The 56470-nt window shown below is 68.0% G+C and carries 51 protein-coding genes and 1 rRNA gene (1 of these 52 cut by a window edge); 26 read left to right on the top strand and 26 right to left on the bottom strand.

All coding sequences use genetic code 11. The annotated features are described in order from the left end of the window. Positions 1-18, bottom strand: the 5' portion of a protein-coding gene (locus E0H73_RS36545) for a GntR family transcriptional regulator (protein WP_202867730.1). It extends 699 nt beyond the left edge of the window; the window shows 18 of its 717 coding nt (coding positions 1-18); it begins with the start codon at positions 16-18; the stop codon falls past the left edge of the window. Positions 19-141: 123 nt separating this feature from the next. Here E0H73_RS36545 and E0H73_RS36540 point away from each other — a divergent pair, with 123 nt between their 5' ends. From E0H73_RS36540 to E0H73_RS36510, 7 genes are all read left to right on the top strand, one after another. Further along, on the top strand, positions 142-1485 hold the full coding sequence (locus E0H73_RS36540) for an ABC transporter substrate-binding protein (RefSeq protein WP_165555960.1): 1344 nt from the start codon (positions 142-144) through the stop codon (positions 1483-1485). Beyond that, positions 1482-2414 (top strand): carbohydrate ABC transporter permease, encoded by a 933-nt coding sequence (locus E0H73_RS36535; protein WP_165555959.1) that lies wholly within the window; start codon positions 1482-1484, stop codon positions 2412-2414. Before E0H73_RS36540 ends, E0H73_RS36535 begins: the two co-directional genes overlap by 4 nt. Then, on the top strand, positions 2411-3223 hold the full coding sequence (locus E0H73_RS36530; RefSeq protein WP_131364287.1) for a carbohydrate ABC transporter permease: 813 nt from the start codon (positions 2411-2413) through the stop codon (positions 3221-3223). The genes E0H73_RS36535 and E0H73_RS36530 overlap by 4 nt, the downstream gene beginning before the upstream one ends. 1 nt (position 3224) lies before the next feature. After that, a complete protein-coding gene (locus E0H73_RS36525; RefSeq protein ID WP_131364286.1) occupies positions 3225-4004 on the top strand; it encodes a 6-phosphogluconolactonase in 780 nt (259 codons plus the stop codon). Positions 4005-4007: 3 nt separating this feature from the next. Continuing rightward, on the top strand, positions 4008-5309 hold the full coding sequence (locus tag E0H73_RS36520) for a family 4 glycosyl hydrolase (RefSeq protein ID WP_131364284.1): 1302 nt from the start codon (positions 4008-4010) through the stop codon (positions 5307-5309). Beyond that, a complete protein-coding gene (locus tag E0H73_RS36515) occupies positions 5306-6274 on the top strand; it encodes a BadF/BadG/BcrA/BcrD ATPase family protein (protein WP_131364282.1) in 969 nt (322 codons plus the stop codon). The genes E0H73_RS36520 and E0H73_RS36515 overlap by 4 nt, the downstream gene beginning before the upstream one ends. A 75-nt stretch (positions 6275-6349) precedes the next feature. Continuing rightward, complete coding sequence (locus E0H73_RS36510) at positions 6350-7324, top strand: aldo/keto reductase (RefSeq protein WP_131364280.1); 975 nt, start codon at positions 6350-6352, stop codon at positions 7322-7324. 131 nt (positions 7325-7455) lie between these two features. On the opposite strand, the gene E0H73_RS36505 is transcribed toward E0H73_RS36510, so the two are convergent. Beyond that, a complete protein-coding gene (locus E0H73_RS36505) occupies positions 7456-8343 on the bottom strand; it encodes a LysR family transcriptional regulator (protein ID WP_131364278.1) in 888 nt (295 codons plus the stop codon). A gap of 108 nt (positions 8344-8451) precedes the next feature. Here E0H73_RS36505 and E0H73_RS36500 point away from each other — a divergent pair, with 108 nt between their 5' ends. Next, positions 8452-8868, top strand: a complete 417-nt coding sequence (locus tag E0H73_RS36500) for a hypothetical protein (protein WP_131364276.1) — start codon at positions 8452-8454, stop codon at positions 8866-8868. A gap of 3 nt (positions 8869-8871) precedes the next feature. Here E0H73_RS36500 and E0H73_RS36495 read toward each other — a convergent pair whose 3' ends face one another. Together E0H73_RS36495 and E0H73_RS36490 are read right to left on the bottom strand one after the other, a co-directional pair. Next, a complete protein-coding gene (locus E0H73_RS36495) occupies positions 8872-9693 on the bottom strand; it encodes an alpha/beta fold hydrolase (protein WP_131364274.1) in 822 nt (273 codons plus the stop codon). 33 nt (positions 9694-9726) lie between these two features. Then, entirely contained in the window at positions 9727-12678 is a 2952-nt protein-coding gene (locus E0H73_RS36490) for an AfsR/SARP family transcriptional regulator (protein WP_131364272.1), read from the bottom strand. 52 nt (positions 12679-12730) lie between these two features. Between E0H73_RS36490 and E0H73_RS36485 the strand changes: the two genes are divergently transcribed. After that, the gene (locus E0H73_RS36485) at positions 12731-13303 is read left to right on the top strand and encodes a GNAT family N-acetyltransferase (RefSeq protein ID WP_131364270.1); all 573 of its coding nucleotides are present in this window, start codon (positions 12731-12733) and stop codon (positions 13301-13303) included. Between the two features lie 74 nt (positions 13304-13377). After that, positions 13378-14163, top strand: a complete 786-nt coding sequence (locus E0H73_RS36480) for a L,D-transpeptidase (RefSeq protein WP_238164504.1) — start codon at positions 13378-13380, stop codon at positions 14161-14163. Here E0H73_RS36480 and E0H73_RS36475 read toward each other — a convergent pair. Then, complete coding sequence (locus E0H73_RS36475; RefSeq protein WP_131364268.1) at positions 14160-14783, bottom strand: HD domain-containing protein; 624 nt, start codon at positions 14781-14783, stop codon at positions 14160-14162. The two genes, E0H73_RS36480 and E0H73_RS36475, sit on opposite strands and share 4 nt — an antisense overlap. 71 nt (positions 14784-14854) lie before the next feature. Here E0H73_RS36475 and E0H73_RS36470 point away from each other — a divergent pair, with 71 nt between their 5' ends. After that, entirely contained in the window at positions 14855-15784 is a 930-nt protein-coding gene (locus tag E0H73_RS36470) for a GlxA family transcriptional regulator (RefSeq protein WP_131364266.1), read from the top strand. On the opposite strand, the gene E0H73_RS36465 is transcribed toward E0H73_RS36470, so the two are convergent. From E0H73_RS36465 to E0H73_RS36425, 9 genes are read right to left on the bottom strand one after another with little or no spacing between them, the layout of a single operon-like run. Further along, positions 15781-16644, bottom strand: a complete 864-nt coding sequence (locus E0H73_RS36465; protein WP_202867729.1) for a nuclear transport factor 2 family protein — start codon at positions 16642-16644, stop codon at positions 15781-15783. The genes E0H73_RS36470 and E0H73_RS36465 overlap by 4 nt on opposite strands. A gap of 16 nt (positions 16645-16660) precedes the next feature. Beyond that, positions 16661-18037, bottom strand: a complete 1377-nt coding sequence (locus E0H73_RS36460; RefSeq protein WP_131364262.1) for an amidase — start codon at positions 18035-18037, stop codon at positions 16661-16663. 9 nt (positions 18038-18046) lie between these two features. After that, on the bottom strand, positions 18047-18817 hold the full coding sequence (locus E0H73_RS36455) for an SDR family NAD(P)-dependent oxidoreductase (protein WP_131364260.1): 771 nt from the start codon (positions 18815-18817) through the stop codon (positions 18047-18049). Between the two features lie 15 nt (positions 18818-18832). Beyond that, the gene (locus tag E0H73_RS36450) at positions 18833-20275 is read right to left on the bottom strand and encodes an aldehyde dehydrogenase family protein (RefSeq protein ID WP_131364258.1); all 1443 of its coding nucleotides are present in this window, start codon (positions 20273-20275) and stop codon (positions 18833-18835) included. Beyond that, positions 20272-21156 carry an ATP-binding cassette domain-containing protein gene (locus E0H73_RS36445; protein ID WP_131364256.1) on the bottom strand — a complete coding sequence of 295 codons (885 nt, stop codon included), beginning with the start codon at positions 21154-21156 and terminating at the stop codon, positions 20272-20274. The genes E0H73_RS36450 and E0H73_RS36445 overlap by 4 nt, the downstream gene beginning before the upstream one ends. After that, positions 21149-22135, bottom strand: coding sequence for an ABC transporter ATP-binding protein (locus E0H73_RS36440; protein WP_131364254.1), 987 nt, complete (start codon positions 22133-22135; stop codon positions 21149-21151). The genes E0H73_RS36445 and E0H73_RS36440 overlap by 8 nt, the downstream gene beginning before the upstream one ends. Further along, on the bottom strand, positions 22132-22950 hold the full coding sequence (locus E0H73_RS36435) for an ABC transporter permease (protein WP_131364252.1): 819 nt from the start codon (positions 22948-22950) through the stop codon (positions 22132-22134). Before E0H73_RS36435 ends, E0H73_RS36440 begins: the two co-directional genes overlap by 4 nt. Then, positions 22947-23897, bottom strand: a complete 951-nt coding sequence (locus E0H73_RS36430; RefSeq protein ID WP_131364250.1) for an ABC transporter permease — start codon at positions 23895-23897, stop codon at positions 22947-22949. The genes E0H73_RS36435 and E0H73_RS36430 overlap by 4 nt, the downstream gene beginning before the upstream one ends. Before the next feature lie 5 nt (positions 23898-23902). Further along, positions 23903-25426 carry an ABC transporter substrate-binding protein gene (locus E0H73_RS36425; protein ID WP_238164503.1) on the bottom strand — a complete coding sequence of 508 codons (1524 nt, stop codon included), beginning with the start codon at positions 25424-25426 and terminating at the stop codon, positions 23903-23905. A gap of 188 nt (positions 25427-25614) precedes the next feature. Here E0H73_RS36425 and E0H73_RS36420 point away from each other — a divergent pair, with 188 nt between their 5' ends. The 3 genes from E0H73_RS36420 to E0H73_RS36410 all read left to right on the top strand — a co-directional run bounded on the left by E0H73_RS36420 (position 25615) and on the right by E0H73_RS36410 (position 29508). Beyond that, positions 25615-26373 carry a FadR/GntR family transcriptional regulator gene (locus E0H73_RS36420; RefSeq protein ID WP_131364248.1) on the top strand — a complete coding sequence of 253 codons (759 nt, stop codon included), beginning with the start codon at positions 25615-25617 and terminating at the stop codon, positions 26371-26373. A 100-nt stretch (positions 26374-26473) separates the two neighbouring features. Beyond that, the gene (locus E0H73_RS36415; protein ID WP_131364246.1) at positions 26474-28123 is read left to right on the top strand and encodes an FAD-dependent oxidoreductase; all 1650 of its coding nucleotides are present in this window, start codon (positions 26474-26476) and stop codon (positions 28121-28123) included. Further along, the gene (locus E0H73_RS36410) at positions 28123-29508 is read left to right on the top strand and encodes a sensor histidine kinase (protein WP_131364245.1); all 1386 of its coding nucleotides are present in this window, start codon (positions 28123-28125) and stop codon (positions 29506-29508) included. The genes E0H73_RS36415 and E0H73_RS36410 overlap by 1 nt, the downstream gene beginning before the upstream one ends. Before the next feature lie 51 nt (positions 29509-29559). Here E0H73_RS36410 and E0H73_RS36405 read toward each other — a convergent pair whose 3' ends face one another. The 3 genes from E0H73_RS36405 to E0H73_RS36395 all read right to left on the bottom strand — a co-directional run bounded on the left by E0H73_RS36405 (position 29560) and on the right by E0H73_RS36395 (position 33846). Beyond that, positions 29560-30528 carry a type IV toxin-antitoxin system AbiEi family antitoxin domain-containing protein gene (locus tag E0H73_RS36405; protein WP_131364243.1) on the bottom strand — a complete coding sequence of 323 codons (969 nt, stop codon included), beginning with the start codon at positions 30526-30528 and terminating at the stop codon, positions 29560-29562. A gap of 121 nt (positions 30529-30649) precedes the next feature. After that, positions 30650-31150: a hypothetical protein gene (locus tag E0H73_RS36400; RefSeq protein WP_131364241.1), complete on the bottom strand. Its 501-nt coding sequence runs from the start codon at positions 31148-31150 to the stop codon at positions 30650-30652. 125 nt (positions 31151-31275) lie between these two features. Then, complete coding sequence (locus E0H73_RS36395) at positions 31276-33846, bottom strand: MXAN_6230/SCO0854 family RING domain-containing protein (protein ID WP_131364239.1); 2571 nt, start codon at positions 33844-33846, stop codon at positions 31276-31278. Positions 33847-34265: 419 nt separating this feature from the next. Here E0H73_RS36395 and E0H73_RS36390 point away from each other — a divergent pair, with 419 nt between their 5' ends. After that, a complete protein-coding gene (locus tag E0H73_RS36390; protein ID WP_131364237.1) occupies positions 34266-35510 on the top strand; it encodes an MFS transporter in 1245 nt (414 codons plus the stop codon). A gap of 80 nt (positions 35511-35590) precedes the next feature. Here E0H73_RS36390 and E0H73_RS36385 read toward each other — a convergent pair whose 3' ends face one another. After that, on the bottom strand, positions 35591-35788 hold the full coding sequence (locus tag E0H73_RS36385; RefSeq protein WP_131364235.1) for a DEAD/DEAH box helicase: 198 nt from the start codon (positions 35786-35788) through the stop codon (positions 35591-35593). Positions 35789-35907: 119 nt separating this feature from the next. Between E0H73_RS36385 and E0H73_RS36380 the strand changes: the two genes are divergently transcribed. Then, positions 35908-37242 (top strand): GGDEF domain-containing protein, encoded by a 1335-nt coding sequence (locus tag E0H73_RS36380; protein ID WP_131364233.1) that lies wholly within the window; start codon positions 35908-35910, stop codon positions 37240-37242. Here E0H73_RS36380 and E0H73_RS36375 read toward each other — a convergent pair. Beyond that, positions 37224-38207, bottom strand: coding sequence for a zinc-binding dehydrogenase (locus E0H73_RS36375; protein ID WP_131364231.1), 984 nt, complete (start codon positions 38205-38207; stop codon positions 37224-37226). The genes E0H73_RS36380 and E0H73_RS36375 overlap by 19 nt on opposite strands. A gap of 130 nt (positions 38208-38337) precedes the next feature. On the opposite strand from E0H73_RS36375, the gene E0H73_RS36370 reads away from it, so the two are divergent. The 3 genes from E0H73_RS36370 to E0H73_RS36355 are packed head-to-tail and all read left to right on the top strand — an operon-like array spanning position 38338 to position 43783. Next, complete coding sequence (locus E0H73_RS36370) at positions 38338-41334, top strand: DEAD/DEAH box helicase (RefSeq protein WP_238164502.1); 2997 nt, start codon at positions 38338-38340, stop codon at positions 41332-41334. Continuing rightward, complete coding sequence (locus E0H73_RS47565) at positions 41331-42818, top strand: SWIM zinc finger family protein (protein ID WP_238164501.1); 1488 nt, start codon at positions 41331-41333, stop codon at positions 42816-42818. The genes E0H73_RS36370 and E0H73_RS47565 overlap by 4 nt, the downstream gene beginning before the upstream one ends. Positions 42819-42865: 47 nt before the next feature. Continuing rightward, complete coding sequence (locus E0H73_RS36355; RefSeq protein ID WP_131364229.1) at positions 42866-43783, top strand: hypothetical protein; 918 nt, start codon at positions 42866-42868, stop codon at positions 43781-43783. Positions 43784-43786: 3 nt separating this feature from the next. On the opposite strand, the gene E0H73_RS36350 is transcribed toward E0H73_RS36355, so the two are convergent. Genes E0H73_RS36350 through E0H73_RS36335 form a run of 4 tightly spaced genes read right to left on the bottom strand, consistent with a single transcriptional unit; the run spans position 43787 to position 46618 of the window. Beyond that, positions 43787-44140: an iron chaperone gene (locus E0H73_RS36350; RefSeq protein WP_131364227.1), complete on the bottom strand. Its 354-nt coding sequence runs from the start codon at positions 44138-44140 to the stop codon at positions 43787-43789. A gap of 20 nt (positions 44141-44160) precedes the next feature. After that, a complete protein-coding gene (locus E0H73_RS36345) occupies positions 44161-44802 on the bottom strand; it encodes a maleylpyruvate isomerase N-terminal domain-containing protein (RefSeq protein ID WP_131364225.1) in 642 nt (213 codons plus the stop codon). Next, complete coding sequence (locus E0H73_RS36340; RefSeq protein WP_238164500.1) at positions 44799-45776, bottom strand: SGNH/GDSL hydrolase family protein; 978 nt, start codon at positions 45774-45776, stop codon at positions 44799-44801. Before E0H73_RS36340 ends, E0H73_RS36345 begins: the two co-directional genes overlap by 4 nt. A 47-nt stretch (positions 45777-45823) precedes the next feature. Further along, positions 45824-46618, bottom strand: coding sequence for a TrmH family RNA methyltransferase (locus tag E0H73_RS36335; protein ID WP_131364223.1), 795 nt, complete (start codon positions 46616-46618; stop codon positions 45824-45826). 485 nt (positions 46619-47103) lie between these two features. Between E0H73_RS36335 and E0H73_RS36330 the strand changes: the two genes are divergently transcribed. From E0H73_RS36330 to E0H73_RS36315, 4 genes are read left to right on the top strand one after another with little or no spacing between them, the layout of a single operon-like run. Next, positions 47104-48294 carry a hypothetical protein gene (locus tag E0H73_RS36330; RefSeq protein WP_131364221.1) on the top strand — a complete coding sequence of 397 codons (1191 nt, stop codon included), beginning with the start codon at positions 47104-47106 and terminating at the stop codon, positions 48292-48294. Continuing rightward, the gene (locus E0H73_RS36325) at positions 48291-48929 is read left to right on the top strand and encodes a hypothetical protein (protein WP_202867728.1); all 639 of its coding nucleotides are present in this window, start codon (positions 48291-48293) and stop codon (positions 48927-48929) included. Before E0H73_RS36330 ends, E0H73_RS36325 begins: the two co-directional genes overlap by 4 nt. Continuing rightward, positions 48922-49608, top strand: a complete 687-nt coding sequence (locus E0H73_RS36320) for a hypothetical protein (RefSeq protein WP_238164499.1) — start codon at positions 48922-48924, stop codon at positions 49606-49608. The genes E0H73_RS36325 and E0H73_RS36320 overlap by 8 nt, the downstream gene beginning before the upstream one ends. Then, complete coding sequence (locus tag E0H73_RS36315) at positions 49605-52721, top strand: coiled-coil domain-containing protein (RefSeq protein ID WP_131364219.1); 3117 nt, start codon at positions 49605-49607, stop codon at positions 52719-52721. Before E0H73_RS36320 ends, E0H73_RS36315 begins: the two co-directional genes overlap by 4 nt. 92 nt (positions 52722-52813) lie before the next feature. On the opposite strand, the gene E0H73_RS36310 is transcribed toward E0H73_RS36315, so the two are convergent. Then, entirely contained in the window at positions 52814-53398 is a 585-nt protein-coding gene (locus tag E0H73_RS36310) for a TetR/AcrR family transcriptional regulator (protein ID WP_238164498.1), read from the bottom strand. A 127-nt stretch (positions 53399-53525) separates the two neighbouring features. Between E0H73_RS36310 and E0H73_RS36305 the strand changes: the two genes are divergently transcribed. Together E0H73_RS36305 and E0H73_RS36300 are read left to right on the top strand one after the other, a co-directional pair. Next, the gene (locus E0H73_RS36305; RefSeq protein WP_131364217.1) at positions 53526-54578 is read left to right on the top strand and encodes an aldo/keto reductase; all 1053 of its coding nucleotides are present in this window, start codon (positions 53526-53528) and stop codon (positions 54576-54578) included. A 229-nt stretch (positions 54579-54807) separates the two neighbouring features. Beyond that, positions 54808-55458 (top strand): hypothetical protein, encoded by a 651-nt coding sequence (locus E0H73_RS36300; RefSeq protein ID WP_131364215.1) that lies wholly within the window; start codon positions 54808-54810, stop codon positions 55456-55458. Positions 55459-55461: 3 nt separating this feature from the next. Here the strand turns inward: E0H73_RS36300 and E0H73_RS36295 are convergent, their stop codons facing one another. Continuing rightward, positions 55462-55932, bottom strand: a complete 471-nt coding sequence (locus E0H73_RS36295; RefSeq protein WP_131364213.1) for a P-loop nucleotide/nucleoside kinase family protein — start codon at positions 55930-55932, stop codon at positions 55462-55464. A 99-nt stretch (positions 55933-56031) separates the two neighbouring features. On the opposite strand from E0H73_RS36295, the gene E0H73_RS36290 reads away from it, so the two are divergent. Continuing rightward, positions 56032-56328 (top strand): helix-hairpin-helix domain-containing protein, encoded by a 297-nt coding sequence (locus tag E0H73_RS36290; protein ID WP_131364211.1) that lies wholly within the window; start codon positions 56032-56034, stop codon positions 56326-56328. A 68-nt stretch (positions 56329-56396) separates the two neighbouring features. On the opposite strand, the gene rrf is transcribed toward E0H73_RS36290, so the two are convergent. Further along, positions 56397-56470 (bottom strand): 5S ribosomal RNA (gene rrf / locus E0H73_RS36285); the annotation flags it as partial.

Raw genomic sequence — 56470 nt, 5'->3', positions numbered from 1 at the left:
TGGCTCTGCTGCTGTCACGGCCGCCACTATACCAGTTTCAGGCCCATGTGCGCTCACAATCCAGAACTGGTTGGGACTGGCATAACTGGTTTCAGAGTCGTAGGGTGGCCGGAAGTCACGGGAACAGACGAAGGAGTCACGATGGTCACCAGGCGAACGGTGTTGAAATCGGGAGCCGCACTCGGCCTGTTCACGCTGGCTGGTTGCGCGCCTCAGGGCACCAAGGCGAGCAACGACGCTCCGACCACACCGGCGAAATCGATCGATGTCGCTGCGGCCGGCACGGTGACGCTGTCGATGCTGGACTTCTGGGGCGGTGACTCCGCCAAGTGGGTGGCCAACGCGGTGAAGGCGTACCAGCAGAAGTACCCGAACGTGACGATCAAGCGCACGTCCGTCGACTGGGGTCAGCTGACCCAGACGGCCAACCTGCGGTTGAAGGAGAAGAACCCGCCGGACATCATCACGGTCAACAACGGGTGGCAGTCCCTGGGCACACTCGCCAAGGCCGGGCTCGTCCTCAACCTGGACGGCTACTCGAAGTCGTTCGGCTGGGACAAGTTTCCGAGCACGATCCTGCGTCAGACCCAGTTCACCGCAGACGGCACCGAGATGGGCTCGGGCTCGCTGTTCGCCACGCCGGTCGCCAGCTCGTCGCTGATCGGCCTCTACTACAACAAGACAATCCTGGAGCGCGTGGGTGCCACGGTGCCTACCGACCTCGCGTCGTTCGAGGATGCCTGTACGAAGGCCAAGGCTGCCGGCGTCATCCCGATCGGCTACGGATCTCAGGACAAGGGGTCGTCGACGGCGATCCTGCTGGCCTTGCAGGACTTGTTCGGCGATCAGAAGAAGATCAACGACTTCGTCTACTCGACCGGTTCGGTGAAGGCCGACGAGATTGGTCTGAAGGACGCGGCGGAGCGGCTGAAGTCGTACCAGGACAAGGGCTGGCTGACGCCGAACCATGCCGGCATCCAGTTCGCCGACGCCGGCGACGCCTTCCTCAAGGGAAAGTCCGCGTTCCGCTTCGAGTACACCGGAACCTTGGCCTTCCAAGGCGCCCAGAAGCAGCAGTACGGCTACGTGCAACTCCCGCAGGTCACGGGCGGGAAGGTCGTCGGTACGGGCGCGTCCACCGCGGTCGCACTCGGCTCGAAGTGCAAGAACCCGGATGTCGCCGCTTCGTTCCTCGACTTTCTGGCCGGTCCGGAGGCCGCGCAGTTCGTCGTCGAGAACGGTTTCCTGCCGCTCCTGAACGACGTCAAGGCGCCGGCGGACAACCCGGAGTTCGGTACGGAGATCACCGGTCAGCGGTCGCTGGACAAGGACAACGGCTACGTCCCGTACTTCGACTGGTCCACGCCGTCGATGCTGGACACCCTCGGTGGACAGGTCCAGCAGTTGCTGGCCGGACGGAGTACGCCGGACGCCCTGGTGAAGGCGGTTCAGGCCGACTACGACAAGTTCCAGAACGCGCGATGACTGTTCAGACTTCACGTCTGAGCGTCCGGGCCAGGCCAAGGACGCGAGCCGTCTCGCGACAGACCCGCAAACGGCGCTGGATCGGGTTGCTCTTCCTCTCCCCCGCCCTCCTGCTGTACGGCGCGATCGTCCTCGTGCCGTTGATCCAGACGGTGAACTACTCCTTCTACAAATGGGACGGAGTCAGCGAGCCGACCTGGATGGGACTGCAGAACTATCTGGAGTTCGGACGTGACCCACGGATGTACGCCGCCTTCGGGCACGTGCTGGTGCTCATCGTCATGTTCGGCCTGATCCCGCTCGGCCTCGGGTTGATCAGTGCCGCCTTGCTCAGCCGGGCGAAGATCCGTGGCGAGGGCATCTACCGCTGGTTCCTCTTTCTCCCGCAGGTGCTGACGAGTGTTGTCGTGGCGATCATCTGGAAACGCATCTACGCGCCCGATGGCCCACTGAACACGGTGTTGCGCTGGGTCGGCCTGGACAGCCTCACCCGCAACTGGCTCGGTGATTTCACCTGGGCCCTTCCGTCGCTCGGCATGATCGGAGTCTGGGGCGGCTTCGGATTCACCATGGTGCTGTTCCTGGCCGGCATCCTCGCCATCCCGGACGAGCTCTATGAGGCCGCACGGTTGGACGGATCGACACGATGGCAGGAGTTCTGGCTGATCACCCTTCCCAGCCTCCGGGGACAAATGGCCATCGCCTTGACCCTGACCATCACCGGTGCGCTGCGGACGTTCGACATGGTCTACATCACGACCCAGGGCGGGCCCGGGGACGCGACGACCACCCCGGCGCTACTCCTGTACCAGTTGGCGTTCGTCAATCCCGATGTCGGCAAGGCCTCGGCGACCGGGGTCGTCCTGGCCGCGCTGTGCCTCGGTATCGCGGTGGCGATCACCCGGATCCTGGAGAACAGAGACCGATGATCTCCAGATTCGAACGTGTCTCCAACTACGTGATCGTCATCGCGCTGACCGTCGCGGTGCTGTTCCCGGTCGCCTGGTTCCTGCTGACCTCCCTCAGCCCCAACACGTCCGGCGCCCTGGACTTCACTGATGTTGCCTGGAGCAACTTCAGCGCGGCCTGGCGGGACGGGAACCTCGCGCACTCCATGTACGCGTCTCTCGTCATCACGGTGTCCGCTGTGATCGGACAGACCCTCCTCGCGATCCTTTCCGGCTACGCGTTCGGCGTCCTCGGAGTGGTCGGCGAGCGGTTCCTGTTCCCGGTCATTCTGCTGGGGATGATGGTCTCGACCGAGGTGATCGTGATCCCGCTGTACTACGAGTTCCAGCAGATCGGCCTGACCAACTCCTGGCTGGGACTGGTCATCATTCAGCTCGGGATGGGCGTCCCGTTCGGGACCTACTGGATGCGGGCGACGTTCAGAGCCCTGCCTCGCTCGGTGATGGACTCCGCGGCCGTCGACGGAGCCGGCGTGTGGAGCACCTTGTGGCGCATCCTCGTTCCGATGGCCCGCCCCGCGGTGCTGACGTTGGTGATCTTGTCGTTCATGTGGACGTGGAACGACTTCTTCCTGTCCTTGATCTTCCTCGGCGACCCCGAGAAGCAGACCGCGACCGTTGCCCTGGGCGCCTTTCAGGGCCGCCATGTCCTGCAGGTGAACCTGATGGCGGCGGGTTCGCTGATCGTCTCGTTGCCGGTCGTGGCTCTGTACCTGTTCTTCCAGCGTGAGTTCATCAGCGGCGTCATGGCCGGCGCCGTCAAGGAGTGACGTGGCGACACCTATCACCGTGATGCCCTCGGCCGCCGAGATCGGCGAGGTCATCGCGCAGCACATCCTGGAACAGCTCGCCACTGCGGAGAGGTACGTCGTCGGTTTTCCGGCCGGTCGTAGTGCGACTCCGGTGGCGGCTGCGTTGGACCGGCTCGCGCACGAAAGTGGTTTGATTGTCGACAATCTGCGGATCGTCATGATGGACGAGTACGTCACAGGACGACCCGGCGACTGGAAGCTGCTCTCCGCAGATACGCCGCACAGCTGCCTCGGATGGGCGCAGCGAAACCTGCTCGACCCCCTGGCCGACCTGGGTTTGCGCCCGGCCCATCTCATCGCGCCCGACCCCAACGAGCCCGCTGCCTTCGAGAAGGAACTCATCGATGGAGGTGGCATCGACGTGTTCCTGCTGGCCAGCGGCCAGGGCGACGGACACGTCGCGCTGAACGGGCCGGGTACGCCGCGGAACGCACCCACCCGCGTCGTCGAGTTACCGGAGTCGACCCGCAGGGACAACGTGTCCACCTTCCCGAGTCTGCTGTCGCTCGAGGACGTCCCGACGTACGGCGTCACGATCGGTACGGCGGAACTCGCGGCGCTCTCGCGCTCGGTGGTGATGCTGCTGTGGGGACCGAACAAGGCGTACGCCTTCGACCGGATCCGCCGGGCCGACAGCTATGACCCGGCGTGGCCGGCGACCATCGTGCACGACTGCCACAACGCCCGCATCTACGCAGATGAACAAGCCGCACAGTCAGAACGAGAAGGGGTCTCATAGGACATGGCTCGAATCAAGATGGCCTACATCGGCGGAGGATCCTCCAGAGCGGCCGGCACCATGGCGTCGTTCTTGTGGCACGGGCCGGAGTTCGCGGGATCCGAGGTGGTGCTGATCGACAAGGACCCGGAGCGCCTCGAGACCGTCCTCAAGATCGCCAAGAAACTCGCCGCGGAAGGCGGTGACGGCATCACTGTCACCGCGACCACAGACCAGCGCGCCGGCCTCGCCGACGTCGACGCTGTGCTGACCAGCTACCGTCCCGGGAACTTCGCCGCTCGCGCGCTCGACGAACGCATTCCGATCAAGCACGGTGTCATCGGTCAGGAGACGCAAGGTCCTGGTGGATTCTTCATGGCGCTGCGCTCCATCAACGACATGCGGACCATCACCGATGACCTGCAGGCCGTCGCTCCGGACGCGGTGATCTTCAACTACACCAACCCGGTCAACATCGTCTCCCAGGCGGTCGCGGACCACACGCCCGTACCGATCTACTCGATGTGCGAGGGGCCGATCGTCTTCCCGCCGGTCGTCCTCAGGGCCGCCGGGCTCGACCCCGAGCGAGCCAAGGTCACCATGGCCGGCGTGAACCACAACTGCTGGAGCTACGAACACCTGTACGACGGGGAAGACGTCATGCCCCTGCTCGACGCAGCGTGGGAACGCCGCAAGGACGACCCGACCCTCGATCCGAACTCGAAGCGTGCACTGCACCTCGCCGTGGTCATGCGGTCCATTCCGTCGGACTACTTCAACTACTACTACTTCCGCAACGAGGTCTTCAGGGATCAGCAGGCCGCGCCCCGGACCCGGTCGGAAGTGATCATGGATGCGGTTCCGGGGTACTGGGATCACTACCGCGAACAGGCTGAGTCCAGCCATCCCCACCTCGACCCGGCCCGGTCGCGGGGCGGGATCCACGAACTCGAACTGGCCATCGACGTGATGAGTGCCTACTACAACGACACGGGTGCGCGTCTGCCTGTCAACCTTCCGAATGTCGACAATGCACTGCCCGGCTTCGATGCGGAGACCGTCGTCGAGGTCTACTGCAGCGTGGATCGGAAGGGCTGCCACATCGAGCCGCAGCAGCCGCTGCCGCTCGCCGTCCGCGGCATCACGCGTCAACTCGCCGACTACCAGATGCTGGTCGCCAAGGCTGCCTGGGAAGGCACGCGGGCCGATGCGATCCGTGCGCTGGTCGCGAACCCGCTGGTGCCCGACCTGTCCATCGCCGAGAACCTGTACGACGAGATGGCCGCGGCGCATGCGGCGTACCTGCCGGAAAGACTTCTTCAGTGAAGGACGTCTTTCTTGCTGTCGACGCCGGGAACACCAAGACCTGGGCGGGGTTGACGACGGCCGATGGTGAGCTCGTCGGCCTCGCCCGCGGTGGCGTCGGCGACATCTACGCGCCAGCCGGGGCTGAGGCTGCGAAGGCGGTCGTCCTCAGTCTCGTCGGCGACGTGCTCGACTCCGCAGGGCTCAGCCCGTCGGACATCAAGCACGCTGCGTTCCGCTTGGCGGGTGTCGACTGGCCGGCGGACGCGCAGTTCTGGAGCGCAACTCTAGAGCCCCGCTTCAGTGACCTCAGCATCAAGAACGACGGGTTCGCGCTGATCCGGTGCGGGCGGCTCGATGGGCAGGGCATCTCCGTCGTACTCGGCACCGGTGCCGCGCTGGCGGGCAGGGGTCCGGCGAAGGAGTGGGCGCTGTCGTGGTGGCTGCAGCATCCGCTCGGCGGCGCGGGCCTGGTCGGCGAGGCGTTGCGAGCTGTGTATCTGTCCGAGCTCGGGCTGGGCGAGTCGACGAAGCTGACCGCCGTACTGCCCCCGCTGTTCGGTGTGTCGACGCCGGAGGAGATGCTCGAGCTGACCACCAAGCGGGAGAACACGTTCAGCTTCGCGACGTTGGCCGCGCATGCTCCGTCGGTTCTGGCACTGATCGAGGACGACGCTGTTGTGGCGCAACTGGTGGACACGCAGGCATCGCGCCTCGCCGACTACATCGTCAGCCTGGCCGGCAGCTGTGGACTCGAGGAGCCGGTGACTGTCGTTGCCGGCGGCGGCCTCCTCCGGGAGCCGGGTGCACCGGTGTTCGCAGCGCTCCGGCGTACGTGCGAGAACCGCGAACTCAACCTCGACCTTCAACACACCCAGGATCCTGCGCTCGTGGGCGCACTCCTGGACGCGTTGGCCGAAGGCGGGGCGCAGCCGACCGAGGCGGTGCGGAGCAGGTTGTCGGAGGCGGCGCGCGCCCACGGCTGACTCAGAAGCTCTGGTGATGGGACTGAGCTGATTCTCTTGTTGGAAGTCTTAGCGGGCGCGCGGGAGGGTGGAGGTATGGACTTTACTCAGCTTGGACGTACGGGACTGAACGTCAGTCGAATCGTGTTGGGGACGATGAACTTCGGCCCTCACACCGAGGTGGCGGATGCGCACGCGATCATGGACGCGGCGCATGAGAAGGGGATCAACTTCTTCGACACCGCCAACGGGTACGGGCGGGCGATCTACCCGGGGCGGACCGAAGAGATCATCGGTGAGTGGTTCGCCAAGGACCCGGGCAACCGGCACAAGACGGTGCTGGCGACCAAGGTCTACGGAGACATGGGCGACGGGTGGCCCAACGAAGGCAAGCTGTCGGCGCTGAACATCCGGCGCGCGCTGGACGCGTCGCTGAAGCGGCTGCAGACCGACTACGTGGACCTGTACCAGTTCCACCACGTCGACCGGAACACCCCGTGGGACGAGATCTGGCAGGCGATCGAGGTCGCCATCCAGCAGGGCAAGATCCTGTACGCCGGATCCTCCAACTTCGCCGGCTGGCACATCGCGCAGGCGCAGGAGGCAGCCGCGCGGCGCAACTACATCGGCCTGGTCAGCGAGCAGTCGATCTACAACCTGCTCGTGCGCGACGTCGAGCGCGAGGTACTGCCGGCCGCGCAGGAGTACGGCCTCGGTGTGATCCCGTGGTCGCCGCTGCAGGGCGGTCTGCTCGGTGGCGTCATCCGCAAGGAGAACGAGGGCGTACGCCGGCTCGAGGGTCGTGCCAAGGAGACCCTGGAGCGGCTGCGTCCGCAGATCGAGCAGTACGAGGCCTTCGCCGCCGAGCTCGGCCACGAGCCCGGTGAGGTCGCACTCGCCTGGCTGCTGCACCAGCCCGCCGTCACCGGCCCGATCGTAGGCCCGCGCACGATGGAGCAGCTCGAGTCCGCCGTACGCGCCGTCGACGTCAAACTCGACGAGAAGGCCCTGGCCCGCCTCGACGAAATCTTCCCCGGCTACAAGACCGCCCCCGAGGACTACGCCTGGTAGGCGGCCCCGGTCTGATGGGTTGACCCATCAGACGGTGGGTTCACCCAGCGGAATCCGGTGGGTGAACCCACCATCTCGTGGGCTCACCCATCCGTGTCGGGTGGATGGGATGGGGTCAGGGGTGGCCGGGCTTATTTGTGGCCGGCGGTGGTGGGGAGCATGCCTATGAGGGCGTCGGCGGCCAGGGAGGCGGCGGGGCTGGTGGGCATGGCTACTGAGACCTGCCAGTCGGAGGCGCTGCCGGGGGTGAGCGGGACGGTCATGTGGTCGCCTCGTTTGGCGGCGATGCGTTCGGGGACGAGGGCCACGCCGAGGTTGTGGGCGACCAGGGCGAGGAGGGTGTGTACGTCGTTCACCTCGATGGTCACCGGGTGCGCGACACCGGCGGCGGCGAAGGCGCGGTCGGAGATGGCGCGGGCTCCCCAGGTCGGGTCGAAGTCGACGAACGACTCCCCCACCAGGTCGTCCAGGGAGACGGCGATCGCCGACGCCAAGCGGTGGTCGGGGGCGCAGACGAGGACCATCGACTCGGTGGACAGCGGGCGGAGGTCGAGGCCGTCGACCGGGTCACCGGCAGTGGCAACGAACGCGATGTCGAGCCGGCCGGAGGCGAGTTCGTCGAGCATCGGAGTGGAGCCGGCCTGGCGGACCTCGATCTCGACGCCCGGGTACGCGGAGCGGAACTTCGCGAGCAGAGCCGGTACGTCGACCACCCCGAGGCACTGCTCGAGCCCAACAGTCAGGTGACCGCGCAGCAACCCCTGGACCGCGGCAACCGCGTCCTTGGCAGCCTCGGCGGCGGCGAGCGTACGGCGCCCTTCGCACAGGAGGGCACGCCCGGCCTCGGTGAGCTCGACGCTGCGGGTGTTCCGGAGGAAGAGCGGGGCGCGCAGCTCCCGCTCGAGCGCACGGATGGAGGCAGACAAGCCGGACTGCGAGATTGACATCGCCTCGGCCGCCCGCGTGAAGTGCTTCTGCTCGGCCACCGCCACGAAGTGTTCCAAGTGCCTCAGCTCCATGACTCAGAAGTCTAGTCGATCGAACCAACGCGATTCACCTGTCCCAACTCTCAGGACAGCGCCCAGGTGGGATCGAAGCGCACCGACCGGGGTCGATAGGGTGTGGTTATGGCGGATGAGGAGTTTCGGGTTGAGGTTGTGCTCGGGAACGAGGAGCACGGGTTGACGTTCTGGGAGCGGTTCCGGGCGCACGATCTGGACGACGACGCGCGGAAGCGGCTCGGCGGTCAGGTGACGGTGACGCGCGACGGGAACCGGATGCTGCTGTACACGCACACCCTCGAGGACGCCCAGGAGGCGGAGCGGACCGCCAAGGCATTGGTTGCCGACGACAACATCATCGCCGAGTACACGGTGACCCGGTGGAATCCGGCCGAGCAGGAGTGGACCGACCCGAACGTCCCGGTCGGCGAGCACGACGCGGCCAGTGACGCGGCGAAGAACAAGGGCATGGAGGTGCCGGACCCCCGGTACGTCGTGATGCAGGCGTACAAGCCGGAGTTCCTCCGCGACCTCGGGCTGTAACAGCTACGGGGTCCCGTGACCGACCCACGCGAGTAGTCGCATTTCCGGCTCGTGACGAGGACCGAGATGGCCGCCGTCGACCGTGATCAGTTCGGCGGCGGGCAACCGGCGTACGAGCCACTCCCCGTGCGCGACCGGGATCGAGGTGTCGTCGCGCGCCACCATGATCTGCGTTGGTGCGCGCACGTCCTCGAGGGCGAAGCCCCAGTCGTCGACCCGACTCAGGCAGTCGTCGATGTACCCCGCCGAGCCTTGCCGCCCGGCTTCGTACGACGCTTCCATCAGGATCGAGCGGTAGTCGGCCGCTACGCCGGGCAGGCCCACCTCCAGCCACCCCCGGAAATCGCGCCAACTGGGCTCGAGCGCCGCGGCCCCCTCGACGGCCAGCTGCCATTCGTGCCACTCGTCCTCGGCCATGCCGGCAGCGAAGTCGAGCCCGTCAGCTGAGAACGGCGCAGGCCCCGCGACGACCGCACACCGCACCACCCGGTCCGGCAGCAGAGCAGCAGCGGCCAACGCGCCCGGCCCGCCACCGGACACTCCCGCGACCCCGAACCGGTCCAGGTCAAGAGCATCCGCAATCGCGCGTACGTCGTCCGCCACGTCAGCAGCCCGTCGACCCGGCACCCGCGTGGACAGCCCGTACCCCGGCCGATCGTAGGTCACGACCCGCAGGCGATGATCCAGATAGCTGTCGCCAAGATGCCGAAAAAACCGGCTCCCCGGCGTCCCGTGCAGCCAGAACACCGGCGCGCCCTCGGGATCGCCCCACACGCACACCTCGAGCCTCCGACCGTCCGGCGTGCTCACCGTTTGCCCAGCCATAGCCCCTCCCCTAGTCACGAGAGTAAGCCGAATTCACCAGCCGGGGAGGTAGCCGGTCTCCTCATGGATTCGCGCCGCGGCAGCAGCGTGGAGGGCGGCGTCGTCGTCCCGCCCCAGCGCGGCATCGCAGCGAGCGAGCAGGTCGTGAGCGTGGTAGGTGCCGACGCAGTACTCGACAGCCTGGAGTTCGGTGAGGGCTGCGGCGGCGAGTTCGTGAGCGAGCGCCGTACGGCCCTCGCGGAAGGTGCATTCGGCCAGCCAGTAGTGGACGTCGGCCAGGATCGTGCCATAGCCCGACTTGCCGGCCGCGGTGTCGACCAGTTCGAAGTACGAGCGGGCCGCCGCGTGGTCGGCGTCGTGCAGGTGGATCTCGCCGATCACGAGCCGGCTGAAGCATTCGTGGTAGTTGGACGAGACCTCGAGACTGTCCACGAGCGCGTCCGACGCATGCTGGAGCGCCGTCGCGTGGTCGTGTAGCCGCCGGTGGAACTCGGCCAGTTGGAGCTTCCAAGCGATCAGGTCCAGGCGGCTGCCGTCCGGCGGCGAGGCCAGGTCGGCCGCCGCTTCGTCGTACCTCCCGAGATCGAGGTACGCCGCCGCTCGATTGACCCGCACGACCGGGGAGTCGCCCGCTGCGGTCAGCGCCAGGCACTCGGTCGCGCACTCGATGGTGTCCCGGAACCGGCCGAGATGCAGATAGTTGAGGGACTGATTCAGCAACGCGATCGGCAGGCGGTCGACCTCACCGATGGAACGGAACAGCTCGATCCCGGCGGCGAGCAGGTCCGCGGACTTGCGCAACTGGCCCTGATCGTTGGAGGCGAGGCCGAGGTTGCACAGCAACGCCGCCTCGCCGAGGACGAACCCACCCGACCGGTACAGCCCGATCGCCTTCTCACCGTGCACGGTCGCGCTCTCGGCGTCGCCGGTGATCCGCGCCAGCACCCCCAGCGCGTGCTCCATCGCGCCCCGAGCCAGTGGGTCGTCCGGCGCGGACGTGACGCCGAGCTCGACCAGCTTGCGCCACAGGTCGGTCAGGCTGTGCTGATAGAGGTACGGCCGCGGGATGTCGGCGAGCAGCCAGGCCGTGTCGGGCGGCCCCACGACGAGAGCCCGCGTGGCGACGGCCTCGATGTTCACCAGCTCGGATTCGAGCCAGTCCGTCGGATCATCGACCGGCACGCGCTGGTACGACGTGACCGGCAACCGGACCGCTGTCGGGAGCAACGAATGCACCGCGAAGTCCGCCGTACCGATGTACCAAGCACACAAGGCGTTCCAGGCCTCGAGCTCCGGAGTCCCGAGGTGGACGCCGTACTCCTTGACGAGGTCGTGCATGACGTAGCGGCCGCGACCGACCGGCTGCAGGAGGCCGGCGGATTCCAGGCGAGCTAGGACATCGGCGTGGTGACGGCCGATGAGGGCTTCGGCAGCACCTTCGCCGAACTCGGGGCCGGGGAAGAGAGACAGGAGGCGGAAACCGCGTTGGACGGCGGGTTCCAGGAGGTCGTACGACGTGGTGAAGGCGGCGCTGACCGCGGTGTCGTTGTCGATGGTGAGGAGTGGGAGTGTGCCGGCCACACGCATGCGGGAGACGAGGCCGGCCACGGATCCATGGGTCGCGACGGCGCCCGCGATGCGGAGCGCGAGCGGCAGACCAGCGCACATCGCAACGAGTTCGGCCACCGCGTCGTCAAGGCCGACGGTGTCCCGACGGCTGAGGAGTGAGGTGACCAGCGACGCCCCGTCGTCGGGAGCCAAGGTGCCGACGCTGAGGCTGGTCGCGCCCTCGAGGGCAACCAGGCCGCCGAGCGTACTGCGGCTCGTGATGAGGATTGCGCTGCCCGGCGTACCAGGTAGCAACGGACGGACCTGAGCGGCATCGCGGGCGTCGTCGAGAACAAGGAGGACGCGGCGGCCGGCGAGACGGGCGCGGAACGCGGCGGCGCGGGCGTCGAGATCGTCGGGGATCGCTCGCGGATCGACGCCGGAGGATCGCAGCAAGTCGACGAGTACGTCGTCCGGCCGGCGCGGCTGATCCGATGCTCCACGCAACCGGACGAACCACAACCCGTCGGTGAACGACGACGCCAACTGATGCGCGACCCGGACCGCGAGCGCGGTCTTGCCGACGCCCGGTGTGCCGGTCAACACGACGATCGGTACGCCGCTGGTCTGCGCTGCGAGCTTCACGACATCGTTGATCAGGTCGTCGCGGCCGACGAGGGTGCGGATGTCGAGCGGGAGCTGGTTCTGCCGGGTCCAGTCCCCCGATGGCGGTGACGACTCGTCGAGGGCCGAGGTCAGGATCGACTGCCGGAGTTCGCGCAGTTCGTCGCTCGGGTCGAGGCCGAACTGGTCCACGAGCCGCTGCGCGATCTCGTCGTACGCCGACAACGCCTCGGCCTGCCGTCCGCAGCGGTAGAGCGCGATCATCAGCTGCGCGCTGAAGCGCTCGCGAAGCGGTTCCTTGGCACTCGACTCCCGCAGCTCGGGCAACAAGTCGGCGTGATCGCCCTGCGCCAACCGCGCGTCGTAGTACTGCTCGAGTGCGGTCAGCCGCTCCTCGACCAGCCCGACGGCGTAGTGATGCTCGACCGCGAGCGGCTCACCGCGCCACTGGTCCAGCGCTCGCTGGAGGTGCTCGATCTTCCGCGCCGGGTCGTCGGCGGCCTTGGCGAGATAGGAGCGGAAGGCAACGAGATCGGCAGCCTCGGCGGCCAGCAGGTACCCGCCGGGACTGGTCTGCAGGACGTGCGAGCCGACGATGGCGCGCAGCCGGCGTACGTAGGTGTGGATCGAGGAGGTCGGGTTCGCGGGCAGGGTCTCGCCCGCCCACAACCGGTCGATCAGCTCGCCGACCGGGACGACGCGATGCGGCCGCAGCAGCAAGGTGGTGAGGAGCGTGCAGAGCCGCGGTGCGGGCGTCGGGACCGGGCGACCGTCGACGACGATCTCGAGCGGACCGAGGATGCGGAACTCCATCCGCCTAGTGTCCCCCAAGCTACATCGCTTACGGGACACTTAGTCTGTCAGCATGCGCATCGAGCTGCGGCCTGTGGATGAAGGCGATCTTGACCTGTTCCGGCGATTCGGGGTGGAGCCGTGGCTGATCGGGCTCGACTGGAGCGGCTTCCGCGACGCCCAGGGGCCGGCCCGACGGTACGCCGAGGACGGCTTCCTCGGCGCGGACGACTCGCGGCTGATAGTTCGCGCGGACGACGAGACCGCCGGGATGGTGAGCTGGCGATCGGGGTCGTTCGAGGGCAGGACGAAGTACTGGGAGATCGGGATCGCTTTGTTGCCTGAGCACCGTGGTCGCGGGATCGGCTGGCGGGCGCAGGCGATGCTGACCGACTACCTGTTCTTCCACACGCCGGTGATGCGGATCCAGGCGGCGACGCATCCGGAGAACGTGGCCGAGCAGAAGTCCTTGGAGAAGGCGGGTTTCCGGCTCGAGGGTGTGATCCGTGCGTGCGAGTTCCGGGCTGGGAAATACCAGGACGGGTACTTGTACAGCAGGTTGCGGGACGACCCGGGACCGGTGGTCGACAACAGTTCGGTGACGGCCCCGGCGGAACGTCCCGCGGACGGCCCCTCGGAGTACTAGCGTTTCGGCGTTGCGTTACCGCCTTGTGCGGCGTGGTTCTGCGACTCTGAACAGTGCTGAGGGAGAGGGGAATCATGTCGCGTCGACGTGGTCTGGTGGCCGGTGCGGTCATTCTGTCGTTCGTGCTCGCCGGGTGTTCCGACGTGGCCGCGAGCGAAACCAGCCCATCCGACACGCCTTCCTCCGCCACCAGTACGTCGAGTACGCCGAGCGCGACGCCTTCGGCCACACCGACTCCGACGCCGACGGTCAAGCCCACGCCGAAGCCGAAGAAGGTGAAGCAGAAGCCGCAGTACTACGCGCTCCGGGTGGAGAAGCAACTCGACAAGCTCGGGTACCCGGTCGGCGACGTCGACGGTGACATCACCGTGCGGGCGAAGCAGGCGCTGTGCGCGTGGCGTGAGACCCACGGGCTGCCGGTCAACCGCGCCGGGCTCAACTTGACCGACGCGTACTCGGTGCTCAACGCAACCAAGGCGCCAGTGCCGACGCGTGCCCCCGGCATCTATGTGAACAAGACCTGCCAGGTGCTGTACCAGATCGTCGGGAAGACCTACAAGCGGATCGTGTGGGTGTCGACCGGCGGCCCCGGCTACGAGACCCCGAACCGCACCGGCAAGGTCTGGCGCAAGTGGGCCGGCGCGCACGAGAGCAGCCTGTACGAGGACGCGTACATGTACGACTCCCTCTACTTCCTGAAGGACCGTCCCGGCATCGCCCTGCACGGCTCCCGGGTGAACTCCCTGGTCAAGCCCTACCCCGCCAGCCACCGCTGCGTCCGGGTCCTCCGCCCCGAAATCCACCACATCTTCGAAGAAACCCCGATCGGCACCAAGGTCCAGGTCTACGGCGAGTACTAGGCTCCCCAGCGCGAGGAGCCGGCCGCGAGCTCCAAGCTCGTCGGGGTGCCGAGCACCCCTCGTTCCCGGGAGAGTTCGCCGGCGAGGGTGAAGCGTGCTGCTGCCTGAGCCGAACCCGCGGCCTGACGGACGATCTCATCGACCAGGACAGTGGCCAGGTTCAACCTCGGGTGGCGCCGGTGGATCGCTTCGCCTTGTGCGTCCGTCACGAAGTCGACCCCGATTCCGAAGTCTGCGCCAACGCCTCCGCGGGTGAGGTAGGCCAGCGCTCCTCGGCGTTCGGCGATGCCCGGGGAGGTGTGCAGCGCGATCGCCTCCCAGACCGCGTCCGTCTCAGGTGCACCATAGCCATGGTTGGTCAGGAAGTCGGCGGCCAGGTCGGCGCCTTCGATCTCGAAGCGCTGCTTGCCGGGAGCCGACGCCGAGGTGCCCAGGTCGTGCAGGACGCAGGCGTAGAAGAGCAACTCGGTGTCGACGTCGACACCTTCGTGCTCCGCGAGCAGGACGGCGAACAAGTAGCTGCGGATGCTGTGGTTGGCGACGGGCTCGCTCTCGAACGATCGGACGTACTCGACGGCCGCGCGGGCCACTGATCCGTTGGGTAGGGCAGGGATGCTCATGGTGCGACGGTAGGTACGGGTTGGCCCGGATCGTGAGTGGCACCCGTGACGTACGCCGCTAGGATCGTGCCATGGCCCCACACCATGTGGTCGTGCTGGTCCTCGGCAACGTCCTCGCGCTGGACCTCGGGATTCCCTTGCAGGTCTTCGGCAGTTGGCCGGACGGGCCGTACACACTGACAGTGTGCGCCGAACAGCCGGGACTCGTTCTGGTGCACGGCAGCCCGGCGATCTTCGTCGAGCACGGGCTGGACAGTCTGAAGTCCGCCGACACCGTCATCGTTCCCGGTCAGGCCGAGCCGGGGCCTCCCTCGGCCGAGGTCTGCGACGCGCTGGCGTCGGCGGCGGCTCGAGGTGCGCGGATGGTTTCCATCTGCAGCGGCGCGTTCGCCCTTGCCGCCGCCGGCCTACTCGACGGACGAAGGGCCACCACGCACTGGTGGCACGCTGCCGCTCTGGCCAAGCAGTACCCGCGGATCACGGTGGAGCCGAAGGTGCTGTACGTCGACGAGGGCGACGTACTGACCTCGGCCGGAGTCGCCGCGGGACTGGACCTTTGTCTGCATCTCATCCGCCGTGACTTCGGGGCGCGGATAGCGAACCAGCGAGCCCGCATGCTGGTCGCCGCACCGCATCGCACCGGCGGCCAGGCGCAGTACATCGACCTCCCCGTGCGGCCGGTGGATGGGCTGACGGAGCTGTACGAGTGGGCGCTGAGCAACCTGCATGAGGCAATCACTGTGGACCAACTGGCACAGCAAGCCGGCCTGTCCCGGCGTACCCTCATCCGTCGCTTCAACACCGAGACCGGACAGCCGCCGATGCGCTGGCTCCTCGATGCCAGGCTCAGCCACGCGCGCGAACTCCTGGAGTCCACCGACCTCACGGTGACCGCCGTGGCGAGACGTTGCGGCCTTGGCACACCGGCCAACTTCCGGACGCTCTTCAAGGCGCACGTCGGGGTTCCGCCCAGTACTTACCGCGACTCCTTCAGCGGCTAGGAGTGTCGTGGGAGGCGCTCGACGTGGGGTCGAGGGGTGCCGTCGTAGAGGTTCGGTGGGAGGCCGGTGAGGAGTTCGGGGAGGTGGAAGGACTGGAAGAGGGTCAGGTCGAAGAAGGCGACGGCGTGGACGATGCCGACTGCGGTGAGGGCGAGGACCTGGATCTGGAAGGCTCGGTGGACGTTGTCCTTCGGGTCGCGCATGTAGACGGCGAACGCGGGTTGGTGGTTGGCCTGGATCGGGACCATCAACTGGTCGCCGGGGCCCTTCGCCGGGCAGTGGGTGGAGATCAGGCGGCCGATGTTGCGCGGACCCCGGAACCACGAGGTGAACGGCGGCATCTCCCAGACCGCGTCGTCCGCGAAGAACGTGACGATCGCAGGTACGTCGTACTGCTCGAACGCCTCGCGGTAGCGGGCCAGCAGAGCGTCGTCGGTCACCGACGGCATCGGAGCGTGTAGCGGCGGGAGCTCGACCGGGCCGAACAGGTCGGTGACCTGGCTGAGCGGCCAGCCTTCGAGGTTGTGCAGCAGGGTGGCCGCTCGTTGGCGGGCGGGGAGGCGCTGGAGCGCGGCGATGTAGCCGAGGTCGATCGGGTGGTGATCGGCGAGGTCGCTCGGGATCGGTTCGAGCCAGAGGACCTCGGACCGCTGATGCAGCTCGCCTTCCGGATCGTCGCTGGCGGCGGCGAGGTCAGTGGGGAGCGGACGGCTAGCCGCTCGGGTCAGGCACTCGCGAGTGGCGAGTTCGTAAGACCCCCGCGCGGACTCGGCGACCTCGACGGCCTCGGTGATGGAGGCGAGCATCCGGTAGCAGTGCGAGACCAGGCCTCGCTGCCGTCCCTCACCTAGCGTCGACATCGATCCGTCCATCACCTCACCCCATGGGCCAGTTTCTCCGCTCGGTCCGCTGGCTGTCGAGGTATCCGGCCAGACCGAGCGCGGTCAGATCCTGATGATGCGGTACGGCGAGCTGCGCGCCGATCGGCAGGCCCGCGGCGGACCAGCCGACGTTCACCGTGGTCGCCGGGTGCGCTGACATGTTGTACGGAACCGTGAACGCGATGTGTTCGAACGGCTTCGACGGATCGTCGGTCGGGTACGCCAGCTCGGCCGGGAACGCCGTGATCGGAGCCACCGGCGACAAGATGACGTCGTACGACGTGAAGATCGCGGTGACCGCGGCCGCCATGGCGCCCATCTGGCTGTACCCGTGGAAGACGTCGAAACCGGACAGGTCGCCCGCCGTAGACACCCAGGAACGGATTTGCGGGAGGACCTTGGCGCGGCGGTCCTCGGGCAGCGCGGCGATGTCCACGGCTGACCGGACCCGCCAGAAGCGGTCCAGGCCGTCGAGCATCTCGCGGGTGATGATCGGGCCGATCGGTTCGACGGTCGCGCCGGCCTTCTCGAATACGGCGGCCGCCGCCGAGACTGCTGCGGTGACCTCGGGGTCGACGGGCAGTCCGAAACCGGCATCCAGCAAGAGAGCCACGCGGAGACCATCAGGGAGAGCGCTGTCGTCGTAGCTCTCTGGGGTCGAGGGGAAAGATGTGTGGTCGCGCGAGTCGTACCCGGACATGACCGACAACGCCAGCGCGGCGTCTCGCGCCGTACGCGTCAGCGGGCCGATCGCCCGGCCGGGGTATGGGTTGCCGACCGCGATCCGGCCGTGCGTGGGCTTGATGCCGACGATGCCGCACCACCCGGCGGGCAGGCGGATCGATCCGCCGATATCCGTGCCGACGTGGATCGGACCATAGCCAGCCGCCGCAGCCGCCGCGGCGCCGGCGCTCGAACCCCCGGCGGTCTTCGACAGATCCCACGGATTGCGAGTCAGGTGATGGAACGTGGAGACGCCGGACGAGAGCATCCCGTACTCCGGCATCGTCGTCTTGCTGAAGATGACGGCTCCCGCCTCCCGCAGACGCGCTGCCGCCGGTGCATCTTCCGTGGCCGGGATGAGCTCAGTCGCCGCCGTGCCTTGCGGGACCGGGGTGCCACGCGTGGCGATGTTCTCCTTGACGGTGACCGGTACGCCGTCCAGCGGACCGGCAGTGCCGTCACGCCAGCGCCCCTCGGACTCCTGTGCCGCGGCGCGGGCCCCGTCCGGGTCGAGCGCGTACGTCGCGCAGATCCGCGGCTCGAGCTCCTCGACCCGCGCGAGCACGTCCTCGATCACCTCGACCGGTGAGAGCGCACGATCGCGGTACTTCGAGACCAGCTCGGTCGCAGTCAGGTCAGCGAGAGTCATGCATGCTCCTCAGTTGGGCGGATCGAAGCGGCCATCGACTGCGGTCCAGCCGCCGTCCACGGCCAGGACGCTTCCAGTGACGAAGCTGGCGGCGTCGGAGGCGAGGTAGACGACCGCGCCGGCGAGTTCCTCCGGGCCGGCCCAGCGGCCGAGCGCTCCCTTCTGCGCGTAGGCGTCGTACCAGGCCTGGTTCGCCTTGATCTGGGCGGTGAGCGGTGTCTCGACGACGCCCGGCGCGATCGCGTTCACTCGTACGCCGCGGGGACCGAGCTCGGCCGCTGCCGTCCTCAGCAGCTGGACGAGCCCGGCCTTGGTTGCCGCGTACACCGATTGGCCCGGCTCGACCGTCGTACCGCGGATCGAGCTGAACCCGATGATGCTGCCGCTCCCCCGCTCCGCCATCTGCTTGCCGAAGGCACGCACCAGCTGGAACGACGCGCGCAGGTTCAGCGCCACGACGCGGTCGAAGTCCTCGCCGGTGTAGTCGAGGATCCGCTTGCGCACGTTGGTCGCCGCGGTGAACACGAGTACGTCGACGTCCCCGAGCTCGGCGACCGCCCGGGTGATCGCGTCGTCGTCGAGCACATCCAACTCGTACGCGGTGAGTCCGTTGCCTTGGGCGACGGTTTGCTCGGCGGCGGGGAGGTCACGGTCGGCGCAGGTGACGCGGGCACCGTGGGCGGCGAGGGCCAGTGCGCTCTCCCTGCCGATCCCACTGCCGCTGCCGATGACGAGGACGTGCTTGCCGTCCAGGCGGAAGAGGTTCGCGTAGTCGGTCACGGGCGGGTTCACCTCTCAGGGGCGCGGGCGGATGATGGCCATCCGGGTGGTGGTCAGTTCCTCGATCGCGAAGCGCGGTCCCTCGCGGCCGATGCCGGAGTCCTTCACTCCGCCGTACGGCATGACGTCGGAGCGGAAGCCGGGCACCTCGTTGATCACCACACCACCGACGTCGAGCCGGTCGATCGCGGTGAACGCGGTGTCGAGCGAGGACGTGAAGACGCTGGCATGCAGCCCGTAGCGCGACTCGTTCACGGTCCGGAACGCGGTGTCGAGATCAGGCACTGACCGTACGGCGATCACCGGCCCGAAGATCTCCTCATCCCACGCCAGCTGCCCGGCCGGTACGTCGGTCAACACCGTCGGACCGAGCACCTCGGTGGCGGTGTCGGTGCTCGGATAGGCGACGGCGGCACCTGCGGTCCGGGATTCGGTGATCCACGTCCTGACTCGAGCAGTGGACTTGGGGTCGATGAGTGCGGACACCCGGGTCTCGGGGTTTCGGGGGTCGCCTACGACTACTGAGGGGAGGCGAGCGTTGAGTTTGTCGAGGAGGGCGGCGTGGATGGAGTCGACGGCGATGACGCGTTGGACCGAGATGCAGGCCTGGCCCGAGGCGTAGTACCCGCCTCGGATGATGGCGTCGGCGGCCGCGTCCAGGTCGGCATCGGCGGCAACCACCAGCGCCGAATTGGACCCGAGTTCAAGGAGCACCTTGGTAGGCGCCGCGTCACGCGCGATCTGGTGACCGACCGCAGCCGACCCGGTGAAGGAGACAGCGCCAACCCGACGGTCCGTGGTGAGCGTCGCCCCGACATCCACTCCCCCGGTGACCAGCTGTACGGCGCTCTCCGGCGCTCCCGCCTCGAGCAGGGCTGAGCGCATCAGATGCACGAGCCACAACGTCGCGAGTGGAGTCTGCGGCGCCGGCTTGATGATGATCGGGCAACCGGCCGCGAATGCGGGAGCGATCTTATGGGCCGCCAGCAACAACGGATAGTTGAACCCGGTGATCCCGACGACCACCCCGATCGGCTTCCGTACCCAGAACCCGACCAGCCCATCCCCACTCGGCAGCAGATCCAGCGGCACAGTCTCCCCGTGCAGCCGCGCCACCTCCTCGGCCGCCGTCTCCAGGGTCAGCAGCGACCGATCGATCTCCACCCGGCAGTCGACCATCGGCTTCCCGGTCTCCAGGATGAGCAGGTCGACGAAGGCATCGCGTTCGGCCAGGACCGCCGAATGCACGCTCTGCAAGACTTTCCGGCGCAGGTACGACGGCAGCCGGCCGACCGTCTCGCGCACACCGACGGCGTGGTCGAGGGCTTGGCTGGCCAGTTCGACGTTCCCCACGGGCGCGTCGGCAACCGTGGAACCGTCGTACGGGAAGATCACCGGGGCGGTGGACGGGGCCTCGATCCAGGTCTCACCGATCGGCAGGCCGGCTGGCAGTTTCACGCTGGTTCTCCCTTCGTCGCGAGCAGGTCGGACGTGGTTGCACCGGAGAGCGCCCGCTGAAGGGTCGGGATGGCCGAGACGAGGCGCTGGGTGTAGGCGTGCTGAGGGGCGGCGTACACGTCGCCGGTGTAGCCGGTCTCGACGATCTGGCCGGCGTGCATCACGGCGACGCGGTCGCAGACGTGCTTGACCACGGACAGGTCGTGGGAGACGAACACCAGGGTGAGGTTGAGTTCGTCGACCAGGTCCGAGATCAGGTTGAGCACCTGGGCGCGGACGGAGACGTCGAGAGCGCTCACCGGCTCGTCCGCAATCAGGATCCGCGGCCGCGGCGCGAGGGCGCGCGCGATCGAGATGCGCTGACGCTGACCGCCGGAGAACTGATGCGGATAGCGGTCACCCGCACCTGCGGACAGACCGACCGCCTCCAGCAGTTCGCGAACACGTTCTCCGGAGGCGGGATGTCCTTGGACGACGAGTGGTTCGGCGATGATGTCGCGGACCCGCATCCGGGGGTCGAGCGAGCTCATCGGATCCTGGAAGACGAGTTGGAGGTTCTCGCGGAGGAACCGCAGCCGGCGTTCCGGGAGACGGGTGATGTCGGTGCCTTCGACAACGACACGACCCGAGGTGGGCTGGTCGAGGGCGGCGATGATGCGGAGCAGGGTCGACTTGCCGCAGCCGGATTCACCGACGATGCCGAATCGCTCACCCTGCTTGACGTCCAGGCTCACGCCGCGGACAGCATGCACGACCGGTGCCGGACGCAACAATGAGGTGCGAGGACGTGGATAGTCGCGGACCACGTCGACGACCTGGATGGCCGGGGCGGCCTCTTGATCGTGCGCCGCCGGCACGTGTTCGCGGTAGATCTCAGGCATGAGCGCCTCCCGCGGGCAGTCGAGGAGTCGCCACCGGTTCGGCTGGGTGATGGCAGGCGAAGCCGTCCGCGCTCGTCCCGGACCACTCGGGAGCGGTCGCGCAGATGTCGGTGGCGTGGGGGCAGCGGGTGCGGAAGACACACCCGCTGGGGAACCGGCCGGCAGCTGGGACGTTGCCGCGGATGGTGGGGAGACGCCGGTCGGCGGTGTCCAGGTCCGAGGCCGCGAGGAGGCCTTGGGTGTAGCGATGGCGCGGGTTGGTGAAGACCTCCCCGACCGGGCCGGACTCGACAACGCGGCCGCCGTACATGACCAGGACGCGTTCGCAGACGGTGGCGACGACGGCGAGGTCATGCGTGATGAAGAACAGCGCGGATGAGCGAGCGACGACGCCCTTGACGATGAGGTCCAGGACTAGCGCCTGCACGGTGACGTCCAGTGCAGTTGTCGGTTCGTCGCAGATCAGCAGCGCCGGATCGTTGGCCAGGGCAAGGGCCAGGACAATTCGTTGTCGTTGGCCACCAGACAGCTGATGAGGGTAGGCGCGCATCAGATCCGCGGGGAGCTGGACTCGCTCCAGGAGTTCGAGAGCGGCGGCCCGGGCGGCACCGCGACCGGGCCGCGTCCGGTGGATGAGCATCGCTTCGGCGATCTGGTCGCCGATTCGCATGGTCGGGTTGAGGGCGGTCATCGGCTCCTGGAAGACCATGGCGAGTTCGCGGCCACGGACGCGGGACATCCGTCGTTCGTCCGCGCCGATCAGGTCGTGGTCGACGCCGGTCAGCCGTACGGAGCCCGAGGCAACGACGTCTTCCGGCAGCAGACCGAGCACGCTCAAGGCGGTCAGCGACTTCCCAGAGCCCGACTCGCCGATCAGCCCGACCCGCTCCCCCGGCCCGACGGTGAGGTCCACATCCGAGACCAGCGTCTTGTCCCGTACCGTCACAGTCAGCCCCTGCACGGTGAGTACGTCGTTCATCGCCGGTCCTCCAGCTTCGGATCGAACCGGTCCCGCAGCCCGTCGCCCAGCAGGTTGAACCCGAGTACGGCGATCGCGATCGCCACTCCCGGGAAGATCGCCAACCGTGGCGCACTGAACAGGAACTCCTGACTCTCCTGCAGCATCCGCCCCCACGACGGAGTCGGCGGCGGCGTACCGAACCCGAGGAACGACAGCGCGGCCTCGGCCAGCACCGCGATCGCGAACGACACCGACGCCTGCACTGTGATCAGACTCGTCACGTTCGGCAGCACATGCCGTACTGCGATCGGCCAGGGCTGCCGTCCCGCCGCCCGCGCGGCCAACACGTACTCGGTCCGCATCACCTGCAACGCGCCGCTCCGGATCACCCGTGCGAACGACGGCACCGAAGCGATGCCGATGGCAATCATCGCGGTCAGCGTGCTCGCCCCGAAGACGGCTCCGAACATGATTGCCAGCAGCAACGCCGGGAACGCCAGCACCAGATCGTTCGCCCGCATGATGAATTCGCTCGGCCACCGCCGCACCATCGCGGCGAGAATCCCCAGCGGTACGCCGATCACCGCGGCCACCCCCACCGCGACCACGCCGACGAACAGCGTGGTCCGCGAGCCGACCATGATCTGGCTCAGCACGTCCCGCCCGAACTTGTCGGTTCCGAACCAGTGCTCCCACGACGGCTTCGCCAACCGGATCGACGGGTCCACGAACGTCGCGTCGTACGGCGTCCAGACGAACGACACCAGCGCCATCAGCACGATGACCCCGACGATCACGCCGCCGGCAATCAGACTCGGGTTCAGCCGCCTCATCGCGACCCCACTCGCAGCCGCGGATCCAGGGCGACGTACAGGAGATCGACCAGGAAGTTGACCAGCAGTACGGCGATGACGAGCACCATCACCACGTCCTGGACAAGCAGCAGATCGCGGTTCGACACTCCATCCAGCAGCAGACTGCCGAGCCCCGGGATCACGAACACCCGCTCCACGACGACCGCACCGATCAGCAGCGTCGCCAGTTGCAGCCCGAGCACCGTCACGACCGGCACGGCCGCATTGCGCAGACCGTGCCGCCACAACGCTTGGAACGGCCGCAAACCCTTGGCCCGCGCAGTCCGCAGATAGTCCTCCCGCAGTACGTCGAGCACCGCGCTGCGCACGTACCGCGTCAGCACGGCGCCCTGCACCAGCCCGAGCGCCAACGCCGGCAGGATCAACTGTTGCAGGAACATGGCCGGATCCTGGGCCGGCGGCGTCCAGCCGTTCGCCGGCAGCCAGCCGAGCTTCACCGCGAACAGCATGATCAGCAGGATTCCTGCCAGGAACGCCGGTACGGCGACGCCGATCTGTGAGACCGCGGACAGTGCCAGGCCGGAGATCTTCCGGTGCCGCGCCGCCATCAGAGTCCCGGCCGGGACGGCGATCAACAGCGCGATGATCATGCCGGCCAGGACCAGCAGCAGCGTCACCTGCAGCCGGTCGAACACCTGCGGACCGATCTCCGCCTTTGAGACGTACGACGTCCCGAGGTCACCGTGCAGCAGTCCGCCGAGCCAATCGACGTACTGCGTGGTGAGCGGCCGGTCGAGGCCGAACTGCTGGCGCAGTTCGGCGACACCCTGCTCGGACGCGTTGACGCCGAGGGCGACCCGGGCCGGGTCGCCCGGCAGCACGGCCATGAACGCGAAGACCAGCACCGAGCTCACCGCAAGGCTGACCAAGAGCACACCGGTGCGCTCGATCAGGCGGAGGATCACTCAGGTCACCTCGCCAGTTTCGACAGGTCGAAGTTCTCGGTGATCGCGTTCTGGGGCAGGCCTTTGATGTCCTTGTCCGCGACGATCAGGTTCGGCAGCAGGAACAGCCAGTCGCCGGCGGCCTGCTCGGACAGCCGCCGCGCCGCCTTCTTCATGTTGTCGACCTGCGCGGCCTCGTCACCGGAGTCCGCCGCGGCCAGATACTGCTGCAGCGTCGGATCGTCGTACCGGGTGTAGTACGTCGCGTTGAACACGGCACCAAGGTCCCGCGGCTCGACGTGCGCGATGATCGACATGTCGTAGTCGGCGTTCTTGAAGACCGTGTTGAGCCACGCCGCCGGGAACTCCTGCGGGTCGATCTTGACCTTCAGCCCGGCCTGCTCCAGCTGGCTCTTCACCACCTGGCCGCAGGACGTTGCGTACGGCAACGTCGGCAGCCGGAGCAGCAGCGTCTTGCCGGCCGCACCCGATGCCTGCAGCATCGACTTCGCCTTGGCCAGGTCGTACGGCGCGATGCTCGTGAGGTCCTCGTACCACGGGTCGGTCGGCGGGACCATGCTGCCGATCAGCTTGCCGCGACCGGCGAAACACGTGTCCAGCAACGCCTTGTGGTCGATCGCCATCCGGATCGCCTGCCGGGTCCGGACGTCCTTGAAGACCGGCCGCGAGTTGTTGAACGACAGCAGCACCTCGCCGTTCGTGGTGCCCTCGATCACCTGGTACTTGTCGTTGCTGGTGAACTGGCTGAGTGCCTCCGGCGCCTGGACCGTGCCGATCACGTTGATCGTGCCGGTGAGCAGCGCGTTGTTCAGCGCGGTCGGATCCTTGAAGTACTTCAGCGTGATCTGCTTGAAGAACGGCTTCGAGCCCCAGTAGGCGTCGTTGCGCTCCATCACGATCGAGTCGCCGCGGGTCCACTTGGAGAACTTGTAGGGCCCGGTGCCGATCGGCTGGGTGGCCAGCGCGCTCACGCCGCTCTCGGAGAACATCGCGCCGATCCGGGTCGTCATCCGGAACAACCAGTCGTTGCTCGGCTTGCTCAGCGTCACCTCGAGCTGGGTCGGCGACAGCGCCTTCACGCCGGACACGACGTCCATCGCGGCCTTCAGCGAGGTCGTCCAGGCCGTCTTGACCCGGTTGATGCTGAACACCGCGTCGGACGCGGTGAACGGCTTGTCATTGGTGAACTTCGCGTTGTCGACCAGATCGAACGTGTAGGTCTTGCGGTCCGGCGACACCGTCCACGACTTCGCCAGCGACGGCACGATCTTGCCGGAGTCGTCCTGCTTGACCAGGCTCTCGTACACGTTGCCGAGCAGTGCCTGCGGGATCGCGGCGCCGTCGGTGGTGGTGAAGTCGAGGCTGGCCGGCTCGGCGACCAGGCCGATCGACAGCGACTGATCGCCGCCGGGTGAGCTACCGGACGACGTACTGGATCCGGCCGAGCAGGCGGTCACGGCCAGGACCGCCGCAGCGGCGAACGCGACCGCACGGGTGGGCAGCGCCAACTTGTTGAAAGGGGACTTCACGCGAACTCCTCCAGTGCCTCGAGCTGTCGCCGCATTCTGACCATCCCGGTCCGCTCGCGCGACCGCGGCCACGCGGTACGGCCGATTCGCCGTCCAGCTGTGACTGGTCCGACCAGTGGACTAGGTATCAGTGGGCCACTAGGTTTGTCGGAACACAAGGGTCTGTCAAGACGATTGGGGTGCACCGGATGACCAAGGGTCCGCAGTTCCAGCCGGTGCAACCGGTGCGCGCGTACCAGCGGATCGTCGAACAGGTCGAGGACGCGCTCGCTCGCGGTGATCTCGCGCCGGGTCAGCGACTGCCGAGTGAGCGGGAACTGGTGGCGCAGTTCGCGGTCAGCCGCTCCACCGTGCGCGAGGCTCTGCGGGTTCTCGAGAGCAACGGCGTCGTACGGTCGCGGCCCGGCGATCCGAACGGGCCGGAGATCCTGCCGTTCTCCCAGTCAGCGCTGCGCAAGCAGATGGTCCGGCTCGCCCGCGTCGACGAGCTGACCCTGGCGGAATTGATCGGGTTCCGGATGATCATGGACGGCGCCGCGATCCAGGTCACGTCCCGCCTGCGGACGCCGGAGCAACTCGCCGACATCGAGGAGACGCTGGTGGCGATGCGGGCCGCGATCGATGTCGACTTCGCGGCGTTCAGCGAGGCGGATCTCGCCTTCCACGACGTGATCGCCCAGGTCAGCCGCAACTCGCTGATCCAGACCTGCAACGAGGTCGTCCGCGGCGTCGTACTGAGCCTGATCTCGGACAAGATCGCGCACGCCTCGAACAGCCGGGCCCTGATGCTCGAGTCGCTGCAGCATCACGCCGAGGTGGTGGAGGCGATCCGCGCGGGTGACGGTCACGCGGCGGCGCGGATCGCGCGGCAGAACATGTACGACTACTACGCCGGGTATGTGCCCGAACCCGAACGGGAAACGCTGCGCGCCCTGATCGAGGACTGAGGCAACTTTCCCTGCCGCGTCAGGGGGATCTCGTGGCATCCTTACGGAATCGGTCCTCTGGGGGGCACCACGGGATCGGTCCACTGCTGGGGGGCACTACGTGACCAAACCTGCGATTCTCACCGTCGACGACGACCCGATGGTTTCGGCAGCCATCTCTCGTGACCTGCGCCGGCGGTACGGCGACGACTACTTCGTGGTCAAGGCGACGTCGGGCGACCAGGCGCTCGCCGCCCTGACCAAGCTCGCCTTGCGCAACCAGCCGATCGCGATGATCGCCACCGATCAGCGGATGCCGGGGATGACCGGCATCGAGTTGCTCGAGCGGGCCCGCGAGCAGGCGCCGACCGCGAAGTACCTGCTGCTCACGGCGTACGCCGACACCGACGTCGCGATCAAGGCGATCAACGACATCGGTCTGGACTACTACCTGCTGAAGCCGTGGGATCCGCCCGAGGACCAACTGTTCCCGGTGATCGACGACCTGCTCGGCGATTGGCGCCACGCCAACCGCGAGCACACCTCCGACGTACGCGTCGTCGGGCACCGCTGGTCGGATCGCGCGCACGACATCAAGACCTTCCTGGCCCGCAACCACGTCCCGTACAGCTGGTACGACGTCGATCGCGATGCCGAGGCTCAACGGCTGCAGGACCTCGCCAACGCGACGGACGCCGACCTGCCGATCGTGCTCATCCCCGACGGAGACACGCTCCGCGCACCGTCCGCGATGGACCTCGCGTCCGCCCTCGGCCTGCGGACCCGAGCCGAGCAGCCGCTGTACGACGTCTGCATCGTCGGAGGCGGTCCCGCCGGACTAGCTGCGGCTGTGTACGCGGCGTCCGAGGGGCTGAGCACCGTGATCGTCGAGCGGGAGGCGCCGGGCGGTCAGGCCGGGTTGAGCGCGGCGATCGAGAACTACCTGGGATTCCCGCGTGGGCTGACCGGATCCGACCTGGCGCAGCGGGCCGTCGCCCAGGCGTCCCGCTTCGGCGCCGAGATGGTGCTGGCTCGATCGGTTGTCGGTGTCGAGTCGCGCGGCCCGGTTCACGCCGTACTGCTCGAGGGATCGGGCGAGATCGAGGCGCGGGCGCTGATCGTCGCGACCGGCGTTTCGTACCGGAGCCTGGACGTCGACGGCCTCGCCGACTTCACCGGGCGCGGGGTGTTCTACGGAGCGACGGCGAGCGAGGCCACGCAGTGCCAGGACGAGGAGGTGTACATCGTCGGCGCGGCGAACTCAGCGGGTCAGGCGGCCCTGAACCTCGCGCGCTACGCCAAGCGGGTCGTGCTGCTGGTGCGTGGGGAGGCGTTGGAGAGCTCGATGTCGCGGTACCTGATCGACAAGATCGCGAAGGTCAGGAACATCGAGATCCGCTGCCGCACGGAGGTGGTGGGCTGCCGCGGCGACGGCCATCTCGAAGGGCTGACACTGGCGGACCGGGCCTCCGGCCGGGTCGAGGAGGTGCAGTCGGGCTGGCTGTTCGTGTTCGCCGGCGCCTCGCCGCGGACCGAGTGGCTCGGACAATCGGTGCTCCGCGACGACAAGGGTTTCGTGGTGACCGGTCCGGAGCTGATCGGGCAGGATCGCTGGCAACTCCCCCGACCGCCGTACGCGCTGGAGACCAGCGTGCCGGGTGTGTTCGCGGCCGGCGACGTACGGCTCGACTCGATGAAACGGGTCGCGTCAGCCGTCGGCGAAGGCGCGATGTCGGTCTACCTCGTCCACCGCTACCTGGCGACAGTCTGATGAACGTCGACGATCTGCGCGACCTCGCCATCTTTGCGGGACTGACCGACGCTCAACTCGGTGAGCTGATCGACGGCAGCACGACAGTGCCGATCGAACCGGGCGCCGACCTGTTCCACGAAGGCGAGCCGGCGGACTTCTGGTGGGTGCTCGTCGACGGCGCGATCGCGTTGCACCGCAAGATCGGTCGCGAGGACACCGTGATGGGCAAGATGGACGTCCCCGGCCGGTGGGCCGGCGGATTCCGCGCCTGGGACGACCACGGCGTCTATCTGGCCAGCGGCCGCGGTATCGCCGAGGGGCGGGTACTGCGGGTGCCGACCGACCTCCTGCGGGAGCGGATCGATGTCTGGTTCCCGCTCGGCGGGCACCTGATCAAGGGTGTCTACGGGACGGCGCGGGCGATCGAGTCGACGGCTCGGCAGCGGGATGCGCTGATCACGCTCGGCACGCTGGCCGCGGGGCTCGCGCACGAGATCAACAATCCGGCCGCGGCGGCTTCGCGTTCGGTCAGCGCTCTCGACACGGCCTGCTCCTCCTTGCTGTCATCACTGCGCGGTCTCGCGGGGAAAGTGAGTGAGGATCAGTTCGGCCGACTGGATTCGTTGCGCCTGGAGCTCGGCTCCCGGGCGGCGATTCTCGATCCGGTCGACCTGGCCGACAACGAGAACACCATCTCGGACTGGCTGGCCGACCACGAGGTCGAACGGGACTGGTTGATCGCACCGCCGCTGGCCGCGGCGGGTGCCGATGTCGAGTGGTGCGAGCGCGCGGCCGACGTACTGGGTGATGCTCTGGAGCCTGGGTTGGAGTGGGTCGGGAGCACGCTCGCTGCGACGACTCTGCTCGGCGAGGTGAAGGAGTCGACCCGACGCATCACCGAACTCGTCGCCGCGGTCCGGTCGTACTCGCAGATGGATCGCGGGTCGATCCAGACCATCGACGTCACCGAGGGCATCGAGAGCACCCTGGTCATGCTCGGCCACAAGCTCCGCGACGGCACCGAGGTGATCCGTGCGTACGGCGCTGACGTCCCGCGGATCGATGCGTTCGCGGGTGAGCTGAACCAGGTGTGGACCAACCTGATCGACAATGCGGTCGACGCGATGGACGGCACCGGGACGCTCCGGATCACGACCCGGACAGACGGCGACCGGATCGTGGTCGAGTTCACCGACACCGGCCCCGGCATGCCACCCGAGGTCGCGGCACGCGCGTTCGAGCCCTTCTACACCACCAAGGACGTCGGCAAGGGCACCGGTCTAGGCCTCGACATAGCCCAACGCATCATCACCGAACACCACGGCGGCACCATCACCATCACCTCCCACCCAGGCCAGACGACGGTTGCCGTCCGCCTCCCCCACCAGCCCGCCACCCGCTGACGCCGCCTGGGCCGGTGTCGCTGGCGGGTTGTTTGACGGATGGCGGGACAACTACTGACTAGCGGTGACATAACCCGCTATCGATCCCGGCCGCGCTCGCCCAATGGCCCGACGGATGCGGGCCAGGAGGTCGAGCGGGCGGGCCGGCCAGCAGACCCGGACGACCTGGTAGCCGAGATCCCGGAGGCGGTCCTCCCGGACCTTCTCCGCGATCAGCGTCTCCGGGGTGCCGTCGCCGTACTTGATGGCGCCGTCGAACTCGATGACGACGCCGTCTTCCGCGAGCAGGAAGTCGACCCGCGCCACCAGAGCACCGTGCTCGTCGCGAATCTCGGCCTGCAACATCGGCTCCGGCAAGCCCAGGTCAGCCAGCATGACCCGCAGCCGAGACTCACCGACCGACTCCGACCGGCTGTCTGCGAACAGCACCGCGCGAGTCGCCGTGTTGTTGCCAGGCCGGCCGTCGAACAGGCTCAAGGCGGTCGTCAACTGTTCGGCCGTGGCGACTCGGCGTCGCAACGCTTGGTCCACCACCGACACCGCAACCGGGTAACTGGTTGCGCGGACGGCCTCCACGATCGCTCGTGCGCCGTGAGTCAGGCGTACGCCGTCCTGCTCGACCGACTCGCCGACCGGCGGACGCGCAGCATGCTGACACACCGTCGAGCCGGATCGGCCCAGCCCGGACACCCTGGTGACGTGCACACGGCGTAGATCGAGCTCCGAGACCTGGACGCCGTACAACACGAGAGCCGACTGATGGCTCACAACGGCGCGACCCGCCAAGCGTTGATAGACGGCATTCGCGGCGCGTCGGTGCGCCCAAGCCGCCCGGTCCCACGCGGCCATGGACGCGACCTCGGAACCGGGCTGCGCGTACGCACCCCTGGTGAGCCTGATCCATCGACCGGCCGTCACCCGCCGGCGGATGTCCACGTCCGTGTACCCGGCGGCGCACGCGTCTGCTCGCGTGAACCAATCCCCCCGGCCAGCGGCGATGAGCATGAGTTTGGTGTTCATGCTCCAGAACATGCCGGGTTCCCGAGCGCCCGGGATGGTGAATCTTGCGGATGTGGATAACGGCTTGTCTCACCGCTGGCCGGTTACATCACGGCAGCGGTGAAACAACCCGTCATTCGGCTCAGGTGTCGTGTTCGAGGATTCGAACTCGGGGGACCTTGAGGGTTTTGCGGGCTCTGGTGGTCCAGTCGGAGCAGAGGAAGCGGGCGGCGGTCTCGGGCCAGGCGACCACGACGACCTCGTGGCTGTTTGTGGTCTTCACCAGTGTCTTGAGCGCCAGCAGCACCTCGCCGTGGGTGATCGAGACGTTCACCGGGTATCCGCTCGCGCCGCGCAGATGACGCGAACTGTGTTCGATCACCGAGCCGAGGTCGAACAACGGGTCCGCGAGCGTCGTCGTCGTACTGGCCGCCCGGGCTACCGCCGGACCAGGCAGGCCGGCCACGTCGTCGAAGGTCGCCCCGAGCAACGCCAGCGGCCCACCGAAACCGCTCTCCGGCTGACTCGAGACGAGCAGGTGGTAGTCGACGGACTCTTCATACCTTGCGTGCAGGGCGGCAACGCGGCGCGCGTCGCCCTCGCTCATCTCCCGCTCGATGAGCACCACCACGTCGTACGTCATGCGTGGCTCCCTTCGCAGTCACTTCCGTTGTACTCCCGTACCCCGGGCATCCCAAAGAACCGGACGCGGCAACGTCACGGAATTGTCAGAACCGTCACAGGGATCTCTCAGGAAGCGCGACCCGGTCAGGTGGGGAGCGGCGCGTGCGCCCGCGTGTCGGGGGCCAGCGCGCTCAGGAGCTGCGGAGCGTCGATCAAGGTGTGAGCCGCGGAATCGAGCAGGTGTGGGTGCAACGCGTAGACCTGCGCGCCGTGGCGAGGAGTGATATTGCCGGTCAGCACCGCGGCGAAGTCGGATCGGTTCGCGGCATCCTCGTCCCACGGGCGGTCCGGCTCCAGGCGGGCCGTCAGGCGGCGAGCGAAGGCAGCCGGATCCTCGGCGGGATCACGCACGTACCCGACGACCGAGCCGTCGGCGCACCGTACGACGACCTCGTCGGAGCGGGCCGCCGCATGCCAGCAGCAGACCTCCCACAGGCTCACCCGATCGCCCGAGCCGTGCACGTCCTCCAGCGTCGCCGCCATCAGTGCGATGTGACCGCCGTACCGCGCGATGTTGTGCCCGTAGCCGGCCGCGCCGAGGTTGACGTCGTACCAGCGCAGTTCCTTCGTGTGCAGGTCGACGCCGAACGGGAGCAGGATCTTCGCCGGCCCGGCCAGATCGAAGCGTTCGTCGACGGCAGCCGGGTCGAACAGGCCGGTCGGTTGTCGCATCACCCCGACGAACCCGCGCTCGAGTTCGTCGAACGGTACGTCGTTGTAGCTGAACACCACCGGCAGCACATACCGCCCGCCGACCCGCCGCACCGCGCCCAGGTCGAGATCCACGAACTCGGTCGAACCACCGGGCGCGGGCGCGGACGTGAGGTCGCCGGAGTGCACCAGCGCGTCCTGATCGAACCGCAACCGCGTGTAGTCGCACAGTCCGACGAACGCCCACTCCTCGTCGAACACCGCAACCGACAGATCGAGATCCACCCGCCGGCCGGACGGCTCGACCCAGTGCAGGAACAGCCGCAGCAACTCGTCCGGCGGGATCGGCACCGCACTCCCCCGCGTCATCCGCCGCAACGTCGACGAAGCGTTCCGCTCCGAACCTGGGGCCGCCAGCCGCGCCAGCTCCTCGTCCAGGAACACCCGCCGCAGCCGCGGCAGAGCCGTTGCCCGGCGCAACATTTCACCCACGAGTACGTCGGTCAGCGCGGAAGCAGTATCGGCGGGCAGCGGCTCGCGCTCGTCCACCGACGTCCAGATCCGCGCCGTCCCGCCGCGCGGAAAGAACAACCGCAGATCGCCCGGCGGCGTACGGACCTGACCGATCGCGGCAGTGATCACCACGGGCGACACGTCCGAGACGGCCGTCGCCAGAGCGTCCACCAACGCGCCGTGCTGATCCGGCGGCAACGCGCGCGCCAACTGGACCAGGCGACGCACCAACTCACCCGGCCGCTGACGCAGCAGGTCGAGCGCATGGCCTGGCCGCCCGTCCGCCAACGCACCCTCGACGCGAGAGGCGAACGTGCTCGTCGCGAGCCGCTTGCCCTCGAGCCGCACGAACGGATGCTGCGAAGCCTCGCCCAGCACCGCCCGCCCCGCCGCCGTACCAAGATCCAGATCGGTACGACGCAGGATCGCGAACGCCAGCGCCGCCACCGGGTGACGGGTCGCGAACTCGAACGGATGCAAGTTCTCCGCCATCCGCTTCCACGCGCGTTCGTGCCGCAGCATGTCCTCGACCAGGTGCTCGGCCGGCAGTCGGTCGAGCCGCGCAAGCACCAGCCGTCGAGTTGCCCGAGGCAACGACTTCCGCCGGGCCGGCGGCGTCCTCAACCCCGGATCGGCATCCATCAGCGCATGCAACACCCGCAGTACGTCGGTTGCCGTGCCGGCCCGATCGATCAGGTCGGGATGGTCGGCCAGGAAATGCGCGATGACGAGCGCCCGGGTCTCGCGGACCGGGATGTCGTCCGGCAGCCAGGACGGATCCGCACCGGATAACAGCACCTGCAGATCCGCGCGATCCACGGCGGACAGCGGGGAGCGTCGTACCAGCAGGTCGTGGACTGTCGTCCTGGTGGTGGCGGACTGCGCGAGCGAGAGGAGGCGAAGGCGATCGGAGCGGACGTGAGCCGGCTGCACCTCGTGGAAGGACGGCTTGAGGAACGGGTCGAGCGGATCGATCCGCCGCAGGCACAGCGGACAGGCGCTCAGCTCGGAGCCGTCCCAGCAAGTCCGGCAGACCAGGTGGGCGCAGGGCGAGACGGCGTGCACCGACTTCGTGTCTCCGCACAAGACACACGGCTGCTCGGGCTCCTGCAGCAGTCGCGCGAACACGCGGTTCACGTAGAAGGTCTCGGTGTTGCCCGGCACGCTCTCGGGGAATCCGCGGAACAGCGGCACATGCTCAGCGTTGTGACCGGACTCCGCGTCGAGCAGGTCCAGCAACCTGCCGCCGAACCCTGCGAGCGCGGGAGCGGACAGGGAGGCGCAGTACCGGTACAGACCGACGGACAGGAGGAAGCCGCGCTGAATCAGGTCGGCCTGCAACGCGGACAGCCCGGCCTGGATGGTCAGCGGCCGGCGTAGCCACTGCCATGCGGAGCGACGGACCGGAGGGGTCAGTGCCGTGGTGTCGACAAGCCGACGGCGGCGGAGTAGGACAGCTGCCTGGGTCTGCTCCGAGGCGTGCTCCGGCATCGCGGCCTCCCCGCTGGCTGGGCGTCTGGTCATGTCTCGGCGTCATGGATGACAAGGCCAGGGGCGGAGAGCGGACGCGCTACATGGCCTGGTGAAGGAGAAGGAAGCACGTCCTGGAGCCGCCCCTGGCAAGAAGAACGCTACCGGTCGCCACCGACAGTTTCCGCCGGGCGACTCGGGACCCCAGAGGGTCCGCACAAGAAGAGCTCCGGTACCAGGGTCGGGGCCGCCCCGCCCAGACCCCGGTACCGGAGGTCTCCAGAGTAGAACGTTCATCCAAACGCTGCGCCACCGGGATCACGATCTGGCACTGATGCGCCGTGATCAAACCATTGACCCAGGCCGCACCCGGTGCAGGGAAACCCTTTCAGTTACAGGCGGCAGGTGTCACGCAACGGATTGTGGTTAGGGTCGTAGGTATGGAGGGCGGGGTGATCGAACGCGCGCGCTGGCGCGATGTGTTCGGACATGCGGAGTTCAGGGCCCTGTTCCTGGCCGGCGTACTGTCCGTCGCAGGCGACCAGCTGGCCCGCGTTGCCCTGTCTGTGCTGGTTTTCGACCGCACCGAGTCCGCCGGGCTGACCGCACTCACCTATGCCCTGACCTACATCCCCGACCTGCTGTTCGGTCCGTTGCTGGCCGGATTCGCCGATCGGTATCCCCGCCGTACTGTGATGATCGTCACCGACCTGGCTCGCGCAGTCCTGGTTGCGGCGATGGCGGTGAAGGCGTTGCCGTTACTGGTGGTGATCCTGCTCCTGCTCGGACTGCAAGCATTCGGGTCACCGTTCAACGCCGCACGAGCTGCCACGCTCCCCGCCGTACTGCCGGGCGATCATTACGTGCTGGGCAAGGCCGCCAACGACATGGTCGTCCAGTTCAGCCAGGTCCTCGGCTTCGGCACCGGCGGTGTGATCGTCGTAGCTGTCGGAACGTCCGGTGGGCTGCTCCTGGACTCCGCCACCTTCTTACTGTCCGCAGTACTCATCACTGTCGGCGTACGACGTCGTCCGGCGCCGCCGCGTGCTGCAGACGAGTCACACGGCAGCTACTTCAAGGACATGACTGCGGGCTTCTCACTCGTCATACGTACGCCGAAGCTCCGCGCACTGGTCATCCTGGCCACGATCGCCGGCTTCTACGTGACAGTGGAGGGCCTGGCAGTCCCGTATGCGAACGAGATCGGCGGTGGGCCGAAGGCAGCCGGTCTGCTGCTGGCTGCCAGCCCGGCCGGCGCTGTCGCAGGCATGTGGCTCATCACTTTGTGGGAGCCGGACAAACGCATGCGGCTTCTCGGGCCGCTGGCCGTGCTGGCCTGTGTGCCGCTGATCGCGTGCTTCATGGCGCCAGGTCTGCTGCCCACTGTCGTGTTGTGGGCGGTGTCGGGCATGGCGTCGGCCTATCATCTGCCGACCAGTGCGGCGTTCGTCCAAGCGGTGCCGGACGCCCAGCGTGGTCAGGCCTTCGGCGTCGCGAGCACCGCTCTGAAGAGCAGCCAGGGGATCGGAATCCTGCTCGCGGGACTGGTCGCGGATCAGTCCTCACCGTCGGTCGCGCTGGGCGTCATGGGCACCGCGGGAGCCGTCGCAGCCGCGGTGGCGGGCGCCGCCTGGGCACGCGCCCGCCGTTCCCGGTCCGGCGTCATGGAAATGGGTGCCGGATGAGCCGCCGGAGAATCAGGGGAAATACCTCCGGACCGGCTCCGTAAAATATCGGTTAAGAAATTTCGGTCAGGTCGCGGGAATCACCACTCGTTGCCGGTGGTGAACCATTCGTTGCCGGATCCGCCCGGCCGGTGCAGCCACTCGTTGCCACCCTGCGTGAACCATTCGTTCCCGCCGTGCAGCCACTCGTTCCCCCCGCGGAACCACTCGTTGCCGCCCCCGGTGAACCACTCGTTGCCGCCGTGCAGCCACTCGTTCCCGGTGCTGATCTTCGACATGGTGCTGTCCTTCCTTCGCCATCCGTCAGATGGAATAACTGCGGGTCGGGGATGACCTCGCGTGAACAGGCAGTTACTATTCAGGAATAACCGTTCAGGTCTATCCGTGTGAGGCCACCATGATTCTGATCGGTCGGAGCAAGTGGGTGCCACCCCGCCGATGGAAGCTCTGGTCGTTGCCGCGCCCGGCACTGAGCTACGTGCTCGGCGTCGAGGCCGTTGCAGTCGTCATCACCGCCTTGGCTGTGGCCTCGACGGTCTCCGGCGCCCGGACCGGCGTCAGGCCGACCGAGTGGGTCGCCTTCGCGGTACTGGCGGTCGCCTCGGTGCTTCACCTGGAGTCTGCCCGCGGAATCGAGCGCCGACGCGAGATGGCGGCGAACACTTCGCCGTACACCAACCTGAAGAGCCTGTGGGTGTTCGCCGGCCTGTTGCTGCTCCCGCTGAGCCTGGTCGTCGCCCTCGTCGTGGTGTCGTACGGGTACTCGTGGCTCCGCGTCTACGGACGGACGATCGCGCACCGCAAGGTGTTCTCGGCCAGCACGTTCATCCTCGCCAGTGGAGCCGCAGCCGCAGTGCTCCGCGCCGGCGGTCTGCTGAACGAGCCGCGAGTGCCGACCGGTCCGTGGACCCTGCTGGTCGTGGTGGCCGCTGCGACCACGTGGTGGCTGGTGAACTTCGCGCTGGTGATCGGTGCGATCCTGCTCTCCTCCCCCGACGCCACCGCCCGTAGCGCGCTGGGTGACCTATCGGATCAGCTCGTAGTGGTGGCCGGTCTAGGCCTCGGTGTGGCAGTTGCCGGACTGCAGGCGTCGTACCCATGGGTGGTGCCGATCTTGATGGTGACGGTGCTCGCACTGCACCGCGATCTGCTGCTGCCGCAGTTCCAGCGCGCTGCTGGGACGGACGTGAAGACTGGTCTGGCGACTCCGGCGTACTGGGCCAACGCGGTGCCGACGGAGCTGGCGCGGGCCGAGACCATGCGCAGTACGGTCGGTCTGCTGATGCTGGACCTGGACCGGTTCAAGGAGATCAACGACACCTACGGCCACCCCGCCGGAGATCAGGCGCTGCGTGCGGTCGGCGAGAGCGTACGTGCGGAGGTCCGGCAGGGTGATCTGGTCGCGCGGGTCGGCGGAGACGAGCTGGCTGTGCTGCTGCCGGGAGCCACGGAGACTGAGGTGCTCGAGGTGGCCGAGCGGATCCGGGACCGGCTCAGCACGCTGAGCGTGTCAGTGGACACCAGCACGGACACCACCGCAGTGATCAGCGGAGTTCCGGCGTCGTTCGGCGCAGCGGTGTACCCGGAGGTGGCCGCCACGATGGACCAGCTGGTGCTGGCCGCCGACAACGCGCTACTCACCGCGAAGCGGGATGGGCGCAACCGGATCGTCGCGGCCCGCCCGAACCCGCCTGCGGTGACCGACCACACCGATCAGCCGGTCGGCGACTGAGCCACTCGGATCAGGGCCTTGCCCAGGAGCGTGCGCTGCTCCAGGGCAGTGTGGGCGTCAGCCACATGGTCGAGGTCGTAGACCTGGTCGATCACGGGCACGAGGTCTCCGGCTACGGCTCGAGCGAGCACATCTGCACCGGTGACCGTCGTCGTGGTCGAGTCGGCACGTAGATCGACGATCCCCTTCACCGTGATGCCCCGGCGCTCCGCCTCGGCGGCGTCGTACGTCGCGAAGCCGCCGCTCGGGGCGCCGTGTGCGGAGAACCAGCCGCCGTCCTTGACGACCGTGAAGGCGGTCGAGCCGAGCTCACCGCCGGCGCCTTCGAACACGATGTCCGCGCCGTTCGTTGCATCGAGGACCAACTTGTCCCAGCCGGGCTTGGAGTAGTCGACCACCACGTCGGCACCCTGCGCCTTGCTGAGGTCGAGCTTCGCCTGACCGCGGGCCGCTGCGACGACATGTGCGCCGGCCTTGTGCGCTAGTTGGGTCAGCAGCAGGCCCATCCCACCCGCGGATGCGGTGACCAGCACCTCCTTGCCCTGCATCGGCGGTGCGAGCTCCTCCAGCATCAGAGCGGTGAAGCCGTCGCCGAAGACTCCGACCGCGGTCTCCAGGTTGAGTCCGGCAGGCGTCTTGACCAGACCGTCTGTGGCTGCGAGCGCAAGCTCGGCGTGGGCGCCGAAGCCGACCGCACGGCCGACCACCGTCTTGCCGATCCAGTCTTCGCTGAGTTCCGGACCGACCGCCCGCACTCGACCGCCCAGCGAACCGCCTGGGACATACGGCGGGGTGACGTCGAAGAACTGACTGTGCTGGCCACGCCGGATCGCGGTCTCGACGAAGATCACGTCGGCCACCTCGACCTCGACCAGCACCTGACCGGCCGCCGGCACCGGATCCGGCCAGTCCTGGGTCCTGATCACCTCAGGCCCGCCGAACTCGGTCACCACTGCTGCACGCATGCTCACTCCTTCGCTCTGGATGACTCCGAGCCTGCAACCTCAACGTTGGTTCAGGTCAACTCCGGAGGTTGTCCACAGGCCGTCGGCGACGGGCGGAAAGTTGTCGGTGGTCCGGCGTACTGTGCAGGGCATGTTCGATGCCGTCTTCGTCCCCGCCGACCCGCCGCGTGCGGGCCGGCTGGCGTTGTACGGCGACCTCTCGGCGACGGGTGAGACGGCCGACGGGACCGTGGATCTGGTCTTGCCGAAGGGATCCCAGGTTCGGCGTACCACCGTGCCGGCTCGCCTGCTGAGTATCGGCGAGGTGCTCGAGTGGATCGGTCGGCCGCTCGAGGGTTCGGTCAGCTGGGAGGCGTGGCGGGCTGCGGCGTTCGCGGGGATGGGGTTGATCGCGCGCGGCCGACTCGTCCCGGATCGAAGCCCGAGTGGGTACGGCGCTTGGCGGGTGGCGCCGCTGGATCCGCTGGACCGGGGCTGGTTGCGGAACCTTAGTGCCGCGATGCCGCCGTACGGGCATGCGTTGCCGATCGAGGGGACGCGGCCGGTGCGGTTGGTCGATCCGGAGCCGCTGGTGCGGTCGTTCTGGGACGCGCTGGCGGACACCGTCGTGCGGACGTCGGCCGCGGCGGTCGCGGTACGTCCTGGTGCGGCGGCCTTTGCTGGTGTTGATCCGGTGGAGGTGACCGGAGCGACGTCCTGGTTGGACGAGACCGCGCTGAGCGAGGAGGCCGGGGCGCGTCTGGTGCTGCGGATCGAGCCGCCTTCGGAGTCGGCCGAGGAGTTCCGCGCTGTGCTGCAGCTGCGCAGTGGTGTGGATCCGAGCCTGCTGATGGATGTGTCGGACGTGTGGAGTGCGCCAGCAGCTGTGCTGGCTGCTCTTGGGGAGCGTGCGGAGACCGATCTGCTGCTGGCGTTGCGGCGCGGTGCTCGGGTCTGGCCGCCGTTGGGTGCTGCGTTGCGGGACGCGGCCCCAGCGGAGGTCGGGATCGACGACGAGGCGCTGGAGGAGTTGACCGAGGGCAGTACGGCGTTGGAGGGCGCTGGGATCGAGGTGCTCTGGCCGACCGAGCTGTTCGCAGGCGAGCTGGCTGTGCGCGGGACGGTCGCGACGCCGACGCCCGGAGCGGTGACCGGGCCCGACTTCAGCTTGACCGATCTGGTCGCGTTCCGATGGCGGCCGACGCTTGACGGGCAGGAGCTGACCGAGCAGGAGGTTGCGGCGCTCGCGGAGGCCAAGCGGCCGATGATCCGGATGCGTGGGCGGTGGGTCCGGGTCGATCACGACCTGGTCCAGAAGCTGCGGCGTGGTGGGACTCGCAAACTCACCGGAGCCGAAGCGCTCGGAGCTGCGCTGACCGGGACGATCGAGGTGGACGGTGAGCTCGTTGCGTTCGACGCGAACGGGTCGCTGGCCTCGATGCTCGCGCGGTTGCGGACGGCCGAGGAGCCTGCGCCGTTCGAGGAGCCGGCCGGGTTGCAGGCGACGTTGCGCGACTACCAGCGGCGCGGTGTGGCGTGGATGGCGCATCTCGCGGATCTCAGTCTGGGCGGTTGCCTCGCCGACGACATGGGGTTGGGCAAGACGATCCAAGTGATCGCGTTGCACCTCCAGCTTCTCGGGCGTGGTCGCGGACCGACGTTGGTGGTCTGTCCGTCGACGCTGCTCGGGACGTGGGAGCGGGAGTTCGCCCGGTTCGCACCGGACGTGACGACCCGGCGGTATCACGGCACTGGACGGAGTCTGAGCGACCTCGCACCGGATGAGGTGGTGCTCACGACGTACGGCGTGGTGCGACAGGACCACCGAGTGCTCGGTGAGGTGTTCTGGGGACTGGCGGTCGCGGACGAGGCGCAGCATGCGAAGAACCCACTGTCGCGGACCGCGCGATCGCTCAGAACGTTGCCGTCAGCAACCAGGATCGCGTTGACCGGGACGCCGGTGGAGAACCGGTTGTCGGAGTTGTGGTCGATCCTGGACTGGGCCGCGCCGGGGTTGCTCGGCACGCTCGACCGGTTCCGCCACGACGTCGCCGTACCGGTGGAGCGGTATCACGACGAGGAAGCGACCGCGCGGCTCGCCCGAGTGACGCGGCCGTTCCTGCTGCGGCGGCGCAAGAGCGACCCCGGGATCGCGCCGGAGTTGCCGCAGAAGACCGAGCACGACGTCGTCGTACCGCTCACGACCGAGCAGGCCACGCTGTACCAGGCCGTCGCGAAGGAGACGCTCGCCAAGATCGAGTCCGCGGAGGGGATCGCGCGACGCGGTCTCGTGCTCAGCCTGCTGACGCAGTTGAAGCAGGTCTGCAACCACCCCGCCCAGTTCCTGCACGAGCCCGGACCGCTGGAGCGCCGTTCAGGCAAGCTCGCCGCGCTCGACGAACTGCTCGATGTGATCCTGGCCGAAGGCGAATCAGTGCTGATCTTCAGCCAGTACGTCGAGATGTGCCGGCTGATCGAGGCACATCTGGCGGCGCGCCGCGTCCGGACGCTGTTCCTGCACGGCGGGATCGGGGTGCGGAAGCGCGAGCAGATGGTCCAGCAGTTCCAGGCCGGCGAGGCACAGGTGTTCCTGCTGTCGCTGAAGGCCGGCGGCGTCGGGCTGACGCTCACCCAGGCGACGCACGTCGTCCACTACGACCGCTGGTGGAACCCGGCCGTCGAGGACCAGGCGACAGACCGCGCCTACCGCATCGGCCAGGATCGGCCCGTGCAGGTCCACCGACTCGTCACTGAGAACACCCTGGAAGACCGGATCTCCACAGTCATCGCAGCCAAACGCGATCTCGCGGATGCGGTAGTCGGCTCAGGCGAAGCCTGGCTAAGCGAGCTCTCCGACGCAGACCTAACCGAACTAGTCGAACTCTCAACCGGCCCAGCGAAGTCCGGCTCAGCCAGCGCCTACAACCCGTCCGCCATCGGCAAATCCCCTCCCGCAGCCACCCCGACCACCAGCAGCACACCCGGACCTGCAGGCGGTCCGCCGACCTCCGCGACGCCCGCGCCCGGAGCCGACCCGTCCACCACCAGGACACCCGCGCCTGGAGCTGGCCCGTCCACCGGCGGGAGGCCCGAGCCCGGAGCCGACCCGACGGGCACCGGGACGTCCGGGACTGGAGTTGGCTCGTGAATGAGCGGGTGCCTTGGCAGGGGTGGCGGCGTTCAGGTGAGGACGCGGGGCTGCCGGCGGCGAAGGGTCCGGGGAGCCGGCGTCCGTTCGGCGCGACCTGGTGGGGGCGGGCCTGGCTGGAGGCGTTGGAGCATCGCGCTCGCTTGGATCCAGGCCGGCTCTCGCGGGGGCGTTCGTACGCACGGCGCGGGAGTGTTCTGGAGCTGACGGTGTCGCCGGGTTCGGTCGACGCAGTTGTGCAGGGCAGCCGAGTCACGCCGTACCAGGTGACGGTGCGGATCCGCGCATTCACCTCAGCCGAGTGGGACGCCGTACTCGAGGTGGTGTCATCGCAGATCGGCCGAGTGGCGGCGCTGCTCGACGGCGAACTCCCGCCCGAGGTTGTCGACGATGTACATGCCGCCGGGCTGGACCTGCTGCCGGGTGCAGGTGAGGTGCTGACCAACTGCAGCTGCCCAGACTTCGCCGTACCGTGCAAACACTCCGCCGCCGTCTGCTACCTGGTCACCGACGCGCTGGACGACGATCCCTTCGCGTTGTTGCTTCTCCGAGGCCGCCGCAAAGACGAACTCCTCAACACCCTCCGCTCCCGCCGAACCGGCCCGACCCCCACCACCCCACCCCGAACTCCCCCACCCCCAGGCATCCCAGCCATAGCCGCCTTCGCCAAATCCTTCACAACCCCCAACACCCGCGCGACCCCCAACCCCGCCACCTCCAACACCTCTGGGGACACGGCTCCCGACTACGCCGCCGCCGACCCTGCCACACCTAGCCCCATCTCTGGCACCCGCGCCGGCGCAGACAACGCCGCCGCCGACGTGTCTGGCCGTGCCGCGCCTGAGAACGCCTCGTCCGATACCTCTGGCCGGTCCGCCGACGACGTCACCTCTGACTCCGCTGGTCACACTCCGTCTGGTGCTGGTGGGTACGGCGGGGTGGCTGTGCCGGTTCCGCCTCGGCCGATGGGGGCGCCTGGATCGCCGGCTGCAGTGCGGGCGTTGGATCCACCTCGTTCGTCGGGTGTCGACATACGTGATCTGATCGCCCTTGCCACAGATGCGGCGCACAGAGCCTGGGAGTTCGCATCCGGTGACGGTGACGCGGGGTTGCGCCTCACCTCCGACCAGGATCTGGCTCGCCGTGCCTCCCACCTGCTCGGCACCCCGGAGCTCGCCGACCTGGCTCACCGGGCCGGCGTACCAGCGCGTCAACTCACCAGCTGGGCCGTCGCCTGGCGTGAAGGCGGCCCCGGCGGCCTTTCCGCCACCGTCGAAACCCCAACCGACATCGACGAAGCCGCCCTGGCCGAAGCAGCCCAGGCTCTCCCCGGCGCCACCATCGAAGCCAACCGCGTCACCGCCGGCAAGACCCAACTCCGCCTCGGCCCCGACGCCCTCTGGTACCGCTTCGACCAACACTTCAATGACTGGACCCTCACCCGCCCGCCCTCCCCCGACCCCCAAGACCTCCTCACCGACTAAAGCCCTAGGCTGCACCCCGACGTACGTTCCTGGGCAGGGTGCAACACATGCGTCGAGCCATCACCATCCTGGCCTGCGCGCTCACCGCACTGAGCCTGCCCGCCTGCAAATCCTCCGACGCGCAACAACAGGTCGCCAACCCGATCGAGCGATCCGGCAACCTCTGCGAGCGGGTCCAGCCGACGCTGGCTGGCAGTTGGAAGGCGGAAGACTCAGAGCCGTGGTCCCGCGCCCCGCTGTCCGACAACTGCTGGCTGATCGACACCGCCCGGTCCAGCCACCGGATCCGAGTCGCCCTCTCGGTCCTACCGGTGACGGCCGCAGAGTACGTCGACTTCCGCAAGGCCGAGGCACAGGAGCTCCGCGGCTCCGCCTACGTGACAGCGCCAGTCGACGGCGGAGTCGGGCCGGAGTCGTGGGCGGTGATCCCAGCCGCAGCCGCACCATGGATCGTCGTCCGCAGCAACGACCGGCTGGTCCGGCTGAAGGAGAACAGCGACGGTCAGGGCGGGATCGACGAACTCCGAACCGTTGCAAAGGCCATCACCACCTTGGCTGGTGGACTTCCCGCAGCGAAGGCCGTGATCGAACGTCCGGAGTGCACGCGCGGGACAGCGGCTGCCGAGAAGGCGCTCGCCGGCAAGGCCATCGTGCGACGAGACAACCTCGTCGCTGGTTTCGCCTACTGCCAGTGGGGTTCCAACAACCACGTGGTCTACAGCCGCGCAGGCCGCGTCGGCTCCGATCCCGCGCTGAACTTCAGATACATGCACGACGCGGGCACAGCGGCCTCCGTCGGCGTGCATCCCGTGAGCGTAGGCACCGAAGGCTGGCAGCAGTCCGACGGCTACCTGGCCTATCGAATCGGCCAGCAGACGTTCGTCAGTGTCGCCGCAGTTCCCGACATCTCACCAGCCAAGCTCCTGCCTCTTGCACAGGCGATGGCGCCCACCTACGGCGGCTGACTGTCACTCGGTCCGGGCGGACACGAAGGCTTGGGTTAGGCGGGTTATGAGGTTGTAGGGGATCGGGTCTTTGAGGGGGAACTTGAGGGTGCCTTTGCCGGAGCGGTAGGGGGCGATGGCGGCGGAGAGGGCGTCGTCGAGGGGTGGGATGGGGTAGAGGGCGATGTGCTCTTTCCATCCGCTGAAGTACACGAGCGACTTGCCGTCGAGGGTGATGGTCGGGATCTGGTAGCTGATCTTCTCGCCCGCGTCCGGGACGACGGCGTGGATGGTACGGCGTACCTCCTGCAAGATCTCCTGGACATCGGCCGGGAACGACGCGATGTACTCGTCCACGCTCGTGAACTTCTCCGCCATACCGCCATGGTGCCCGAAGGTCAGGATGGGCGCAGTGGGGTGAACGGCATCGGGGCGGGTGTCGGGTTGGGATCCCAGGTCTCCGCGAGAGGGGTCGGGCGCCATTTCCAGGACGCGGGCGGCGGGGTATCGGGGATCGCCGTGCGACCGGTCAGCCAGCGGAGGTTGAGCCAGGGATCAGCACTCGGGCGCGGCTCATGCGGGAACATCCGAGTCAGGACCCGTTCGCAGAGGTCAGGCGGCGGGGTGAGCGAGCAGCGGAGGCCGGTGGTGAGGTCGTGGCCGTGCACAAGTACCTCCACGCACGCCATGCCGGTGAAGCCCTCCGGATCACCGATCCCCCACGGATGAAACGCACGCACGTCGGGCGCGCTCGCGCGAACCACCAAGGCGAGGATGCTCCCCGCCGCCTCCACGAAGTCGAGTACGCCGGCGGGCGGGGCGAGTTCCTGCGCCCGCGCGGACCAGCGGACGTACTGCGTCCGCGCTCCCACCGCGAGCTGCGACGCCCAGTGCAAGTGCGCCTGCCCGAGATGCTCGGCTGTCGCGCGGCAGGTCCACTCGATGGACCCGGCCGGCGCGTTCCAGTTCGCGTCCACTGCGGGGCGCAAAGCCTGGACGAGGTCGGCGACCGCTGACTCGAGGTCGTCCGCGGTGATCATCTGCGACGAAGGGACGTGTGGGTCTCGAGGGCGGGAATGAGATGGTCGGCGATCTTGCGGTGCCCGGCGACCGAGGGGTGAACGAGGTCGGTGCAGTCGTCCTCGGTGATCCAGCCGGTCGAATCGATGCAGACGACGTTCGGGTCGTCGAGCGACTTGACGGCCGCCGCGATCGTGTCGGCGTGCTTGCCGTTGAACGGGGTCAGCGACACGATCGTCGTCTCCGGGTACGCCGATCGCACCCGAGCCACGTAAGCGGCGTACGGCTCCGGCTCCAGGGTCTCGTCGTTCACGCCGAGGTTGAGTACGACGACGTCCGGCGCGGTGACGCGTTCGGCGGGCGAGCCGGCGAAGTTCCAGCCGAACGACTCCGGCCCCGGCGGCACCTCGCCGTTCCCCGGCTTGATGATCCCCTGGCTCCCGAACCCGACCTGGTGGGACGTCGCGCCGAACGCACGGGCCGTGAGATACGCGTATGTCGTCGTACCGTCGGCACCCTCCGACTCGGAATGCGTACTCAACGACCGCACTCCCTGCGTGATCGAGTCGCCGTAGAACTCGATCCGCGGACCGCCCGGACGCCCGCTGAGCCGGACTCTAGAGTTCACATCTAGCAACAAACCCGCGAACACCACCGCGCACTCGAACGGCGGGTTCCACCTGTTGACGTGCTCGTTGACGTCCTTGACCACGACCTCGACCTGATGCCGGCCCGTCGGTGCGGTCAGCTCGATCACCGGGTCCTCGATCAAATGGAGCGCCGGCTCACCGTCGTCGATCGTGATCCACAGGTGCGGTGCGACGGTCAGTCCGGCCGTGTCGAACAGCAACTGCACGCTCTCGCCGGCGAACGAGAACGAGATCCGCGAGCCGGAGTTGACGGTGATCGCTACCCCGGGCTGCTGACCCCACTGGCCTTCCAGGACGATGCGCGGATCTGACGGGGCGACGACCTCGCCTGGTTCGAACGGCACGTCTCACACTCCTCGTGTTGGGTGGCGGTGCAATTCTGCCTGGCCGATCACCAGCCGTCCTTTCGAGCCCGCGCTTCGAACAGCAGGATGCCCGCGGACAGCGCGACGTTCAGCGAGTCGGCCTTGCCGAGCATCGGGATCGACACCGCTCCGAAGCCCTGCGTGTGCCACTCCTTCGACAACCCGCTGCCCTCCGATCCGACAACGAACGCGGTCGGCCCGTCGTAGTCGACGCCGCGGTAGCTCCCGCCGGCGGCTGGGTCGGCGAGATGGACGCGGAAGTTGTGGCCGCGCAGCCACGCCGCCGCGCTCGCGATGTCGTCGAACTCCAGCACCGGTGTCGACAGGATCGTCCCGCGGCTGGCCGAGTACACGGACGGGTGGCTCGGCCGTGCCCGCCTGCTGGTGAGGACCAGACAGTCGGCGTTCGCCGCGTCCACGGTGCGGATGAGGGTGCCGAGGTTGCCGGCGTACTCGACTCCGTCTGCGACAAGGACGAGAGAGGAGGTGGTGAAGCGGAAGGACTGCGGCTTCCACACCGGCAGCCGGGCGATCGAGATCAGGCCGTCGGAGCGGGTCTTGCGGGACAGCCGGCTGTGGAGCTTCTCCGAGATCCGGTACACCTCGCCGGCGCGCTCGGCGATGCGGCGGACGGCGTACGGCGTACTGGCCTCGGGGCACCAGAAGAAGGCCTCGATCGTGGTGTTGGTGCTGAGTAGGCGGTCGTGTTCCCAGCTGCCTTCGACCATGATCCGGCCGGGTGAGGCGTCCTTGCGGACGGTGAGCAGGTCGCGGACACGGGGGTGTTGCGCGCCGATCGGACGCGCGTGCGGCACAGTCATGTGCGTAACTCCGGTACGGAGAGAACGAGAAAGCTCGCCGGGGACCCTGTGATGGGTTCCGCACCGGCGTGGCGAACGCCCTAAGGCGCCGTGGTATGGACGCGGTCTACCTGGACCGCGTCAACCAATGATGCTTTGGATTCTCTCCACGCCAGGATCGTAGGCAGCGGCCTTCCCACCCGTCATCCGGTTTTCGCGCATCAGTCGTCCACAGGCTCTGTCCAGAGTGCCCACGGACTTGTCCACAGGCTCCGGGCAGCCCGGTTTTGGACTGTCGGTGCCCCCCACCCAACCGCTGCTTTGCCCCTGTCCACAGGTCTGAAGCAGCCCGGTTTTGGACTGTCGGTGCCCCCACCCAACCGCCGTCTTGCCTTTGTCCACAGGTCTGAGGCAGCCCGGTTTTGGACTGTCGGTGTGGGTGGTTAGAGTCCTTTCTCTGGTTGCCGGTCGCTCGCGGGGGCGAAGCCACACGGGAGGAGCAGGCGATGGACGCGACGTTGCTGGACGCGGAGGCCGAGGCGGCCGTACTGCGGGTTTACCGTCAAGTGTTCGCGGTGCTTGCTCGCGAGGCCGGCGCGATGATCGTCGACCCCGACCTGCTGGACGTCGACCAAGCGATCCTGGACGCGTTCGCCGAGGCCGGCAGCGACGGCCTAACAGTCGAGCAGGCGACGCTCGCCTGCCGGGCGTACCCGCACGACGTGATCGTGCGCCGCTTCGAGGTCCTGCGGCAGTACGGCGCGATCACCAAACTCGTCGACCGCCCGAACGAACTGCGTCACCGGGCCGCGTTCGCGCCGTACGTGATGCTGATGTTCCTCCGCCGGATGTCGGTGCAGGGCGGTCAGGGTGAGCTGCACCAATTGCTCACGCTCGAGGCGCACAGCGTCAGCGATCCCAGTGCGACCGAGGACGAAGGCAGAGCCTCGATCGAGCGGCTGACGAAGGTGTTCCGGCTGCTCGGCAACGAGCTCGCGATCCTGGTTTCGACCAGCACGACCGCACAACTGCGGGAGAACGCACAGCTCGCGTGGGGAAACGAACGCCTCATCGAGCAGGCTGAGAAGGTGCACCGGATCGTGCTGGACCGCTGGCCCAGCCTGCATCGCGCGTGTACGTCGCTGCGGATGGCGCTGGCCGCGTACGCCGACGCCGTACAACTAGCGGCCGGGCGGTTGGTGGAGAGAGCCGGTACGACGCGTGCACTCGGACTGCTGCCGATCGAGACGTGGCTGACGTTCACGCGAAGCAGTGAGCCGGAGGTGCTCGCGGGGGTGCTGGACGGGTTGCTGTTCGATGCGGCCGCGCCGGACTTCTCGCCGCAGACCATGGTCGAGGCTGTCGAGACGGGACGGCGGAGCGGGACTGCGCGCATGGCGCCACCGCGGCCGACTGCGGACGCCGACGCGCCTGAGTCCGCGGCCGCGACTGATCGGGAGGATCTGCGCGCCGAGGCCGAGCGCGTGCTGGCCGGGCGATCGTCGGTCGACGTCGTCGAGGTCGTGGACGATGCCGGCGACTGGATCACGGCGCGGCGCGTGCTGGCTGAGCTGACGGCGGCGCATCTCCACGACGAGCTCGACTACGAACTGGTGTGGTCGGACGGGATGCGGATCGATCCGGCAGCGGGGACGCCTTGGGCGACCGAGGGTGTGTTCCGGCGGGTGACGCGGTGAGCACTCCGTCCGAGGCCGTCGAGCGGCGGCTGTACAACGCGTTGTGGTGGGCGAAGGTGCAGTCCGCCGGGCCGCTGGAGGTGCCGCCCGATACGCCCGCCGTGGCCGGTCTGACCCGGGCTGCCTCGCCGGATGGCTCCAGCGTGTGGCTGGTGCCGACGATGCCGTCCGGCGCTGGCCATGCTGTGTTGGACGAGCTGGGCACTCCCCCGGTCGCCGTCGAGCAGCCGAACGAGACTGCGCGGGTGCTCGCGATCTGCGTCGCCTGCTGCTGGACCGACCGCAGTGGACCAGCCTGGCCGGGCTCGACCGGGACGCTCGCCCAGATCAGGTCCGTGTACGCCGGGATGCGGGGCCGGGCTGAGCAGTCGAGTGATCTCACCCTGATCATCGGCAGCCTCCGACGTCTGCACGCCACGCACTGGCTGCTGTGGAACGAGAAGGCCGGCGAGGTCCGCCTAGGCCCACGCGTCATCACCTGGACCCCGACCGACCAATCCACCCTCCGCGACCTGTGCCGCCACCTCCCCGACCCACCCCCTCCGGTCCTCACCACCCCGGCAGTCGCCCCAACCCCAGAAGACCCGCTCCCAGCCGCAGCCGACACGCCTCGTACGGAGGTGTCGGATGAGTGAGCAGCATGTGTTGTTCGATCCGCTGCTGCAGGATCTGAGCGACCGGTCCCGCGACGAGGTGCTGGCTGCTTTCAGCGCGGTGCAGTACGCCGCGCATCCGGTAGCAGAGGTGCAGTTGGCCGGCCTCCGAGACGTCACGCTTCGCCGACATGTCCAGAAGATGCTGAAGCTCATCGGTCGCACTCTCGTCCATGTCGACGGCACGCACTGGACCTCCGGCTACGCCGACGACATCGCCGCAGCGCTGACCACGCAGGGCTGGCAGCCCTTGTCCGTGGTGGATCGTGCCGTCCTAGTGCTCGTGCTGATCCACTCTGTCGCGATCCCCCGTAGCGAAGGGATCCTGACCGGCGACAACTGGAAGTCGGCCCGCCCAACCACAGTCGACGAACTGCGGACCACCAGGATCAGCGGCGAGGAACGACGGCTCGCACTGCAACGCCTGCGCGCGGCCGGTCTGATCCAGCTCTCCGGCGATCATTCCGGCGGGCCGAGCTACATTCCCGGTCCGCAACTCCAGCGGCTCACACCGGCCGCGCGGCGCCGACTGCAGGATCAGCTGATCCTCGCCGCGGCACCGGCCAGCCCGATCGCCGAAGCCATCCGAGCCCGCAACGGCACAGCGATCGCCGACCCTGACAGTCAGCAAGACAGCAGTGTGGAAGAAGGAGCGGTATGAGTAGCGCAGTGGAGGACGGTCCCTTCGACATCCTCGGTTCCAAGGTGCTGCTCGGCGTACAGGTCGTGGATCTGTCGCGGTTGTCGACGCACCCGATTCCGATGGTCGGGCAGGGCCTCGTCACGGTTGCCGGACAGGGGCCGACCGATTCGAACGGCGCCGGCAAGTCGTCCTGGATCGCGGCGCTCAGCCTGCTGCATGCGGACGACCAGTGGCGGCTGACCAGCGGCGCGCCCGGAGCGGCCGAGCTGCTGTTCACGGCGGAGGCGGCTGGGCAGGAGGGCAACTGGTCCAACGTCGACCGCGGGTACATCGTCGGCGTCTTCTCCGATCCCGAGCTGACCGATCTCGACGAGCTCGAGGCGGCCGCGATCACTGTGTGGATCCGGATCAACCGCAAGGCGTCGTACATCGATCTGCGCTGGAAGAACGGCCTGCACGTCCCGTACGGCGCGACCGAGGCCGAGCGGGCCGCGGGAGCGGACGCGTTGTGGGCAGCCCTGCCGCATTCCAACGGCCGCACGGACTTTCACGCGAACAAGCTGTCCACGGTTCTGTACGGCGGTCAGGTGCGCTGTGTCTCGTTCCTGTCGACGTCGGTGCGATCCAGCCCGACCGCGAACCTGCTCGCCGAGCCGCTCAACGAGCTCGGCCCGGCGCGCATCTTCAATGCGATCGCGACGCTGACCGGACTCGACCACGAGCTCGAGCAGGAGCAAGCGCATCGCTCGGCCGAACACACCCAGCGCGAGGCAACCAAGCAGGCGACGGCTGACCTGCAGCGGTGGGAGCAGGAGATGGCGACCGTCGAGGCCGGCATCCTCCAGCGCGGCGCGGCCCGTGAGGCTTTGGCCGCGGCGAAGGAGTCCTGGCGAGCGCGGTGTGCGCGGCACCTCATCGACGGCGACGCGCGCAACAGCGAGATCCTTCAGGAGCTCGCGGTACTCGACGAGCGGGTTGCGGAGCAGGAGGCGCGGCGCGAGGCGGTCGACCACGAGATCGATGCCTTCGGCAATGAAGAGGTACTGCTGCGCGACGTCCAACTCACGCGCCAGGAGCGGGACAAGCTCGATGCACGCGACCGAGAGCTCGACCTTGCGCAGCGTTCGGTGCGCGAGCAGCTCGAGCGACTCGGCCAGGAGCATCGGCGGCTGCTGGAGGCGGGGCGTTCGGCCGACGGGCGTGACCTCGCCGCTGCGGCCGACGAGCAGACCGAGGCGCGCTCCGTACTCGAGGAGCACATCGGGCGGGACCACGCGGCGCGTTCCGCGGTCGACTACGCGGCCGCCGAGCTGCGCGAGGCCGAGAGCGGTCAGACCGTGTCCGCGACGCAGCAGCAGGTGCTGGAGAACGCGGGCATCGAGTGCGGTGCGCTGACCGACATCACCGAGCTGTCATCGTCCGCGCGTGCCGAGTGGGAGCCGCGACTGGCGCCCTACCGCGAGGCTGTCGTCATCGACGCCGGTGATGCGGCGGTCGCGTCGGCTGCTCTCGCGGAGGCCGGGTACGCCGGATTCCTGCTGGTGCTGGCGAATCGGCCCGATGGACGCAAGGGTCTGCGCGGCGGGCCGAAGTCAGCGGACAAGCGGTTCAAGCTGGACGAGTTCTTCGTTGTGCTCGGCGAACGCGCAACCAAGGAGAACATCGATGACGTCGCCGGCGTCGTGGCGGTCGGCCAGTTCGACGAGCCGCTGACCGGTCGGACCGCGCGCATCGAGGCTGCCCGCCGCCGGGTCGAGGCCGCGGTCGAGGCGCGCGGCGTTGCGTCCGCAGCGCTTGACCAAGCGCGTGCACGAGTCGAGCAGGCAGAGCGTCGTACGGCGGCCGCCCGCGCGCTGGCCGATGCGGAGTCGGTGCAGGAGCAGATCCTCGCGCTGCGCGATTCCATCGACAGGCACGAGAACGACCGTGATTCGCTCGCCCCGCAGCTCCAGGCGGCGAAGGAGTCCGCCGAGGCAGCGGCCGGGCAGCAGCTCGTCCGCGACGAACGGCTGAAGAACCTCGAAGCGACCCGCCGCGACCACGAGCGGATCCTCGACGACCTGGCCGCGCGCCGTCTGACACTGCTGGAGGAGCAGACTTCCCTCGACCTGACCACGCGAGCCACGGCGTGGGGCACGGCGCCAGCGGAGGCGGAGGAATTCATCCTCGGACTGCCTGACGACGCGCAACGTCGTACCACTGCTGACTGGAACCACCAGGCCTGCACGCAACTCGATGATGTCATCCGCCGCTGCTTCCCGAACGCACGGTCCCGGGAGGAGATCCCGACCGAGCTCTTCGAGATCCTGAACGGCCCGGACGGCTGGACCAACGGCACGCTCGGCACCCGCGTGGGGCTGGTCCCAGCGCTGCACCGAACGCTGAGCAGTCACCTCGCGCAGCACGAGACATTCGACAGCCTGCAGCAACAGCAGATCGCCAGCCAGCGCGCCGAACGCAACGCCGCGCTCGAGCGTGCCCGCGAAGGACTCGGCGAGGCCGAGAGCACTGCCCGCGCCCACCGCGCATCCCTTGCCGACGGCATCAAAGCGCGGCTTCGGCTGGTGTCACAGGAGTTCGACCGCCTCGACCAGCAGTACGGCGGGTACGGCGCGAAGCTCGAGTACCCCGAGCCTGACCCGCCGGCCGAGCCGGACAAGCCGTGGCGCTGGACGGTCACGCCCAAGTGGCGGCGTTCGGAAGGCGGCCCGTACTCCGCGTTCAACGTGAAGGGCAACACCGCGCAGATGGACGAGAAGGCGGTCAAGCTCGTCTGCGCCGCCGCCCTGGCGGGTGGTTCGGACCGTCCGCTGCTGCTGATCCTCGATGAGCTCGGCCGCAACCTCGGTTCCCAGCACCGCCGTGAGGCCGTCGCCCTGTTCGAACAGATCGGTCGCGACCGGAACATCACCGTCATCGGAGCCCTCCAGGACGACATGGAGCGCTATGCCTTGGCGTCGTCCCGCCTGTACGTGAAGCTCCGTCGCAGCTCCGACACCATGGCCTACAACCAGGCGCCTGTTGTCAAGGGCAACGAGGACTACGCCGCGCGGGTCGAGCTCCTTCGCACCTGGCTGACGTCGTACCGCGGTCCAACCCCCACCCTCGAGCTCGCGACCCTGACCCCGTGACGCCGGCTTCCCTGCGCACGCGGTGCGGAGGCCGTGGGACTTGAGCGAGCAACTCCTGAAGGCGTGACGCTCTCAGCCTCACGATCTCGGCGTCACCTGCTTGGGTTGGCGCCGTAGCGGAGGCCGTCGACCAGGAGCCCGACCATGCGCTGGCTGTACGCCGGTCCCTCGTCGGTCAAGGGCATGCACAGCGTGGAGACGGCGTAGAGCAGGTCCTTTGGGCTGATGTCGGGGCGGATCTCGCCGGCGGCAGCCGCTGCCTCGAGCAGTCCGCCGAGGGCGGGTCCGAGTCGCTGCATGAAGTAGTCGGGCAGCGCGTCGAACGCCGGATCGCCGGAATGAAGCGCTGTTGCGAGTCCTCGCTTGGTGGCGATGAACTCGGTGAACCGGTCGAGCCATTTCGCGAGTGACACCACCGGCTCGTGCTCGGCGGCCAGCGCCGGCGCCGCTTCGGCACATGCGTCCACCTCGCGCTGGAACACGGCCTTGACCAGGTCCGAGCGCTGCGGATAGTGCCGGTACAGCGTTCCGACTCCCACGCCGGCCCGATCAGCGATCTCCTTCGCGGGCGCGTCCACGCCTGAGTCGGCGAAGACGGTTTTCGCTGCTTCGAGCAGCGAACCGAGGTTGCGTTGGGCGTCGGACCGCATCCGGCGCGGTGCCGTCTTCTCGGTCACCTGGCTCCTTCCCTTGCTTTTCCGGAAAGCCATTCCGTATAGTTCCGGAATAGTGTTCCGCTTCTGCCTAGCCTACGGCATCGACGGGCGCTTCACATCCCACGATCACCACCTCAGGAGAATCCCTATGCAGTACCGCACCTTCGGCGGGACCGGCATCCAGGTCAGTCCCTTCGCACTCGGCGCCATGATGTTCGGTGCCGCCGGCAACCCCGACCACGACGACTCGATCCGGATCATCCATCGGGCGCTGGATGCCGGGATCAACTTCGTCGACACGGCGGACATGTACTCCCACGGCGAGTCCGAAGAGATCGTCGGGAAGGCGCTCAAGGGGCGCCGCGACGACGTCGTACTCGCCACCAAGGCGCGCTTCCCCGTGAACTACGACCCCACCGGCGCCACTCCCTTCGTCCCGAACCGGTCAGGCGCCTCACGCAGCTGGCTGATCCGCGCCCTGGACGGCTCGCTGCGGCGGCTGGGCACCGACTACATCGACCTGTTCCAGATTCACCAGCCCGACCCGGAGACCGACATCGAGGAGACCCTGTCGGCGCTCACCGACCTGGTGCGGGCCGGCAAGATCCGGGCCATCGGCACGTCATCGCTGCCGGCCTCGGACATCGTCCAGTCCCACTGGGTCGCGGAGCGGCGCGGCCTGACCCGGCTGCGCACCGAGCAACCGCCGTACTCGATCCTCAACCGCGGCATCGAGCGTGAGGTCCTGCCGGTGGTGCAGCAGTTCGGTATGGGCACTTTGGTCTGGAGCCCGCTCGCGGGCGGCCTGCTCACCGGCCGTTACCGCAAGAACCAGGAGAACAGCACGCACCGGTCGCAGTTCGGCTTCCGGCACCTGACCGACGAGCGCCGCCTGGACGCCGTCGAGGAGCTCATCGCGCTCGCCGAGGACGCCAAGCTGCCGCTCACCCATCTGGCCTTGGCGTTCGCGATCGCGCATCCCGGCGTCACGTCGGCGATCATCGGGCCGCGCACGATGGAGCACCTCGACGACCTCCTCGCCGGCCTCGATGTCACGCTGACCGACGACGTCCTCGACCGGATCGACGAGATCGTCCCGCCCGGGACCGATGTCGGCGCCCTCGATATGGCCTACCAGCCCCCGGCCATCCAGCGCGCGAACCTCCGCCGCCGCCCGGTCAGCGAACGCGCTGCCGCCTGACCGGAGGTCTGGACCGAGCGCTGCCGGCCGACTTCGGCCGCGTACTTTCCAAAACCGCACCCCCGCGGTCGGGCCTGACCACCCGGTGCAGCAAACTGGGTCGGTGACTTCTCTGGGGATCTGCCGCAACTGCTCACACCGAGTAGGCGGAACCCTGGCCAAGCGTCCGACTACCGGCGTACCGTCTGCTGGGCAGGTCCGACGACCGGCTGACGAGCGGAGGGCGTGAATGGCATCGTGGCTTCTCCGCGCCCAGTGGAACCACCGTGACGAGTCCGTCGAACACCGTGCCCTCCGCGTCGGCCGCACCCTGACCGCAGTCGCCGTCGCGTTTCCCGACGCACATGTCTGGACCCAGGACGAGCGCTGGGGGTACCACGTCCTCGAGGCCGACGGCTCCACGCCGCTCCAGGAGATGGTCGAGGCAACCACCAAGGTTCTCGCGAACGGGTCCAGCACGACCCGGCTGCACCTGCAGAGCACCGGCGAGCTCCCGTGGTTGTTCGACCTCTCCATGGGCGGCACGCTCACGACCGTCTCCGATCAGCTCACCCTGCACTGGAGCGACGAGGACGCGCTCATTCAATCCGACCGCTTCGCCCAGGTCCTCCGTGCCGTCGTCTCGATCTGGGAACCCGAATGGGCCAGCATCGCCGACACCGAACTGGCCGCAGCAGCCGGCGTCTTCCGCCGCGGGATCCCGATGGTGGGGTGGCTGACGTACGTCCGCGGCATGGTGGCCGGTGCCTATGGCATCGACATCGACCTCACGCCGTTCGAACGCGGCACGCTCCTCCAGGCCCCGGTCGCCCCCGCCGACCTCACGCCCGTGCACATCTGCGCCGCCGCCGCGCTCGTCGGCATCGCCCCCGAGGCGTAGGCCCTACTCCGTCAGTACGACGGCCCGATCCCACCGCGCCAACTCAGCCGGCCCCGGTACGTCGAACGAGGCGCTGTACTGATCCAACTCCTCGCGAGTGATCCGGAACGTCCCGTTCGGCAACGCGGCATTCCGCGCGTCGATCCGCTGCCACAACACATCGAACGGCAGATCCAGTACGACGATCTCGGTGCGAGCACCCAGGTCGTGGGCCCGGGTCCGAAACAGATCCCGCTCTTCCTCGGACCAGCATCCGTAGTCCAGGATCGCGTCGACGCCAAGCTCGAGCACTCGAGCCGCTACACCCCACAGCATCTCGGACTCCAACACCCACCGCCGACCGTCGACCTCACTCGTCCCGAACAAGGCGTCCATCCACTCATCTGGAGTCAGCCGAACGCCCGCCCGCTCCGCCTCGAGCCGCCGAGCCCACGTAGTCTTCCCCGCCCCCGGCAACCCCACGGTCAACGTCATCACAGCCACCCCCGAACCCTACGCACTGCGTGGGACCGCTAGTTGGGCAATGTCCGAATCGTTCAAGACGGTGTCGGGACTGCGAGGCAGGATCGACGTATGTCTCCTACTCAGCGCACTAGGACCGCCTCGAGCCCTCGCTCGGATCTCACCGACCTCATGAATGTCGGTAAGGCGGTGGCCGGCTACTTCCAACGGACCGGCATCACCCAGATCAGCGAGCTGGCCGGGCGCGATCCCGTCGAGATCTACGAAGAAATGTGCGAGGCCGACGGCCAGCGTCTGGATCCGTGCCTGCTCGACACCGTCATGTCCGCAGTGGACCAAGCAGACGGCAAGCCGGCCCGTCCGTGGTGGTCCTACACCGCACACCGCAAACAACTGCTCGATGAGTGAGGGTGCTGAAGGTGCCTGGGCAAATGTTAAGGGCCACCCCTTGTGGGGTGGCCCTTAACAGTGTGAATGTCCGGCGGCGTCCTACTCTCCCACGACCTCCCGGTCGCAGTACCATCGGCGCTGTCGGGCTTAACTTCCAGGT

Source organism: Kribbella pittospori, assembly GCF_004331465.1.
Lineage (GTDB): Bacteria > Actinomycetota > Actinomycetes > Propionibacteriales > Kribbellaceae > Kribbella > Kribbella pittospori.
The sequence above is the reverse complement of the archived record's forward strand: the minus strand, read 5'-3'. Positions and strand labels throughout refer to the sequence as shown.

Excerpts from the sequence above, each read along its gene's own strand:
- E0H73_RS36540 (WP_165555960.1), top strand. The coding sequence starts at position 142 with ATGGTCACCAGGCGAACGGTGTTGAAATCGGGAGCCGCACTCGGCCTG.
- E0H73_RS36535 (WP_165555959.1), top strand. The coding sequence starts at position 1,482 with ATGACTGTTCAGACTTCACGTCTGAGCGTCCGGGCCAGGCCAAGGACG.
- E0H73_RS36530 (WP_131364287.1), top strand. The coding sequence starts at position 2,411 with ATGATCTCCAGATTCGAACGTGTCTCCAACTACGTGATCGTCATCGCG.
- E0H73_RS36520 (WP_131364284.1), top strand. The coding sequence starts at position 4,008 with ATGGCTCGAATCAAGATGGCCTACATCGGCGGAGGATCCTCCAGAGCG.
- E0H73_RS36510 (WP_131364280.1), top strand. The coding sequence starts at position 6,350 with ATGGACTTTACTCAGCTTGGACGTACGGGACTGAACGTCAGTCGAATC.
- E0H73_RS36505 (WP_131364278.1), bottom strand. The coding sequence starts at position 8,343 with ATGGAGCTGAGGCACTTGGAACACTTCGTGGCGGTGGCCGAGCAGAAG.
- E0H73_RS36500 (WP_131364276.1), top strand. The coding sequence starts at position 8,452 with ATGGCGGATGAGGAGTTTCGGGTTGAGGTTGTGCTCGGGAACGAGGAG.
- E0H73_RS36495 (WP_131364274.1), bottom strand. The coding sequence starts at position 9,693 with ATGGCTGGGCAAACGGTGAGCACGCCGGACGGTCGGAGGCTCGAGGTG.
- E0H73_RS36490 (WP_131364272.1), bottom strand. The coding sequence starts at position 12,678 with ATGGAGTTCCGCATCCTCGGTCCGCTCGAGATCGTCGTCGACGGTCGC.
- E0H73_RS36485 (WP_131364270.1), top strand. The coding sequence starts at position 12,731 with ATGCGCATCGAGCTGCGGCCTGTGGATGAAGGCGATCTTGACCTGTTC.
- E0H73_RS36480 (WP_238164504.1), top strand. The coding sequence starts at position 13,378 with ATGTCGCGTCGACGTGGTCTGGTGGCCGGTGCGGTCATTCTGTCGTTC.
- E0H73_RS36475 (WP_131364268.1), bottom strand. The coding sequence starts at position 14,783 with ATGAGCATCCCTGCCCTACCCAACGGATCAGTGGCCCGCGCGGCCGTC.
- E0H73_RS36470 (WP_131364266.1), top strand. The coding sequence starts at position 14,855 with ATGGCCCCACACCATGTGGTCGTGCTGGTCCTCGGCAACGTCCTCGCG.
- E0H73_RS36465 (WP_202867729.1), bottom strand. The coding sequence starts at position 16,644 with ATGTCGACGCTAGGTGAGGGACGGCAGCGAGGCCTGGTCTCGCACTGC.
- E0H73_RS36460 (WP_131364262.1), bottom strand. The coding sequence starts at position 18,037 with ATGACTCTCGCTGACCTGACTGCGACCGAGCTGGTCTCGAAGTACCGC.
- E0H73_RS36445 (WP_131364256.1), bottom strand. The coding sequence starts at position 21,156 with ATGCCTGAGATCTACCGCGAACACGTGCCGGCGGCGCACGATCAAGAG.
- E0H73_RS36440 (WP_131364254.1), bottom strand. The coding sequence starts at position 22,135 with ATGAACGACGTACTCACCGTGCAGGGGCTGACTGTGACGGTACGGGAC.
- E0H73_RS36435 (WP_131364252.1), bottom strand. The coding sequence starts at position 22,950 with ATGAGGCGGCTGAACCCGAGTCTGATTGCCGGCGGCGTGATCGTCGGG.
- E0H73_RS36420 (WP_131364248.1), top strand. The coding sequence starts at position 25,615 with ATGACCAAGGGTCCGCAGTTCCAGCCGGTGCAACCGGTGCGCGCGTAC.
- E0H73_RS36410 (WP_131364245.1), top strand. The coding sequence starts at position 28,123 with ATGAACGTCGACGATCTGCGCGACCTCGCCATCTTTGCGGGACTGACC.
- E0H73_RS36405 (WP_131364243.1), bottom strand. The coding sequence starts at position 30,528 with ATGAACACCAAACTCATGCTCATCGCCGCTGGCCGGGGGGATTGGTTC.
- E0H73_RS36400 (WP_131364241.1), bottom strand. The coding sequence starts at position 31,150 with ATGACGTACGACGTGGTGGTGCTCATCGAGCGGGAGATGAGCGAGGGC.
- E0H73_RS36395 (WP_131364239.1), bottom strand. The coding sequence starts at position 33,846 with ATGCCGGAGCACGCCTCGGAGCAGACCCAGGCAGCTGTCCTACTCCGC.
- E0H73_RS36390 (WP_131364237.1), top strand. The coding sequence starts at position 34,266 with ATGGAGGGCGGGGTGATCGAACGCGCGCGCTGGCGCGATGTGTTCGGA.
- E0H73_RS36385 (WP_131364235.1), bottom strand. The coding sequence starts at position 35,788 with ATGTCGAAGATCAGCACCGGGAACGAGTGGCTGCACGGCGGCAACGAG.
- E0H73_RS36380 (WP_131364233.1), top strand. The coding sequence starts at position 35,908 with ATGATTCTGATCGGTCGGAGCAAGTGGGTGCCACCCCGCCGATGGAAG.
- E0H73_RS36375 (WP_131364231.1), bottom strand. The coding sequence starts at position 38,207 with ATGCGTGCAGCAGTGGTGACCGAGTTCGGCGGGCCTGAGGTGATCAGG.
- E0H73_RS36370 (WP_238164502.1), top strand. The coding sequence starts at position 38,338 with ATGTTCGATGCCGTCTTCGTCCCCGCCGACCCGCCGCGTGCGGGCCGG.
- E0H73_RS36355 (WP_131364229.1), top strand. The coding sequence starts at position 42,866 with ATGCGTCGAGCCATCACCATCCTGGCCTGCGCGCTCACCGCACTGAGC.
- E0H73_RS36350 (WP_131364227.1), bottom strand. The coding sequence starts at position 44,140 with ATGGCGGAGAAGTTCACGAGCGTGGACGAGTACATCGCGTCGTTCCCG.
- E0H73_RS36345 (WP_131364225.1), bottom strand. The coding sequence starts at position 44,802 with ATGATCACCGCGGACGACCTCGAGTCAGCGGTCGCCGACCTCGTCCAG.
- E0H73_RS36335 (WP_131364223.1), bottom strand. The coding sequence starts at position 46,618 with ATGACTGTGCCGCACGCGCGTCCGATCGGCGCGCAACACCCCCGTGTC.
- E0H73_RS36330 (WP_131364221.1), top strand. The coding sequence starts at position 47,104 with ATGGACGCGACGTTGCTGGACGCGGAGGCCGAGGCGGCCGTACTGCGG.
- E0H73_RS36320 (WP_238164499.1), top strand. The coding sequence starts at position 48,922 with ATGAGTGAGCAGCATGTGTTGTTCGATCCGCTGCTGCAGGATCTGAGC.
- E0H73_RS36315 (WP_131364219.1), top strand. The coding sequence starts at position 49,605 with ATGAGTAGCGCAGTGGAGGACGGTCCCTTCGACATCCTCGGTTCCAAG.
- E0H73_RS36305 (WP_131364217.1), top strand. The coding sequence starts at position 53,526 with ATGCAGTACCGCACCTTCGGCGGGACCGGCATCCAGGTCAGTCCCTTC.
- E0H73_RS36300 (WP_131364215.1), top strand. The coding sequence starts at position 54,808 with ATGGCATCGTGGCTTCTCCGCGCCCAGTGGAACCACCGTGACGAGTCC.
- E0H73_RS36295 (WP_131364213.1), bottom strand. The coding sequence starts at position 55,932 with ATGACGTTGACCGTGGGGTTGCCGGGGGCGGGGAAGACTACGTGGGCT.
- E0H73_RS36290 (WP_131364211.1), top strand. The coding sequence starts at position 56,032 with ATGTCTCCTACTCAGCGCACTAGGACCGCCTCGAGCCCTCGCTCGGAT.